We start from the raw sequence: 55392 nt of genomic DNA, 5'->3' as shown, positions 1-55392 counted from the left end.
TCGGACAACACGTGACGACCACCCATGACCGCATCCTCACCCGAACCCGAGCCAAGATCCGTCAGACACTCCCTAGGGGGTGTCCCGCGGATCTTCACTCGCGATAGCCGTGCCCAGGCGGCCCCTGGCGACACCGCCGAACCGCCCGAATACGCCCGGTATGAGGGCGATCCAGCGGCGCCGCCAGGAACCACCTGGATCACGGCTCTCATCGACCAAGCTCCACGGGACACCCCCTAGACGACCGCGGCCTCGGCCACCTGCATGCGGTAGCGGGTGACGATCCGGGCCGCCCCGAAGCCGACCACCGCCATCAGCCGGTCGCCGTCGAAGTAGCCGGCCACGGTGCCCCGCACCGGACCGCCGTCGAAGCCCGTGCCGTGCAGCTGTACGACGGCGTCGGCGAGCTCGGGGCGGCCGAGGAGCTGGATCTTGAGGCCGAACTGGTCGGACCAGAAGTAGGGCACGGTCGCAGGCGGGGGAGCAGCACCCAGGATGTCCCGCGCCGCCATGGCCGCCTGGTCCGACGCGCTCGTCCAGTGCTCGTCGCGGTACCGCTCGCCGCCGTGCACCGGGTCGTCCCACGCGGCGACGTCGCCCACGGCCCACGCCGCGTCGAGACCGTGGATCCGCCCGGTGGGCCCGCAGGCCAGCCCGTTGGAGAGGTCGATCCCGGCGTCGGTCAGCAAGCCGACCCGCGGCACCCCGCCGATGCCGACCACGGCGGCGTCCGCGGAGTGGACCGTTCCGTCCGCCAGTTCCACCGCGACGCCCGGACCGGCCGGTTCGGTGAACCCGGTGAGCGCCACGCCGGTGAGCAGGTCGACCCCGGCCTCGGTGAACAGCCGCCCGGCGAGCGCCCCGACGTCGGGCCCCAGCGCGCGGGCGAGCACCACCGGCAGCCCTTCCAGCACGGTCACGGCGATCCCGCGCTGCGTGGCCGCGGTGGCCACCTCGGCGCCGATGAACCCGCCGCCCACCACGAGCAGCGACTCGATCCTGGCCAGGGTGTCGCGCAGGGCGAGCGCGTCGTCCAGCGTCCGCAGGGTGTAGACGTTGGCGGGCTGGCCCGGCAGCGTCCTCGCCGCGAGCCCGGTGGCGATCACCACGGCGTCCCCGTGGAGCGTGGCGCCGTCGGACAGCTCCAGCTCGTGGCCGCGGGCTCCGCGGTCCCAGCCGCTGCCGCCGTCGCCGGGCCGCAGTGCCACCGCCTCCATCCCCAGGTGCACCCGGACGCCCAGGTCCTCGAGCGTGTCGAGCTGGGCCAGCACGATACGCTCGGGCTCCCAGTCGCCGGTGAGGATCTGCTTCGACAGCGGCGGCCGGTCGTAGGGAGCGTGCGGCTCAGCGCCCACGAGGCTGACCCGCCCCTGAAACCCTGCCGAACGCAGCTGCTCGACGGTGCGCAGGCCGGCGAGGCCCGCCCCGACGACCATCACGTGCTCCGGTTGACCGGTCATGATCTGCCCCCTCCGCAGAAGACGATGCCGACGGACACGTCAGCTGACGCGGGTCTCGGGGTCCAGCCGGGTGCGGAGTCGGTCGAGGGTCTGGGCCAGCAACCGGGACACGTGCATCTGCGAGATCCCGACCCGGTCGGCGATCTGCGTCTGCGTCATGTTGCCGAAGAACCGCAGCAGGACGATGGTGCGTTCGCGTTCGGCGAGCTCGGACAGCACGGGACGCAGTGCCTGCCGGAAGTCGACGCGGTCCAGCTCGGCATCGGCCTCGCCGACCAGCTCGCCGACGGTGGCGCTGCCCTGCTCGGACGAGAGCATCTCGTCGAGTGACGAGCTGCGGTAGGCCTCGGAGGCCTCCAGCCCTTCCAGCACGTCCGCGACCGGGACGCCGAGCAGCTCGGCGATCTCGGTGGGCTTCGGTGCGCGACCGAGGTTCTGTGACAGCTCCGACACCGCGCCGTTGATCGAGACGTGGAGGTCCTTGAGCCGGCGCGGCACCCGCATCGACCAGCCGAGGTCCCGGAAGTGCCTGCGTACCTCACCGCTGATCGTGGGCACGGCGAAGGAGAAGAAATCGCTGCCCCGGTCCGGGGAGTACCGGTCGATGGCGTTGATCAGACCGACGGTCGCCACCTGCACGAGGTCGTCGAGCGGCTCACCGCGGTTGGAGAAACGGCGGGCGATGTGCTGCGCCACCGGCAGGAATCCCCGCACCAGCTCCTCGCGCAGCGCCTCGCGGTCCGGGTGGTCCGGCTCCAGCGTCGAGTAGCGCTCGAGCAGGGGAGCGAGGTGGCCGTACTCGGGATCGGCCCTGGTCACCGGGGTAGATCGCCGGAGCGCTTGTCGAGGCGGATGCCGACCGTCGGCCCCGCTCCGCCGATGCCCGGTTCATGGGACACGGCGACATCGTCGGCGAGGGTCTGCAGCACGCGCCAGCCGAACGTGTCGGTGGAGACCTCGGCATCGGGGTGCCCGGCCTGGACGACAGCCCGCACCTCGATGCGCTCGGAGCGCACCATGAAGGTGCACTGCAGTGTCGACGACGGTGCGGCGACGTCGACGAGCGTGGCGCACGCCTCGTCCACGGCCATCCGCAGGTCGGAGATGGCGTCGAGGTCGAAGTCCGCCCGCGCGGCCAGGTCGGAGGCGACGGCGCGGATCGTCGGGATCAGCGCGGCGCTGGCCGTCGTCCGCACCTCGACAGTCGAAGCCCCGTCGAGCGTTTCGGCGGGCGAGGGGCCGTCCAGGTCGGACACGCTGCCGGGTCTCCTTCCGGTCGTGCGGTGAACGTCGGTCATCTTGCTACCCGGGCTGTGGGGGATCAATCGTCGCCGCCGGTCGCGTCGTGCACGTTCTCGTGCATGTCGAAGAGCTGGTCGGTGCCGGTGATCTCCAGCGGCCGCCGCACGGCTCGGGTGGCGACCACCAAGCGAAGTCTCGCACTGCGCTCCTCCGCCCGGTGCGCCGCCTGGATGAGGACGGCCAGACCGCTGGAGGCCAGGAACGTCACACCGCTGAGATCGACGACGAGCGTGGCCTCGTGGCTGCTCATCAGTTCGTCCACCGCGGACGAGAACCGGGGGGCGGTGAGGGTGTCGACCTCGCCCTCCACCTCGAGGACGGCCGTGCCGGAGCGAGGCCGCGTGATGGTGGTGTCGAGGAACTCACCCGCAGTGTCGGAAGCGGTCGCCTCCGAGCCGGGTCGTGCAGGGTCGGGCATGTTCTCCACCTCCGGCGCCGGTCGGATGCTGCCCCGGCGCGGATCGGGCAGGACCCGTCCGGAGCTCCGGTGGAACCCCGGCGTCGAACGGTTGGGGTCGGGGCGTCGTCGTGTCCGACCCTACCCCCGTGTCCAGGGACGGCGGCACACAGCTCCACCGTCCGGTGGTGGGCGCGGACGATGCGCACATACAGTGACGCGATGGATCCGCAGCAACCGGTCGACGCCCTGCTCGCCGCTCTGCGAGGGCGGCTGCGCAGCGAACAACGGCTGCTCGTGGCGTTCTCGGGAGGGGTCGACTCGGCACTCGTGGCCGCGGTGGCGGCCGAGGAGCTGGGGGAACGGGCCGTGGCTGTCACCGCCGTCTCGGCCAGCCTGCCCCGCGCGGAGCGCGTGGCCGCGAAGGAGTTCGCCCGCAGCCGGGGCATGGCGCACGTCGAGGTGGACACCGACGAGCTCGACCGTCCCGAGTACGTCGCCAACTCCGGCGACCGTTGCTTCCACTGCAAGTCCGCGCTGTTCGACGCGCTCGCACCCCTCGCCGCGCTGTCCGGGGCGCGCATCGCGCTCGGCACGAACCTCGACGACCTGGGCGACCACCGGCCCGGCCAGCGGGCCGCGACCGCGCGGGGGGCGGTCGCGCCGCTCGTCGACGCCGGGTTCGGCAAGGCCGAGGTCCGCCGGGTGAGCGCGGCCATGGGCCTGGTCACCGCGGAGAAGCCGGCCGCGGCGTGCCTCTCCTCGCGGGTGGCGTACGGGGAGCCGGTGACGCCTGAGCTGCTGCATCGCATCGAGCGGGCCGAGGTCGAGGTGCGGGCGCTGGGGTTCCCGGTCTGCCGGGTGCGGGCCCACGGCGGTGGGGCGGTGGCGAGGATCGAGGTTCCCGCCGACGAGGTGCCGCGCGCCGCTGCGCTGCGTGTGGAGCTGGACGTGGCCGTCCGCACGGCCGGGTTCGAGTTCTGCGCGCTCGACCTGCAGGGGTTCGCCAGTGGCCGGATGAACGTCCTGCTCGGCATGCCGGCCCAGCCGGTCGTCATGCCCTCCGGCCGATGACCGACGGGTTCGAGGATCTGGGCTACGCCAGGGCCGACACGGGCCGCGAGCGGCGGCTCGGTCTGCCGGAGGTGGTCTACGGCCCCGGCAAGACGGCCGAGCAGATCATCGGCGTCGTGCGGTCCCTGCTCGCCGCCAACACCGGCCCGGTGCTGGTGACCAGGCTGTCCGACGACGTCGCTGCGGCCGTCGGAGCCGCTGTCCCCGGCGGGGAGCACGACCCGGCCGCCCGGCTGCTCGTGTGGCGGCCGGCGCCGCTGCGCCCCTTCCGCGTCGTGGTCGTCTCCGCCGGCACCTCCGACGCGCCGGTGGCGGCCGAGGCGGCGGCGGTGGCCGCCGCGGTCGGCCTGGAGGTGCGTGAGCTGCGTGACGTCGGCGTGGCCGGCATCCACCGGCTGCTCGCCGAGGTCGAGGTTCTGGCCGGGGCCGACGCCGTGATCTGCATCGCCGGGATGGAGGGCGCGCTGCCGAGCGTGGTGGGCGGGCTCGTCGGCTGCCCGGTGATCGCCGTGCCCACCTCGGTGGGGTACGGGGCGACGCTCGAGGGCGTCACGCCGCTGCTCGCCATGCTCAGCTCGTGCGCTCCCGGTCTCGTCGTGGTGAACATCGACTCCGGGTTCGGCGCCGCGGTGGCCGCGCACCGGATGGCTGGCCCCCGGTGATCCTCTGGCTCAACCCCGTCAGCGGCATCTCCGGTGACATGTTGCTCGGCGCCCTGCTGGACCTGGGTGCCCCGATTGACGGGATCCGGGAGGCCGTGGCGCGTACCGGCCTCGCCGGCTGGAGTCTCGACGCCGAGCGGGTGACGCGCGGGGCCGTCGGTGCGACCAGGGCGGTGGTCACCGTCTCCGACACCGCCACCGAGCGCAGCGCGGCCGCGCTGCTGGCGCACGTGGAGCGGGCCGGGACACCGCTGGCCGAACGGGCCGTGCGGGCCGTCGCCGAGGTGGAGGCGCGCATCCACGACAGCGACCCCGCCGAGGTCCACCTGCACGAGATCGGCGGTCTGGACACCGTGGTCGACACGGTGGGCGTCGCGGCGGCGCTGCAGTTGCTCGACGTCACAGAAGTGCACTGTGGACCGCTCGCCCTGGGCTCCGGCACGGTCTCCACCCGGCACGGCGTCCTGCCCGTCCCGGCGCCCGCCACGGTGGCGTTGCTCACCGCGGCGGGTGCGCAGGTGACCGGGGCGGGCACCGGGGAGACCGTGACGCCCACCGGGGCCGCGTTGCTCCTCGCTGCGGGAGCGCGGTTCGGGCCCGTGCCCACGATGGTGCTGCGGGCCGTGGGCTACGGCGCGGGCACCAGGAACCCGCCCGAGCGCCCGAACGTCCTGCAGGCCGTGCTCGGCGCCGCCGAGGACGCCGCCGTACCGATGGTGCTGCTGGAGACGAACGTCGACGACGTCACCGGCGAGGTGCTCGGGCACCTGGTCGGGCAGTTGCTCGACGCGGGCGCCGCGGACGCGTGGCTCTCGCCGATCGTGATGAAGAAGGGCCGTCCGGCGCACACCGTCCACGTGCTCACCACGCCGGAGCGTGCGGCCGGCTGCGAGCGGATCGTGCTCGCCGAGACCGGGAGCCTCGGGCTGCGGCGCAGCACGGTCGACCGGCTGGCCCTGCCCCGCAGCACCAGCACCGTGGACGTGGACGGGCACCCGGTCCGGATCAAGCACGGGCCGTGGGGAGCCAAGCCGGAGCACGACGACGTCGCCGCGGCCGCCACGGCGCTCGGCCTACCGTTGCGTGAGGTCGCGCGCCGGGCCCGGAACGCCGGGCCGCGGTAGCGACGGCGGTCTCGTTGACATCGGAAAGCGCCCATACCTAATGTCGTGGAAAGGATGTTCCGGCCCGGAGGCGGGCAGGACGACCTCGTCTCCTCGGCACTCGTCTGCAGGAGAAGCTGTCCCCGACCGACGGAGGTCATCGCCCGAGTGGCTCCCGGCACCGCCCGCGAACTGGCCGTCGTCGCCGACGACCTGACCGGTGCCGCCGACGCCGCGGCACCCTTCGCCGCACAGGGGCTGACCGTCTCCGTCGCACTGTCCGGGCCCCTGCCGGGGGACGCCGAGGTGCTCGCGCTGCTCACCGACAACCGCTGGCGGCCGGCTTCGGAGGCCGCGGAGCGGATGCGGGCCGCGGTCTCCCGGATCCGGGAGTGGGGACCCGGGATGTTGTTCGTCAAGATCGACTCGACGTTGCGCGGCCGGGTGCTGGCCGACGTCGAGGTCGCGCTGGACGCCTGGGGCGGCGGCGGCGCGGTAGCCACCCCCGCCTTTCCCGCCCAGGGCCGCGCGGTCCGTGGCGGCGCCCTCGTGGTCCACGGCGAGACGACGGTGGAGCGGGTCGGGGACCACTTCCCGGCCGGGGTCCACGTGGCCGACGCCGAGCACGACGACCACCTGACGGAGATCGCGCGCCGGATCGTCGAGGACGGGTCCGTCGCGGTCGGGTCGGGCGGGCTGTCCCGTGCGCTCGCCGCCCTGCTCGGCCACCCCGGCAGCCGACCGCGACGCGGTGGCGCGGTCGCGGGAGTGCTGCTCGTGGTCGGCACACCACACGCGGTCACCAGGGCCCAGACGGCACGCGTCATCGAGGACGGGGCCGAGCTCGTCGTGACCGGCACCACGGGGCGCTCGCCGGTCGAGACGGCGGCCACAGCGCTGCGCGCGGGCAGGCGGGTCGTGCTGACCAGCGAGGTCGCCGGCGAGGTGGAACCGGACAGCCCCCAGGCGGTGGCACTGGGCCTCGACCTGGCACAAGCTGCGGCGGACGTACTCGACGCGGCGCCGTCCGCCGGACTGGTCCTCACCGGGGGCGCCACCGCTCTCGGCGTGGCGACGGCGCTCGGTGCGGGTGAACTGCGCCTGTTGTCCGAGGTGACGGCGGGCCTTCCGAAGGGTGAGATGGTGGTGGGGGACCGCCGGATCCCGACGGTCACCAAATCCGGCGGGTTCGGTGCGAACGATGCGCTGTGCCGCGCCGCGGAGGCACTGGAGGACTGCTCATGACACCGCTGCTCGGCCTGACCGTCGGAGACCCGGCCGGGATCGGACCCGAAGTCGCCCTGAAAGCCGCGGGTGACCCACGGGTCGCCGATGTGCGGCTCCTCGCGATCGGGAGCCTCGAGGCACTGCGCGCGGCCGCCGCCGTGGTGGCCGACGCTCCCGCACTGCACGCGGTGGCCGCCCCGTCGGAGGCGCGCTTCGAGCCGGGGACGCTCGATGTGATCGCGGTTCCGTCCGACGTCGCCGTCCCGGTGGGGAAGCTCTCCGCCGAGGCGGGCCAGATCGCGTTCGAGGGTGTCGAGCGCGCGGTCGCGCTGGCGCTGGCCGGCGAGATCGACGGCATCGTCACCGCACCCCTGAACAAGGAGGCCATCGCGCTCGCCGGGCATCCCTACCCCGGCCACACGGAGATCCTCGCCGACCTCACCGGCACCACCGACTTCGCGATGATGCTCACCGCGCTGAAGCTGCGGGTCGTGCACGTCACCACGCACGTCGGGATCCGGCAGATGCTCGAGCGCGTCACCACCGAGCGCGTGCTGACCACGATCCGGCTCGCCGACCGCGCGCTGCGCGACATGGGCATCGACGAGCCGTCCGTCGGGGTCGCGGGCCTCAACCCGCACGCAGGCGAGGGCGGCCTGTTCGGCGACGAGGAGGCGCAGGTCATCATCCCGGCCATCGAGCAGGCGAAGGCCGAGGGGATCGCCGCCAGCGGCCCGTGGCCGGCCGACACGCTGTTCGGGCGCGCCGTCGCGGGCGACTTCGACGTCGCGATCGCGATGTTCCACGACCAGGGTCACATCGCCGTGAAGGTCCTCGGCTTCGAGACCGGCGTGAACGCCACGATCGGGCTGCCGATCGTGCGCACGAGCGTCGACCACGGCACGGCCTTCGACATCGCCGGCACCGGGCGGGCGAGCGCCGACAGCCTCGTCGAGGCCATCACGGTCGGGGCGGCGATGGCGAAGGCGCGCGCCGCCGCCCGCACATGAGGGGAGAGAGCCGTGTCCGCTGACCTGGGCCCGTTCGAGGCGGTGCGCACCCTGCACTTCGATGCGCCCTTCCCGCGGCTGCTGCCCGTCCGGCAGGACTTCGACGCCACGCGCGTCGAGGACGTGGCGGCGGCCACCGCCTCGGCGCTCGAGCCGCTGCGGGCCCGGGTCACCCCCGGCATGACGGTGGCGATCACCGCCGGAAGCCGCGGTATCCACGACAAGCGTGAGGTGGTCCGCGCCGCGGGGGAGTGGCTGCGCGCGGCCGGCGCCGAGCCGTTCGTCGTGCCCGCGATGGGCTCGCACGGCGGCGCCACGGCCGAGGGCCAGGTGGAGATGCTGGCCGACCTCGGGATGACCGAGGAGTCGCTCGGCATGCCGATCCGCGCCACGATGGAGACGGTGGAGCTGGACCGCCTGCCCGGCGGCCCCGCCGTGCACCTCGACGTCAACGCGGCGAAGGCCGACGGCATCCTCGCGGTCAACCGGGTGAAGGCGCACACCGACTTCTCGGCCGCGATCGAGAGCGGACTCGCGAAGATCATCGCCATCGGGCTGGGGAAGCAGCGCGGCGCCGAGGGCATCCACCGCTTCGGCCCCGCCAACCTGGGCGTCTGGGTCCCGCAGGTGGCCCGCCGGATCATCGAGACGGGCAAGGTGCTCGGCGGGCTGGCCATCGTCGAGAACGCGGGCGACCGGGCGGCCCGGATCGATCTGGTCGACGCCCAGGAGATCGGCGGTCCGGCCGAGACGGCACTGCTGGCCGACGCCAAGCGGCGGATGGCGACGCTGCCCTTCGACGAGTTCGACGTGGCCGTGGTCGACATGATGGGGAAGAACTTCTCCGGGTCCGGCCTGGACACCAACGTGATCGGCCGGATGATGATCCGCGGCAGCGCCGAGTTCGAGCGGCCGCGCATCAGCAACATCGCGGTGCTGGACGTCAGCGACGCCTCCCACGGCAACGCCGTCGGGCTCGGGCTGGCCGACTTCGTCCCGTTCCGGCTGCTGGAGCGGCTCGACCTGCGCAGCGTCTACATCAACGCCATGACGTCAGGGCTCGGCGGCCCGCAGCGCGCCCAGGTCCCGATGGCGATGCCGGACGACCGCAGCGCCATCGCCGCCGCGATCCTCACCTGCGGGCGCCCCGACGTCGAGGGCGTCACGCTGGTGCGCATGCGCAACACGTTGGACCTGGAGCACCTGTGGGTGTCGGAGTCGCTGCGCGACCAGGTGCTGGACCACCCGGGCCTGGAGATCACGGGTGACGCCGTGCCCATGGCCTTCGACTCCGACGGGCGGCTGCTGCCCGGGACCCCTGCCCCGACCACGACTGTCCCGACCACCACCGGAGAGAGCTGAGCTGATGAGCGTGGCAGAACCCTACGAAGATGTCGGGTCCGCCGAGGAGATCGGCGTGCGGTTGCACGCCGCCGACAACGTGGTGGTCGCCTTCCGCGACCTCGACGAGGGAACGGCCGCGGCCGGCCTCACGCTGCGCCAGGCCGTGCCCCGGGGGCACAAGGTCGCCACCGCCCCCATCCCGGTCGGCGAGCCCGTCCGCAAGTACAACCAGATCATCGGGTTCGCCACCGTTGCGATCGAGCCCGGCGACCACGTGCACACGCACAACGTCGAGTTCAAGGCGTTCGAGCGCGACTACGCCGTCGGTGCCGACGTCACGCCGACGGAGATGGTGCCCGACGACGAGCGCGCCACGTTCCAGGGCATCGTCCGGGCCGACGGCCGGGTCGCCACCCGCAACTACCTGGGCATCCTCACCTCCGTGAACTGCTCGGCCACCACGGCGAAGCTCATCGCCGACCAGTTCCGCAGTCCCGGGCTGCTCGACGACTTCCCGAACGTCGACGGCGTCGTGGCGCTCACCCACGGCACCGGGTGCGGGATGGCCGCCGACGGCGAAGGCCTCGCCGTCCTGCAGCGCACGCTCAGCGGCTATGCCGAGCACCCGAACTTCGCGGGCTTCCTGATGCTCGGGCTGGGCTGCGAGGTCAACCAGATCTCCGGCGTCGCCGACGAGTGGACGATCGACCCCGCCACGCCGGTGCGCACGATGACGATCCAGGAGCAGGGCGGTACCGCTGCCACCGTGCGGGCCGGCACCAAGGCACTGCTCGAGATGCTCCCGGCAGCCAACGAGGTGAGCCGCACCACGGTGCCGGCGAGCGAGCTCGTGCTCGGCCTCAACTGCGGCGGCTCGGACGCCTACTCCGGCATCACCGCCAACCCGGCGCTGGGTGCCGCCGTCGACCTGCTGGTGCGCCACGGCGGCACCGCCGTGCTCGGGGAGACGCCGGAGATCTACGGCGCCGAGCACCTGCTGACGCGCCGTGCCGTGAGCAGCCAGGTCGCCGACCGGCTCGTCGAGCGGATCCGGTGGTGGGAGCGCTACACCGCCGACAACAACGGCTCGATGGACAACAACCCCTCGCCGGGCAACAAGGCGGGCGGCCTCACCACGATCCTGGAGAAGTCGCTCGGTGCCGTCGCGAAGGGCGGCACCACCAACCTGACGGCCGTGTACCGCTACGCCGAGAAGGTCACGGACCGGGGTTTCACGTTCATGGACACGCCCGGCTACGACCCGGTCTCGGTCACCGGCATCGTCGCGGGCGGCGCCACGGTGATGTGCTTCACCACCGGACGCGGCTCGGTTCTGGGCTGCAAGCCCACCCCCAGCCTGAAGCTCGCCACGAACACCGAGATGTACGAGCGGATGGCCGAGGACATGGACCTCAACTGCGGGGTGATCGTGGACGGCTCGGCGTCGGTCGAGGAGGTGGGCCGGGAGCTGTTCCAGCTCATCCTCGACACCGCGTCCGGGCGCCGGACGCGCAGCGAGGAGCTGGGCTTCGGCCAGGAGGAGTTCGTGCCGTGGCAGCTCGGGGCGGTGATGTGATGGACGCCCGCGATGTGATGGGGGACGGGATGCTCGACTTCGGTGACCAGGTCGTGCTCGTCACGGGCGCGAGCAGCGGGATCGGCGCGGCCGTGGCCGAGGGCTTCGCCCGGCTCGGCGCGCGGGTGGTGGTGCACTACAACCGCAACCGCGACGGGGCCGAGAAGGTCGTGAGCGCGATCCAGGAGGCAGGTGGCACGGCCACCAGCGCGGCGGCGGACCTCGCGGAGCCCGCCGCGGCGGCAGCCCTCGTGGACGACGTCGTGTCCCGGCACGGGCGGTTGGACGTACTGGTGAACAACGCGGGCGACCTCCTGCACCGCATCCCCATCACCGACATGTCCGACGAGGACTTCGCCCGCGTGATGGACATCAACCTGACGTCGGTCTTCGCCACGAGCCGGCAGGCCATCCCGGTGATGCGCGGCCAGGGTGCCGGCTCGATCGTCAACGTCACGTCGGTCGCCGCACGCACGGGCGGCGCCGGTGGGTCGGTCGCGTACGCCACGTCCAAGGGCGCGGTCAGCACCTTCACCCGTGGCCTCGCCAAGGAGCTCGCGACCGACGGCATCCGCGTCAACGCGGTGGCGCCGGGCATCATCACCACCCCGTTCCACGAGCGGCACACCTCGGACGCCCAGATGGACGCCATGGTCAGCGGCATCCCGATGGGCCGTCCCGGACGGCCCGACGAGTGCGTCGGCGCGGTGCTGTTCCTCTCCTCGCCTGCCATGAGCGGGTACATCACCGGTCAGGTGCTCGAGATCAACGGCGGACAGCTCACCCCATGAGGACGAGGAGCCCTGCATGAACGGCGACGAGCCGCGGCGTCTGCGCAGCCAGGCGTGGTTCGACAACCCGGACAACCCCGGGATGACGGCGCTGTACATCGAGCGGTACATGAACTGGGGGCTCACCCGGGAGGAGCTGCAGTCCGGGCGGCCGATCATCGGGATCGCCCAGACCGGCTCGGACCTGTCGCCCTGCAACCGCCACCACCTCGTGCTGGCCGACCGGGTGCGCGAGGGCATCCGCGAGATGGGCGGCATCGCGTTCGAGTTCCCCGTGCACCCCATCCAGGAGACGGGGAAGCGCCCCACCGCGGCGCTCGACCGCAACCTGGCCTACCTCGGGCTGGTCGAGGTGCTCTACGGCTACCCGCTCGACGGGGTGGTGCTGACCACCGGCTGCGACAAGACCACGCCCGCGTGCCTGATGGCGGCGGCCACGGTGAACATCCCGGCGATCGTGCTGTCCGGCGGCCCGATGCTCAACGGCTGGTACAACGGCGAGCGCACGGGCTCGGGCACCATCGTCTGGAAGGCCAGGGAGATGCTGGCCGCCGGGGAGATCGACGAGGCCGAGTTCGTGGAGCTCGTGGCGTCCTCGGCGCCCTCGCCGGGGCACTGCAACACGATGGGCACCGCGTCCACGATGAACGCGCTGGCCGAGTCGCTGGGGATGAGCCTTCCCGGGTGTGCGGCGATCCCGGCTCCCCACCGCGACCGCGCCCGCATCGCCTACGCCACCGGGCGGCGGATCGTCGAGATGGTGCACGAGGACCTCAAGCCGTCGGACATCCTCACGCGGGAGGCCTTCGAGAACGCCATCGTCGTCAACTCCGCGATCGGCGGCTCCACCAACGCGCCCATCCACATCACCGCGATCGCGCGACACGTGGGCGTCCCCCTGGCGATGGAGGAGTGGCAGCGGATCGGGCTCACCGTTCCGCTGATCGTCGACCTGCAGCCTGCCGGCAAGTACCTCGGCGAGGAGTTCCACCGCGCCGGTGGCGTACCTGCCGTGGTCAACGAGCTGATGGCCCACGGCCTCATCCGCGAGGACGCCCGCACCGTGAACGGGGCGACGATCGGGGAGAACTGCCGCGCCGCCGTGGCCACCGACCGCGACGTGATCCGCACCTTCGACCACGCGCTGGTCGACGACGCCGGCTTCCTCGTGCTGAGCGGCAACCTCTTCGACTGCGCGATCATGAAGACGAGCGTGATCTCGGCGGAGTTCCGCGAGCGGTACCTGAGCGACCCGGACCACCCGAACATCCTGCAGGGCCGTGCCATCGTCTTCGACGGCTCGGAGGACTACCACGCCCGCATCGACGACCCCGACCTCGAGATCGACGAGGACTGCCTGCTGGTCATCCGGGGCGGGGGGCCGCTGGGTCATCCGGGCTCGGCCGAGGTGGTCAACATGCAGCCGCCGGCGGCGATGATCAAGCGGGGTGTGCACTCGCTCCCGTGCATCGGTGACGGCCGCCAGTCGGGCACCTCGGGCTCGCCGTCGATCCTCAACGCCTCCCCGGAGGCCGCGGCGGGCGGTGGCCTGGCGGTGCTGCGCACCGGCGACACCGTGCGCATCGACCTCGACAAGGGCACGGCCGACATCCTCATCGACGCCGGGGAGCTGGCGGAACGCCGCCGGCAGCTGGCGGCGGCGGGCGGCTACCCGATCCCTCCGTCGCAGACTCCGTGGCAGGAGATCCAGCGCTCGGTGGTCGACCAGCTGTCGGGCGGCATGGTGCTCAAGCCCGCGGTGGCCTACCAGCGCGTGGCCCAGACCATGGGCGTGCCCCGCGACAACCACTGACGGGCGACCGGGCTCCCGCCGCGCACCTGCGGCGGGAGCCCGGTCGGTGGTCAGCCTGCGCGCTTGCTCAGCGCCACCAGGTAGCGCACCGGCTCCCGCGTCCCGTTGGCGTACGTGCAGGGGGAAGGCGGCCCGAGCTGCAGGCAGTCGCCTGCGGCGAGCTCGTGCTCCGTGGCGCCCTCCCGGAACACGAGCAGGCCCTCCAGCACCCAGATCTGCTGGTGCCGGAAGGCGTAGGTGTCGGCGCCGAAGGAGACCTCGGCGCCGGCGGGGAGCTCGACCTCCACCAGCTCGAGCGGTCCTCCGCTCACCGGTGACACCGCTCGGCGCCGGTAGCCGGTCTCCGGGTCGGTCCACGTCGGCTGCTGCGCCACTCGCGCGAGCCGCCGCCCGCCGCCCTCCGCCCTGGCGACCAGCTCGGAGAGCGTCATCCCCAGCGCCGCCGACAGGCGTCCGAGCAGCGCGGCGGTCGGTTGCGCCTCGCTGCGTTCGACCTTGCCGATCATCGCCCGTGAGACGCCGGACCGCTCCGCGAGAGCGTTGACCGAGAGGGCACGTTCGCGGCGGGCGGCGGTGAGGGTGGCCGCGAGGGACGCGGACAGGGGATCGCTCACGGCTGCCACTATAGGAACGTTTCTGCCTACTATGATCGCCATGACGGCTGTGGCTACCGCCATCCGGGACGCCTGCGAGACCGACGCCGAGGCGTGCGCGGCGATCTACGCCCCGTACGTGACCGACACCGCGGTCTCGTTCGAGGACCATCCGCCGGAGCCGGGGGTCATGGCCCGGCGTATCACCGACGCCGTGCGCACCCACGCCTGGCTCGTGCTGGAGGAGCATGGCCACGTGGTCGGCTACGCCTACGGCAGCCCGTTCCGGTCGCGCGCGGCGTACGACTGGTCGTGCGAGGTCAGCGTCTACCTGGAGCGCGGTCGGCGGCGCACCGGCGGGGGCCGGGTCCTCTACGAGGCGCTGCTCGCCCGGCTGGCCGGGCGGGGGTTCCGCACCGTCGTCGCCGGCATGACCCTGCCCAACGACGCGAGCGTCGGCCTGCACCGCGCGATGGGGTTCGAGGAGGTCGGGACCTTCCGCCGCCTCGGCTGGAAACACGGCAGGTGGCACGACGTCGCCTTCGTCCAGCGCACCATCGGTGCCGACGAGGGTCCGCCGGCCGCGCTCAGCTGACTGCGCGCGGCCGAATGCCCGTCCGTGGTGCGGATGGTGCATTGACCCGACCAGCCGTACTTGTCCATCATCTGTATCCGCTGTCGACGTCGACGGGGACCACCGGCAAAGGAGCCGATGCATGTCCACCACACCCGAGGCCGCCCGTACGGACCCCTACACACTCACGCCGGAGGGGATCAAGGAACCGCCGGTGGGCTGGCGCGCCAGCTTCCGGTACCTCGGCCCCGGCCTGATCGTCGGTGCGTCGATCGTGGGGTCGGGCGAGCTGATCGTCACCACCACGCTCGGAGCCGAGGTCGGCTTCGCGCTGCTCTGGCTGGTCATCTTCAGCACGTTCGTGAAGGTCGCCGTGCAGGTCGAGCTCGCGCGGTGGACCATAGCCACCGGTCAGCCCGCTCTCACCGGCTACAACAGGGTGCCGCCCAGGCTCGGCCGGATGGGCTGGGTCAACATCCTCTGGATGGTGCTGGCGCTCACGAAGCTGCTCCAGCTGGGCGGGATCATCGGCGGTACCGCCGTCGCGTTCAGCATCCTGATGCCCATCGGTGGCGACTCGCTCGACTTCACGTCGCTGCTGATCTGGACCGTGTTCCTCGCAGTCGGCAGCATCGCCCTGCTGTACTCGAACAACTACTCGCTGATCGAGCGCGGCGCGGTCTTCCTCGTGGTGGTCTTCTCCTTCGTCACGATCCTCATCGCGTTGGGTCTCCCGCTGACCCCGTTCGCCTACAGCGCGGGCGACCTCGGCGGCGGCCTGACGTTCCTCATCCCCGCGGGGGCGCTCGGCGCCGCGCTCGCGATGTTCGGCATCACCGGTGTCGGCGCCGACGAGATCACCTTCTACACCTACTGGTGCATCGAGAAGGGCTACGCGCGCTGGACCGGCCCCAACGACGGCAGCGACGAGTGGGTGCGCCGCGCCAACGGCTGGATCCGCGTGATGTACAAGGACGCGCTGGTCTCCTGGGTGGTCTACACGTTCGGCACGCTGGCCTTCTACCTCATGGGTGCGGCGGTGCTGCATCCCCAGGGCCTGGTCCCCGAGGGCAACGGGATGATCACCACGTTGTCGCGCATCTACACCGACACCCTCGGCGAGTGGGCGAACATCGTCTTCCTGCTCGGTGCGATCGCCGTACTCGGCTCGACGATGTGGGCCGCCATCCCCAGCTGGTCGCGCATGTACGTGAACCTGCTCGCGACGATGGGTGTGCTCGACTGGCAGGACCCGGTCGCCCGGCTCCGCTGGATCCGCGTCTTCACGGTGGCTCTGCCGCTCCTCTGGGCGGTGGCCTACCTGACGATCCAGTCGCCGGTGCTCATGGTGCAGATCGGCGGCGTCATGACCGGGGTCTTCCTCGTGGCCACGGTGGTGGCGGTCTGGTACCTGCGGCGCACCGAGACCGACCCGCGGCTCTACGGCGGTTCGGTCTTCAACGGGCTGCTCATCGTCAGCAGCATCGCGATCGGGCTGCTCGGCGTGTACACCCTGCTGGACGTCTTCGGGGTGGGAATCGGCTGATCCTGACGGCAGGTCGCGCATCGGAGCGCGCAGTCACGCGGCTGCCCTTACGCTTGGTCGGGTGGAGGATGGAGGAGACCTCGCGGGCGCGGGGACGATGCACCCCGTAGTGGATCTTCCCCAGGTGCTGGACCGCGCCCCCGCCGCGATACTGGTGATCGATCGGGAGCGACGGCAGGTCGTCTACGCCAACGCGGGGGCCGTGGAGCTCACGGGCAACCGGGTGCGGCTGCCCGTCGACATCGACCGCTGGGGCGACGCAGCCGGGCTCACCGACCTCGGCGGCATGCGGATGAGCGACACACGTTCACCGCTGTCTCTCGTGGCGAGCGGGGTACCGGTCGCCGGGGAACCGGTGGCGGTGCACGACGCGGTGCGGCGCGGCTCCTCCGCCACCTGTGCCCAGCGGGAGGCCAGCGAGGGCAGGCTGCTGTGGGTCACCGGCTTCAGCCTCACCGGCGTGCCCGACGCCGTGGTGCCGTCCGATCTCGCCACCGAGGTGGACGGCCTCGCGCTCGTCGTGTTCCTCGAGGTCTCGGGGGCCGAGCACGCCGACCGGCGGCGGCTGGAGGCACTGCGCGACCGGGCCGTCGTCGCCACGGACATGTCGTTCTCCATCACCGACCCCCGGCAGGACGGCGACCCGCTGATCTGGGTCAACCCGTCGTTCTCCCGGCTCACCGGCTACGCCTACGAGGAGGTCGTCGGCCGCAACTGCCGGCTGCTGCAGGGGCCCAACACCGATGCGGCCGCGGTGCAGCGGATCCGCGAGGCCCTGCGGCGTCGTGAGCCCGTCACCGAGGTGCTGCTGAACTACCGGCGCGACCGCACCGCGTTCTGGAACCAGGTGTCGATCTCCCCGGTGTTCGACGGGGACGGCGAGCTGGTCAACTTCGTGGGCGTGCAGAACGACGTCACCGAGCGGGTCATGGTGGAGCAGGAGCGCCGGACCGCGCTGGCGGAGGCCGAGCACGCCCGCAGCGAGCTGCGCCTGCTGGCCGAGGCGACCACCCAGATGACCGGCGCGCTGAGCGTCACCGACGCGTGTGAGCGGCTCGTGCGCAGCCTGGTGCCGGGGCTGGCCGACCTCTGCGCCGTCGACCTGCTGGAACGGCCCGGCTCGGGGCCACCGCAACGCGTCGCCGTCGCGGCGAGGGAGCCCGCGGACGAGGAGCGCCTGCGTGAGCTGGGCCGGCTGCGCAACTACCACGCGGGCAGCGGCAGCGACACCGGGAGCGTGCTCGCCGGGGAGCGCCCTGTGCTGGTGTCGGAGCTCCCGGAGCGCGGCATCGACCGCTACCCCGACGACCCGGCGGCCGCGGCCGTGTACGACGTCCTGCGGCTCCGCTCGGTGATGGTGGTGCCCGTACGGGCCCGCGGCCGCGTGCTGGGCGCGCTCACCCTCGTCACCCAGCATCCGTACGGGCGCCGGTACGGAGCGCGGGACCTGCACCTGGCCGCCGACATCGCCGGTCGGGCCGGGCTCACCGTCGACAACGCGCGGCTCTACGAGGTGGAGCACGCCGCTGCCGTCACGCTGCAGCGCAGCCTGCTGCCCGCCGTGCCGGAGGTCGAGGGTGTGCGGGTGGCGGCGCGCTACCTGGTCGGCGTCGACGGCAACCAGGTCGGTGGGGACTGGTACGACGTGCTGAACCTGCCCGGCGGGGCACTCGGCCTGGCGGTCGGTGACGTGGTCGGGCACGACCTGCGGGCCGCGGCGGCCATGGGGCAGCTGCGCGGTGTGGTCCGGTCCTACGCCTGGGACGGGGGGTCGCCCGGGTCGGTGCTGGATCGCTGCGACCAGCTCGTCCAGGGCCTGGAGATGGCGGCCATGGCCACCGCCGTGTACGCCCGGTTCGAACCGGTCGAAGGCGGGAGCGACCGGCTGCTGCGGTACGCCAACGCCGGGCACCCTGCACCGCTGCTCCTCGGTCCGGACGGGAAGCTCGTGCGGCTCGACGAGCACAGCTCCCCGATGATCGGGGCCGTCCGGAGTTTCGGCAGGCCCGAGGGCCCCGGCCGCACCGAGGCCACGCTGCGTTGCCCGCCCGGGTCGATCCTGCTGCTCTACACCGACGGCCTCACCGACGTCGCCGGTGAGGACGCCGACGAGCGCACCGAACTGCTCGAACGGACGGTCGCCGCGATGCCGCCCGGCTCGGACCCGGAGGCCGTGGTCGAACAGGTGCTGGAGGTCTGCATTCCCCAGCGCCTCCGGGACGACGTGGCGTTACTCGCTGTGCGCCTCGACTGATCGGCCGGATACTCCGAATCGCTGAACGGTTGAACCATTGGTCCGCCGACGGTTACCCGCTGGTAGAGGCCGTTGGCGTACTGCGGCGCGCCGCTTGTCGTTCGAGCTGCCGGGAAGCGAGCAGCCGTTTGATGCCTACGGTTCAATTCTCAATAGAAAGAGAGGCGCCTCGGGGGGCGAGGGGTCAGCAAGCGTCTAGGGGGACGTTCTCGATGGTCGCGGTTTCGGAGATGCCATTCTCCGGACCGGTGACGGCACCGTCCGTCATCGGTCGAACGCCTGTGTCTACGCATCACCGGCGGGCTGTCGCCGTCGCGGTGAGCCCGATGGAGCTGCTGCGGCCGGAGTCCGACCTCGCGCGGCTGGTGGAGGATTTCCCGCACGTCGATCTGCTGGTCGTCGGCGACGACGAACCGGTGGGAGCGGCCGCGGTCGAGGTGCTGGACGACTACGTCGACGGCTACGGCGACGCTCAGCACGACGATGTCCGCGACGAGATCGAGCGTCTGGGTCTGTCCGGCCTGCACCTGCACCGCTTGGGGCTGCGCACGCCGCTCGGCCTCTGGGCCGAGCACGACGTGGTTGCGGCGATCAGCGAACTGGTGGGATTCGATCCCGAGCCGGGCGTGTACTGCCTGGCGCCGAACCAGGCTCCGGCCGACCAGGGCCGCACTGTCGTCAACCGGGCGGCGCAGCGCATCGCACAGGTCTACGGCATTCCGCTGCTGCGCTACCGCTGCCTCGAACTGTCCGTCGTGGGCGAGGAGAGCGCCTAGCCTCCGGCAGGACGACGAGGGGGGTGGCCCGGACAGGGACCGCCCCCCTCGCTTCGACTGCGTGTCGCTCAGCTGGCGAGCGGTACCCCGCGCTGCTCCAGGATCACCCGGCGTTCCGACTCGGCGAGGCCGCCCCACACGCCGAACGGCTCGCGGGTCTGCAGGGCGAACTCCCGGCACTGTTCGATGACGGGGCAGCGGTGGCACACCGCCTTGGCCTGCGCGGTCCGACGAGCTCTCGACGGGTTGCGCTCACCGTCGGGGTGGAAGAACACGGCGCTGTCCATCCCCCGACAGGTCCCCAGACGCTGCCACTGCCATGCGTGGTCCATCGGGCCGGGAAGCCGGGATACGTCGCTCATCGTCACCTCTTGTCGTTCGTGCCCGACGCACCGGGCGATCGAGGTGCTAATCCCCGGCTGCTTGAGGGGCCAAACACCAAGATTCGGACACGAGCCGACAGCGGCCGCGGCTCCGGCGCGGAATACGCCTCGCCGCAGCGCCCCGAAGAACGACTGCTCGACCGTTCGAGCAGGTCAGGCGCCCCGTTGACTGTCTGTATGCCTGTTCCCACTCGGGAGCGGGGACTGCACCACTCGAACGAGTGTGATGCAGGTCACGTATGTGGCCAGGTCATCCGTTCAGCCTTACGTGGCGGACAACGCCTGCTCGACCGAGCTGTGGATGTCGAACAGCGGGACGAGCCCGGCGATCGTCAGCGGACGCAGCACGCGGCGCGCGGTGCACGCCAGGCGCAGCTCGACTCCGGCGGTGTGGGCCGCCTCCCGCACCTCGATCAGGACGGCCAGACCGCTGGTGCCGAGGAAGGACACCCCGTCGAGTGCCAGAACCACCAGCTCGACGCCCGCTTCGGCGTCGAACTGCTCGACCACGGCGGTGCGCAGCTGGGGTGAGGTGAGCATGTCGACCTCACCACCGACCTCGATCACGACCTGGCCGGGCGCGGGGTTGGTGTGGCTGAGCGTGATCTGGTCGTCGACGTCGCCCCCACGCCGGGTCGAGGGCGGGTCGGACGGCAGGTTCTCACGGATCTCGGACATCGACGCTCACGGTAGGACCCCGGTGGCGTGTCTGCCACTTCAGGCATCATCTTCTGCCCGGGCGAGTCGATGCCCTCCCTCGGGAGTGCGAACCGTGCGGCCCGTGCCGGCCAGGTGCTCGAGCAGCGGCACGGCCACCCGACGGCTCGTGCCGAGCGCCTGACGAGCCGCGCTCAGCGTGAACTCGGGGCCGAGGCCCGCCAGCACCTCCACCGCGCGTGAGTCGGCGCCGGGAAGCAGCACGACGCCGTCCGCGATCCGCATCAGCTCGCCCGCCCTGACGAGTGACGCGAGCTGGCGTGACCCCAGGCCGAGCTCGGTCAGCCGGGCGGCTTCGGGTGCGGCGAACGGGCTGCGCTCCAGATCGGCGCGCAGCGCGTCCATGGCGGCGCGGACCGGAGCGGGCAGGGAGCGCGCCGCGGAGCGCACGACCCTCCCGTCGCGCAGCGCCAGTCCCGGGTCGGGGCCTGCGTGGGCGGCGTGCCGCAGCACGGCCTCGACCAAGCGTGGTTCGGGGAGCCCGGCGGCGCGCCGTGCGGCTTCGGTGGGCAGCCCGGGGTCGAGTGGGTCCGCGTTGTCGTGGTCCGTCACCGCGGCCACCAGCGTCGCCGCGATCTCGGTGGCCCGGGCCGGGTCCACCAGCCAGCCGGCTGCCCCGGGGGTCCCGTGCGCGGTCGTGTCGAGGTCGGTGGCGATAACGCCCATGGCGAGCAGCTCCGCCCGCCGTGCGAAGCCCCGGCGGCCCAGCTCGGCGGCGGCCGACGCGACGCCGGTCATGGTGGCGAGCTCGGCGGCGCGCCGGGCGGCAGAGCCCCGGCGGCGCAACGGTGGCGGCCGCACGTCCAGCACGGTCGCCCCGGCGGTGACCATCCGGCGTCCGGGGTCGCGCAGCACCGCGCGGTCGCCGATCCGCAGCGGGAGAGGGTGGCGCAGCCGCAGCCGCACGGTGTCGGGGCCGAGCGGGCGCACCCTGGCCGTGACGGCGGCGGACCCGATGTGCAGGCTCAGCTCCTCGGGCAGCTCGCCGACGCCGGTGGAGCCGGCGGCCCGCACCTCGTGCAGGCGCACGTCGAGCAGGTCGGTGGCGAGCCACGCGCCGGGTGTGAGCAGCGCGTCGCCGCGCGTCACGGCCTCCCGCGGCAACCCGCGCAGGTTCACCGCCACCCGGGACACACCGCGCGTCTCAGAGACGGCAGCGCCCCTGCTCTGCAGGGAGCGCACGCCCACGGCCCGGATCCCGTCGGCCGTGGCGAGCTCCAGCTCGTCGCCCACCCGGATGCGGCCGGCGCCGAGGGTGCCGGTGACCACGGTGCCTGCGCCGCGGATCGTGAAGGCCCGGTCCACCCAGAGGCGGACATCCGCCCTGTCGTCCGGGGTCGGCAGGGCGCCGACGAGGTCGTCCAGCGCGGTACGCAGCTCGTCCATGCCGGCCCCGGTGGCGGCCGAGACGCAGACCGCGCTGAGCCCGGCCAGTGGCGTGCCCGCGAGGTGGTCCAGTGCCTCGTCGCGGGCCAGTTCCGGCTCCATCAGGTCGCTGCGGGTGATGACCAGCAGGCCGTCGCGCACACCGAGGGCGCAGAGCGCGTCCACATGCTCAGCCGACTGCGGCATCCACCCCTCGTCGGCGGCCACGACGAGCAGCACGGCGGGCACGGGACCGACCCCGGCCAGCATGGTCGTGACGAACCGCTCGTGGCCGGGGACGTCGACGAAGGCCACGGTGGCGCCCGACGGGAGCTCCGTCCAGGCGAAGCCCAGGTCGATGGTCATGCCGCGGCGGCGTTCCTCGGCCCACCGGTCCGGTTCCATCCCGGTGAGCGCGCGGACCAGCGTCGACTTGCCGTGGTCGACGTGCCCCGCGGTCGCCACCACAGCCGGCGCCCCCGAGTTACCGGACACGACCTGCTCCCACGGCGAGCACCGCGGCGGCGAGCTCCTGGTCCCCCTCCACGGGCAGGGCCCGCAGGTCGAGCAGGCAGCGGCCGTGCTCGACCCGGCCGAGCACCGCAGGCTCGCCGCCCCGCAGGGCGGCCGCGTAACGCTCGGGCAGTGCCACCGCGGCGCTGGGGAGGGTGACGCCGGGCGCGCCCCCGCCCCCGACGGTGGCGGCGGACGCGACCGCGGTGGCCTCGATCCCGGCGGCGGTGAGCGATCCGGCCAGCCTCTCGGCGCGGCGGCGCAGGACGACCGGGTCGGCGTCGAGAGCGGCCCGGGTGGGAGGGACGGGGCCGCGGAGGGTGGCCTCGAACGCGGCCAGGGTGAGCTTGTCCACCCGCATCGCCCTGGCCAGCGGGTGGCGCCGGATCCGCTGCACGAGCTCGGCGCCCTCGCCGGGGGCGCCGAGCAGCAGCCCGGCCTGCGGACCTCCGAGCAGCTTGTCACCCGACGCCGTGACGAGCGTGGCGCCGGCGGCGAGCGCACCTGCGGCGTCGGGCTCGTCGGGCAGCAGCGGGTGCGGGGTGAGCAGCCCGGATCCGATGTCGGCCACCACCGGCACCCCGAGGTCGGTCAGCTCCTCGATACCGACGGACCGGGTGAACCCGGTGACCACGAAGTTCGACGGGTGCACCTTGAGGATCAGTGCGGTGTCGTCACCCACCGCGGCGGCGTAGTCGGCGCGGCCCACCCGGTTGGTGGTGCCGACCTCGCGCAGGCGCGCGCCGGTGGCCGTGAGCAGGTCGGGAATGCGGAACCCGTCGCCGATCTCCACGAGCTCCCCGCGGGCGATGACGATCTCCCGGCCGGTGGCGAGCGTGACGGCCACCATGGCCAGCGCGGCGGCGCCGTTGTTCACCAGGTGCGCGGCTGCGGCCCCCGGGACGGCGGAGAGCAGTGCGTCGATGGCGGCGGTGCCGCGGGGACCACGTCCGCCGGTGCCGAGGTCGAGTTCGACGTCGCAGGTTCCGGCGGCCAGATCCAGTGCCTCGCGGGCGGCGGCGGAGAGCGGAGCGCGCCCGAGGTTGGTGTGCAGCAGCACCCCGGTGGCGTTCAGCACCGGCCTCAGCCCGGTGGCCGTGGTCGGCAGGGAGGCGAGCACCGCGCCGACGACGGCCTCGTGGTCGACCGGTAGCTCGCCCCGCCGGGCCCGGTCCTGCGCGGCGGAGACCGCCGCCTTCACGAGGTCGCGGCCGAGTCGGTCGGCTGCGGCGGCGATGCGTGGTTCGGCGAGCACCGTGTCGGTGCGCGGTACCCCGCGGCGTGGGTCCACCCTGGTCACTGCAGCACCCTACGACCAGGCGTCGCAGCTCGTGTCCCTGGAGCGGCGGCGTGGGGAGCAGCGCCGCCGCAGATCAGGGCTGCCGCCGCAGATCAGGGCTGGTGTCAGCCGACGGTCGACCGCTCGCGCGGCGTGGGCCGTGCGGCGCGGCTCTCACTGTCACCCTCGGCGGCGTCGTTGGCGAATGCCGTGGAGTCCGGGTTGCTGCTCAGCTCGGTGCCGAGCAGCTTGTGCAGCCTGCCCATCTCGGTGCGCACGCCCTCGTGGAGCGTCCCGAGCCGCCGCAGCTCCTGCTCGGCGACCTCGCGCCGGCGCTTGAGGTCCTGCTCGCTGCGCTGCCGCACCTCGTCGGCGCGGTTCTGGGCCTCGTTGAGCACCGCGTCGGCGGCGTGCCGGGCGTCGTCGGTGATGCGGGCGGCGTCGTCGCGGGCGGCCGCGAGGGTGGCGGCGGCCTGCTGCTCACGCTCCTGCAGGGCCACGTTGCGCTGGGTGGCCTCCTGGTCCAGCTCGGCCGACCGGGCGATCAGTGCCTGTTCCACCTCGTGCCGGTGCCGCTCGGCGTCGGCGCGGGCCTGCTCGACCAGGGCGGTGGCCTCGTTGGCGGCGCGGTTGCGGACGTCGGCCGCCTCGCGCTCGGCCAGGCGGAGGATCTTCTCGGCGCGGAACCCGAAGCTCTCCTGGGACATGGGCGCTTCGCCCTGGGCCGCCGCCCGGGCCCGCATCTCCTTCTCGGTGGCGCGGGCGTGCTGCTCGGCGCCCTGGCGCGCCGCCTCGGCGGAGGCCAACCGGTCCCGGAGCTCCCGCAGCTGCGCGTCGACCTGGTCGCGGTCGTACCCGCGCCGGACGACGTCGAACGAGGCCCCGCCGGGGGACGGGCTGCTGCTTCCGGCGCTCTGCACGTTCGAGATGCCGTGAGCGGAGTTCTGGGAGCTGATCGTCACGGCGCGTAGCCTGTTCGTCCGAACGGGCGAGTTCTACGAACGATCGGTGGACGGGCGATTTGGTGCGATAGACGGTTTTCGCCGTTCTGTCCAGCTGGCGCCGCCATCCGGGGGACCTAGTGTCGGAGCATGTCCGACGCCACGCTCGTCCGTCGTCTCACGCAGTTCAGCCACGGTGCAGGGTGCGCGTGCAAGCTCGCACCGGGAGACCTCGCGCAGGTCCTGCGGACGCTGACTCCCCAGAGCCATTCGGACCTGCTGGTCGGCACGGAGACCGGTGACGACGCCGCCGTGTGGCGGCTGGATGCCACCCGCACGCTGGTGGCCACCACCGACTTCTTCACCCCGCTGGTCGACGACCCGCGCACCTGGGGCCGGATCGCCGCGCAGAACGCGGTGTCGGACGTCTACGCGATGGGCGGCAGGCCGCTGTTCGCACTGAACCTCGTGGCGTGGCCCTCGTCGGAGCTGCCGACGTCGATGCTCGCCGAGGTGCTGGCGGGCGGGGCGGAGATCGGCGCGGAGAACGGGTTCGCGGTGGTCGGCGGCCACAGCGTGGACGACCCGGAGCCCAAGTACGGGCTCGCCGTGGTGGGCGAGGTGCACCACGACCGGATCCTCACCAACGCAGGCCTGCGCGACGGGGACGTGCTGGTGCTCACCAAGGCACTCGGGGTCGGGGTCGCCACCACCGCATCAAGGCGGGCACGGCGTCGGCCGAGGTGCAGGAGGCGGCAATCGCGTCGATGACCACGAGCAACGCCGCCGCCGCCACGGCCGCTGTGGCGGCGGGTGCCACCGGCTGCACCGACGTCACCGGGTTCGGGCTGCTCGGGCACCTGTCGAAGATGACGGCCGCGTCCGGTGTCGACGTGGAGATCGACGTGCCGGCGGTACCGTTCCTGCCCGGTACGCGCGAGCTCGCCGAGACGGGGACGATCCCGGGCGGCACGCGGCGCAACCGGGACTGGGTGGCGCCGTCGGTGGACCCGGGCCGGTTCGCGGAGCTGGACGTCCTGCTGCTCGCCGACGCCCAGACCTCCGGTGGCCTGCTGTTCGGGGCCGCCCCGGAGCAGGCTGCGGCGGCCGTGGCGCAGCTGGGCCACCCGGCCGCGGTGATCGGCCGGGTGCACCGGGGCACGGGGCGCATCGCCCTGCGCTGAGCCCGTACTGCGTTGAGGAGGGTCCCGGGGCTCAGCCGCCCCAGATGTCCTCCAGGAACCGGTTCGAGCTGCGGAGCCCGGCCAGCCAGGCCGCGGCGTCCGCCGGTCCCGCGCTCGTGCGGTCCATGAAGATCTGTTGCAGCGCGGTCCGTACGGCGGGCGCCATCGTCCCGGCGTTGCCGCAGACCAGCACGACGCCGTCCTGCTGCAGGAGCTGCCACACCTCGGCACCGCAGTCGACCATCGCGTCCTGGACGTACCGGCAGCGCCCGTCCGCACGCGAGAAGGCGTTCTCCACCCGCACCACGCCCTGCTGCTCGAACCGCTGCAGCTCGTCGGCGTAGAGCAGGTCGCTGTCCGCTCGGCGGCAGCCGAAGAACAGCAGCGACCGCGCGATCGGCACCCCCTGTTCCTGCAGGATCGCCCGTTCCTGCACGAACCCGCGGAACGGCGCGAGGCCCGTTCCGGCGCCGACCATGATCATCGGCACGTGCGGGTTCTCCGGCGGCCGGAACGGGATGGACGGCTCGCGGACGAACACGAACGCCGTGCCGTTCTCGGGCACGGCCGACAGGTGCCCGGAGCAGATGCCGGTGAAGGTGCCCACACCCGACCGGGCCGGCCCGCGGAGCACGCCCGCGGTGATGCTGGCGACTCCTGCGTCCGCCATCGGCGACGACGAGATCGAGTAGTAGCGCGGGCGCAGCGGCGGCAGCATGTCGAGGAACACCTCGAACGGCACCTCGCAGGCCGGGAACGCGTCGAGCAGGTCGAGCACCGACCGGTTCGGCTCGTACACGTGCTCGGTGTAGGCGGCGTGGGACTGCTCGTCGTCGCCGGTCAGTGACTCGAGCTGGGCCTTCTGCCCGGGGTCGGTGGTGTAGCGGGCGAGGGTCTCGATGTCGTCGCGGGCAGCGACGTCCTGCAGCTCGACGCAGCTGCCGAGCACCCCGAGCAACGGCGCGGGCTCCTCGATCGGCAGGTGGGTGTGGGACCCGCTGCGCGGGATGATCGTGACGTACTGCCCGGCGTCCAGCCCGAAGCGCGCCATCACCCGGCGGATCAGGTCGACGTTGTTGCGCGGGAGCACGCCGAGGTGGTCACCGGCGCGGTAGGGCATGTCCGGCGGCAACGTGATCTCGACGTGGCGGGTGGACCGCTCGGCCGGCTTGCCGTTGCTGCCCAGCAGCAGCTCGCGGTTCTCGGTGACCCGCCCCGGGCGCGCCCGGTAGGACACGATCACCGGGTTCGTCAGCTGCCGGTTGGTCAGCGTGATCGCCAGTCGCGGGCCGGTGTCGACCGCGGCGCCCACGTCGGCAGGCAGTCCGAGCCCGGTGGCGAGGTCGGACCAGAGGTCGCCGTGCCAGTCGCGGTACTGCGCGTCGAAGTCCCCGGCGGCGTTGCCCTCACCCCTGCGGTGCACGCGGCGTCCGCCATGCGCCTCGAGCTGTTCGTCCAGCATCGTGGGCACCGACTGGTAGGTGCTGGCCCATTCCGTGTTGCCGCAGCCGAAGACGCTGTACGCCACGCCGTCGGCGGCTGCCTCGTCGGCGCCGCCGATCCAGCGGCAGAACGCGGCCGCGTTGTCCGGCGGGGTCCCGTTGTAGGACGAGGACACGATGACCGCGGCACCGCCCGACGGCAGGTCGTCGACGTGGTCGTCGAGCGCGCCCAGCGTCACGTCGAAGCCGCGTTCCGCGCCCTCCTGCGCCAGCCGCGTGGCGATGCCCTCGGCGGTACCGAGGTTCGAGCCGAACAGCACCGTCAGCGGGGTGCCGTGCCGGGCGACGACCGGGGCGGCCGAGGCCACGGGCGCGGCGGACGCGGTCTGCGTGTCCGCGCCGGCTGCCGCCGGTGGCGTCGCCCGCTCGATGTGCACGTCGGTGCGGGGCCGGACCTGGATCCGGAACTCGTCCGGCTTGACGGTCAGCGTCGTCTTCGTCTTGAGCTGGTAGTTCAGGTGGTCGACGAGCTCGAACCGCTGCAGCAGCATGCCGAGCACGAGCATGGCCTCCTGCAGTGCGAACTGCCGCCCGATGCACGCTCGCTGGCCGGTGCCGAAGGGCTTGTAGACGTTCGGGGGGAGCTGGGAGACCCGCTCCGCTGCCATGTGGTCCGGGTTGAAGTCATGGGCGTCGGGGCCCCACACCGACTCCTGGCGCTGCAGTGCCGGGATCACCACGGTGAGCGTCGTGCCGGCGGGGATCGCGTACCGGCCACCGATCACGGTGTCCTCGTACGGGGTGCGGCTGAAGGCGGGTGCCGTGGGCCAGAGCCGCAGCGTCTCGTCGAGCACCTGCCGGATGTAGCGCAGCCGCTGCACCTGCTCGAACGTCGGCCACGCGGAGGTGCCGAGCACCTCGTCGGCCTCCGCTCGCGCCCGGTCCATCGCCGCCGGGTCCTTGAGGAGGTAGTTGATGGCGAAGGAGAGCAGCCCGGACGTCGTCTCGTGGCCCGCGATGAGGAACGTGATGCACTGGGCGCGGATGTTGGCGTCGGGCAACCCCTCCCCGCTCTGCTTGTCGACGCCGACGAGCATCCGGCCGAGCAGATCGGTGGTGTCGGCGGCGTCGCCCTGCGCGCGGCGCTCGGCGATGAGGTCGTCCACCAGGCTGTCCATGAAGGCCTGGTCCTCCTCCGCCTGGCGCTGGGCCCGGATCCGGAGCCGAGACTGGAGCTTCAGCTGGCGCGTCCGGGTCTGCGCCTCGGTCAGCGTGCGCACCATCGCCTCGACGAAGGGGTGCGGGGTGTCGCGGTAGAACGAGTTGAACCGGTAGCCGAACCCGCACAGCGCGATCGTGTCGAGCGTCAGGCGGGTCATGTCCGCCGGCACGTCGACGTCCTCGCCCGGGTTGAGCCGTCCCCACTTCTCCATCAGCTGGTCGGCGACGTCGAGCATCTTCGGCATGTAGTCGCGCATCGCCTGCAGGCTGAACGGCGGCATCAGGATGTTGTGCGCGCGGTGCCACAGCGGGTCGTCCGTGGCGGAGGTGAACAGCCCGTTCGACAGGCCGCCCCGCCGCAGGTTCGACAGCCCGCCGCCGACCTGCTTGTCGAACCGCTGGTCGTCGCAGATCTCGTCCACCAGTTCGGGGCCGGACACGAACAGCCGTATGCCTCCGGGGGTGGAGAGCTTGTACAGCGGCCCGTACTCGCCTGCCATCCGGATCAGCGCGTCGATGGGGTGGTCGGCGTCGAGGTCGAAGACGTTGCCCAGCAACGGGATCCCGCGGGGGCCGGGGATCTCGTCGATGCCGATCGGTGCGTTCATGTCGTCCCTTCTGTCGGCCGGCGCACCAGCACCAGGATGCTCACGGTGAGCACCCAGGCGGGGAACACCAGCAGGATTCCGGGGTGATAGGTCACGCTGACCAGCAGGAACGCCGCGATGGCGTAGCTCAGCGCGGCGAGCCACCTCGGCAGGAGGCCGGCAGCAAACGCCAGCCCGGTCGTCGTGATCATGTACATGCCCGCGGCCCGGGTGCCGTAGACGAAGACCATCGCGTAGCCGACGGCCGACAGGGCGCGGGCGACGTCGGGCGACGGCAGGGGTGCGGGGGAGAGCTGCGTCAGCAGGGCCACCGCCCCGACGGCGGCCGCCCCGGTGAACAGCGTGCCCACGAACAGGACACCCGCGGCCAGCTGCAGCCAGTACGGGATCTCCGACCACGCCCCCGGCCGGAGCACCTGCAGCAGCGTCCGGGTCGCGATCATGTGCCAGAGGCCGGCGATGCCCGCGAACGGGACGATGTAGAGCCCCAGCGCGACCAGCACGTCCCGGGATCCGGCGGTGTAGAAGGCGAGGTAGTCGGAGTCCGGTGCGGAGAGCCCCGGAGCCTGGTGGACCAGTGCCAGGCCGACGATGAACAGCAGCGCGAACACCACGCCCGACACGCCGGCCATCCGGGCGTGCCCCACGGCGCGCGCGTCGGCAGTGGGAGGCCCGTCCGTGGTGCCGTCCGTCGTGGTCACGCTCGTCCGTCGCGCCGCTGGCCGCATCGAGGCTCCTCGCGGGACCGGACCGCCTCGCACCTGCATGACCTGCTGGTGACTGAAACGATACGTCCCGTAGTGGTCCTACGGGCGTCCCCGGGCCTGGTCAATGGCTCGGCGGCAAGTTGCGCCGTTGGTGGGGCGCTTCGCCGGACCCGGCGCGCCAGCCTGCCTGGCGGTCACGATGGCGGCCGCCACCTGAGCCCGGACGGGCGGTGAGCGGCGCCCGGCTGTGCCGCGCGCCGCCTGCGGCCACTAGCGTCGCGAGCTGTGCCCGATTCCGTCGACCGCTCCTGCAGCCGCACCCGCGCCTGGGTCAACGAGGCGATCAGGCTGGTCGAGGCCGATGCCAACCGCTCGGCCGACACGCATCTGCATCCGTTCCCCCTGCCGGCGGACTGGGGGATCGAGGTCTACCTCAAGGACGAGTCGGTACACCCGACCGGGAGCCTCAAGCACCGGCTCGCCCGCTCGCTGTTCCTCTACGCGCTGGTGAACGGCTGGATCGTCGACGGCACCACGGTCGTGGAGGCGAGCTCGGGGTCCACCGCCGTGTCGGAGGCGTACTTCGCCGGCCTCATCGGGGTGCCGTTCATCGCGGTGATGCCGAGGTCCACCAGCCCGCAGAAGATCGCGCTGATCGAACGGTACGGCGGCCGTTGCCACTACGTGGACCGCGCGCCTGCGATGTACGAGGAGGCGCAGCGGCTCGCCGCGGAGTGCGGCGGGCACTACATCGACCAGTTCACCTACGCTGAGCGCGCCACCGACTGGCGGGGCAACAACAACATCGCCGAGTCGATCTTCAGCCAGCTCGCACTGGAGCGCTACCCGATCCCCGAGTGGATCGTCATGGGAGCCGGCACCGGGGGCACGTCCGCCACGATCGGGCGTTACCTGCGCTACCGGCGCCACCCGACGCGGCTCGCCGTCGTCGACCCGGAGAACTCCGCGTTCTTCCCCGGCTGGACCACGGGTGCGGCGGACTACGGCACCGGGATGCCCTCACGCATCGAGGGCATCGGCAGGCCGCGGATGGAGCCGAGCTTCGTCCCCACCCTGATCGACCTGATGATCCCGGTACCGGACGCGGCCAGCGTCGCCGCGGTGCGGCACCTGCACGCCGTCACCGGCCGCTTCGCCGGTGGCTCGACGGGCACCAACCTGTGGGGCGTGTGGCAGTTGGTGGCCCGGATGCGTGACGCCGGGGTGCGCGGCAGCGTCGTCACGCTGATCTGCGACGGCGGTGAGCGCTACCGGCACAGCTACTACGACGACGGCTGGGTGGCGGCGCAGGGGATGGACCTGCCGCCGTACACGGCGGCGATCGAGCGGTTCCTCGCGACCGGGGAGTGGGCGCCCCCACCGACCTGAGCCGGCCGTAGGGGGTGTCCCGTGGATCTTGGTCGATGAGAGCCGTGATCCAGGTGGTTCCTGGCGGCGCCGCTGGATCGCCCCCATACCGGGCGTATTCGGGCGGTTCGGCGGTGTCGCCAGGGGCCGCCTGGGCGCGGCTATCGCGATTGAAGATCCGCGGGACACCCCCTACTGGCGCAGGTCGGCGCCGATACCCGTGAGGGACCGGACCTCCATCTCCTTCTGCACGTCGGAGCTCTCGTTGCGCCCGCCGAGAATCGTGCCGAACCAGCCGCAGAAGAACGAGAACGGGATCGAGATGATGCCGGGGTTGTTCAGCGGGAACACGTGGAAGTCGACCGTCGGGAAGATCGACGTGGGACTGCCCGACGTCACCGGTGAGAACGTGATCAGCAGCAGGCACGAGCCGAGGCCGCCGTAGAGGCTCCACAGGGTGCCCATGGTGTTGAACCGTTTCCAGTACAGCGCGTACAGGATCGTCGACAGGTTCGCCGACGCGGCCAGTGCCAGCGCCAGCGCCACGAGGAACGCCACGTTCTGCCCGTTGGCCAGGATGCCCCCGAGTATCGCCAGCACGCCGAGCACGACGGCGGCGATCCGGGCGACCCGCACCTCCCTGCGCGGGTCGGTCTGCCCGCGCTTGATGACGTTGGCGTACACGTCGTGGGCGAAGGACGCCGATGCGGCCAGTGTCAGCCCCGCCACGACGGCCAGGATCGTCGCGAAGGCCACCGCGGAGACGATGCCCAGCAGCACCGGTCCGCCGATGGCCAGCGCCAGCAGTGGCGCCGCGGAGTTCTCGCCGCTCGGCGCCGCGAGGATGGCCGGGGAGCCGACGAGCGCGCCTGCGCCGTAGCCGATCACCAGCGTGCACAGGTAGAACACGACCATCGTGCAGACGGCCCACACGACCGAGCGGCGCGCCTGGACGGCGTTGGGCACCGTGTAGAACCGGATCAGCACGTGCGGCAGGCTGCAGATCCCCAGCACGAGCGCCAGTGCCAGCGAGACGAGGTCCAGCTCGTTGTGCCCGTACTGGGTGCCCGGCGCCAGTATCGCGTCGCCGAGCGGGTTGTTGGCGACGGCCTTCTCGAGGATCGAGGAGAAGCGGAAGCCGAACTGGCCCAGCAGGAACACCGTGATCGTCGTGACGCACAGCAGCAGGAGCACGGCCTTGACGATCTGCACCCAGGTGGTGCCCTTCATCCCGCCGACGAGCACGTAGAAGATCATGATCAGGCCGACGATCGCGATGACGATCGACTGGCCCGCACGGTCGGTGATGTTGAGCAGCAGGGCGACGAGCCCACCCGCTCCGGCCATCTGCGCCAGCATGTAGAAGAACGAGATCACCAGCGTGGAGAGCGCGGCAGCGGCCCGCACCGGACGTTGCCGCATCCGGTAGGCGATGACGTCGCCCATCGTGAACCGGCCGGTGTTGCGCAGGAGCTCGCCGATCAGCAGGAGCCCCACCAGCCAGGCCACGACCCAGCCGACCGAGTAGACGAACCCGTCGTAGCCGTGCACCGCGATGCTCCCTGCGATGCCGAGGAACGAGGCCGCCGACAGGAAGTCGCCCGACAGTGCGATGCCGTTCTGGGCGCCGGTGAACCGGGAGTCGGCCGCGTAGTAGTCCGCGGTGGAGGTGTTGCCCCGGCTCACCCGGTAGACGAGTGCCAGTGTGGCCACCGCGAACACCGCGAAGACCCCGATGTTCGCCATCGGGTTGCCGCTCGGGGTCGCGGCCGCTGCGACGCTCACGCCGGTCCCTCTCCCGCCAGGGCGCGCACCAGTCTGACCTGGGGGTCCAGGTTGCGTTTGGCGTACCGGTGGTAGATGAACGTGATCGCCAGCGTGGTGACGAACTGGGCCAGTCCCAGCAGCATGCCGACCGTGACCAGGCCGACGACCCGCCTGGCCATGAAGTCGTGGGCGTAGGCCGCCAGCAGGACGAAGATGAGGTACCAGCCCAGGAACGCGAAGGTCATGGGGAACACGAAGTTGCGCAGCCTGGTGCGGAGCTCGGCGAACTCACGGCTGCAGTGGATGGCCGCGTAGTCCACCCGCCGCGAGGGCGGGAGTTCTTCGATATCCGGTTCGGCGGTGGGTCCGGCGCCCCACAGGGTGGGGGCGGCGCCGGGGTGGTCCCGCCCGAAATCTCCGGCCTGTGTGCCGGGATAGTGGTAGTCGGCACGCCCCGCCCCGGTCGAGTGTCTACGTCGGGGACCTGTCGCTCGGGTCAATGTTCCTCCAGACGGAGTTTGCTGCGACGGTGCAACAGTCATAGGCGTCGCGCTGGGTGATATCACAGGTGGGTCGGGCTAGGCCGATCGGAGTAGCCCCGATCGGGGGTCCAGGTCACTGTCCGGCGCGCCTCGTCCCCGGGCGGCGGGACCGGAAACGGCTGGACGAGGTCGGCATCCGGACCGAGCGCCTGCGGATGCGCTCCCCGGACCCGACGGCGCGCTGCTCGCTCTCGACCGCAGGTGGACCTGGGATTCGCGGCGTCGCGGAAGCGGCACCGTACCCGGCTCTCCAGCGCCGTGCGCGGCGTTCGCGTGTATTCGGACCTCGCACCTGGTTGTTCCGGTCCGTCACCTGATCGCTCGGATGACCGACTCGTTCGTGTCGCTCCTCGTTCATCTCCCGGCCGTGTCGATCGGCGAGCGTGACGACCGGCCACCACCCGGTCGGGTGAATCGACCGGCCACGTACGTGACAGGGGAGAACATCCATGACGAACGGAATGTCCCGCCGCGGCTTCTTGCGCGGGACCGCCGCTGCAGGTGCCGGAGTGGTACTGCTGGGCGCGAGCGAGGTCCTGCTCACCGCGCCGAACGCCGCAGCGGCACCGGCGCCGGCAGGCGCGGGATACGGGCCGCTGGTGGCCGACCCCGCCAAGCGCCTCGCCCTCCCGCAGGGCTTCGCCTACTCGGTCGTCACCGAGGCCGGCGTGACCCGGCTCGAGTCCGGCGAGTTCACCCCCAGCAACCACGACGGCACGGGCGCCTTCAAGGGCAAGGGCGGTGGCACCGTGCTCGTCAACAACCACGAGCTGGGCGGCGCGCTCGCCGACACCCCGCTGCCGGTGCCGCACATCGAGGGCTTCACCTACGACCCGGGCAGCGCAGGCGGCTGCACGATCATCGAGACCGACAAGGACGGCAAGCGCGTCCGCGAGTTCGTCGGGATCGCGGGCACCGCCCAGAACTGCGCCGGCGGCATCACGCCCTGGAACACCTGGCTGACCTGCGAGGAGACCGAGGGGCTCGCCGGCTCCGGCGGCCGCACCAAGGACCACGGCTACGTCTTCGAGGTCGACCCGTTCGACCAGGAGGCCAACAAGGACCCGCAGCCGATCAAGGCACTCGGCCGGTTCGCCCACGAGGCCGCGGTGGTGGACCCGAAGTCGGGCAACATCCTGCTCACCGAGGACGCGGGCGACCCCAACGGCCTGCTCTACCGGTGGGAGGCTCCGAAGAAGTTCAAGCCGAAGAAGGGCGGTCTCCGGGAGCTCGGCCCGACCGACGGCGTGCTCGCCGCCATGCGCTGCACCGACAAGGCAGGCGCTTTCGTCGACGACCTGTCGCGGGCCACGGAGATCGGCACCACCTACGGCGTGACCTGGACGACGGTGCCCGACCGGGACGCCCGCACCACCTCCACCCGCAAGCAGTTCACCGACGGACAGGTGACCCGCGGGCACAAGCTCGAGGGTGCCTGGTGGGCCGACAACGGCGCGTACATCGTCACGAGCTTCGCGCGTGAGGACAGCCCGGTTCCCCACGACGGCCAGGTGTGGTTCTACGACCCCAAGCGCGAGACCTTCACCCTGAAGGTGCGCTTCGGCGTCAACCCCAACCCCGACCAGGACGGCGCGTTCGACGGGCCGGACAACATCACCGTCTCCCCGTGGGGCGGCCTGATCGTGGCCGAGGACGGCGAGGGTGTGCAGCACCTCGTCGGCGTCACCGACGGCGGGGACCCGTTCCCGCTGGCGCGCAACGAACTCGGCAACGGCAGTGAGTTCACCGGCCCGGTCTACTCCCAGGACAAGAAGATCCTGTTCGGCAACATCCAGACCCCGGGGATCATGTTCGCGATCACGGGCCCCTGGAAGAAGCAGCACTAACCAGCCCCACCCCCACGGATCAGTTGCAGCAAAGCCACTTTCATGCAACCACGTTGCGTGAAAGTGGCTTTGCTGCAATGCGGGGGGCGGGGCGGGCGGGGTCAGCGGCGGGGGGCTCCTGCTGTGGCGGGTACCGGGAGGCCTTCGAGGCTCGCCGCCGCCGCGAGCAGCTTGAGCTCGTCGCCGGGGCGGCCCACGAGCTGCACACCCACCGGTCTGCCCCGCACGGTCACGGGGGCGACCACGGCGGGCAGACCGGCCAGGTTCCACGCCTGCGTGTACGGGACGCGGGCGGCGGACATCAGCAGGGTGGGCAGGTAGCGGCGGTTCTGCAGGGCGCCGGCCCGCGGGGGCGGGCCGGCCACCGCCGGGCTGAGCAGCAGGTCGTGGCCGCCCGCGTCGAGCCAGTCGAGGAACCGGCCGCGCCACGCGGCGGCCGCGGCCGGGTCGGGCGTCCGCATCCGCTGCACCCGCCGTCCCTTGCGCACCATGGTGGCGGTGCGCCGCTCCACCTCCCGCTCGTGGAGGCCGAGGTCGGCGAACTCGGCGGCGATGCCCGCGTGCCAGCGCCGCGTCCACTGCGTCACGAGGGTGCGTGGATAGGGCGGATCGGCGAGGGTGACCGTGGCGCCGTTCGGACCCGCGCGGAGGCGGGCGGCCGCGCCGACAGCGGCCGCTCTGTGGTCGGGGTGCAGCCGCCCGACCGGCGACGGGTGGCGCAACGAGAGGGCGATGCGCGCGGGCCCGCCGTAGGCGACGTCGGGGTCCCCGGCCTCGCCGTTCCCGCGGAGCACCCCGAGCATCAACGCGGCGTCACTCGCGGTACGGGCCATCGGTCCCGTGACCGTGAGCCCGCACCAGTGCTGCTCGGCTCCGCCGGGCAGCGGCACCACACCCGCCCCCGGTTTGACCCCCACCAGGCCGCAGTAGGCCGCTGGGATGCGGATGGAGCCGCCCCCGTCGGTGCCCAGCGCCAGCACGGCCATCCCCGCCGCCACGGCCGCGGCGCTGCCACCGCTCGAACCGCCCGGATCCAGTGCGTGGTCCAGCGGGTTGCAGGTGACCCCGAACGCCGAGTGCGTGAACCCCCAGATCGCGAGCTCGGGCATCTTGGTCTTGCCGATCACGACGGCGCCGGCGCCCCGCAGCCGCTTGACCAGCTCGTCGTCGCGTCGTGCCGGCTCGGCGGAGGTGGCCGTCGAGCCGTGCCGGGTGGGATAGCCCGCCACGTCGATGTTGTCCTTGACCGCCACCGGGACCCCGGCCAGTGGCAAGGCGAAGCGGTCGGGCCGCGTGTCGACGGCTCCCGCCTCGGCGAGCACGCGGTCGGGGGCGTGCTCCTGGAACGCGCCGACCGAGGGCTCGAACTCGGCGATCCTGGCCAGATGGGCCCGGGCCACGTCGGCCGCGCTGACGCGCCCGTCGTGCACACGCGCCGCGATCTCGGCCGCGGTGAGCGCGGTCAGGTCGAGGGCCATCCCCCCACCATCGCACTGATCAGCGGTTATCCGTGGTAGACCCGCCGGAAAGGTCGGCCGACGGGACGCCGCGCGGCCCCGGTCAGCTGCGGGGGACGGGGGAGGTGGCTCCCTCCTGTGCCAGCCAGCTGCCCTCGTGGTGCGCCTGCTCGCCACGGGCCTTGCGCTCGCGCTGCGGGGCGATCACGTGCTGCGGGTCGGCGGCCGACGCCATCCCCGCTTCGAACACCGCGAACCGGGTGGCGAGCGACCCCGCCGCGAGGGCAGCGCCGGAGGCGACGGCGGCCACGCGGCCGCGCCTGCCGCCCAGTGCGGCGAGCAGCGCGCCCAGCCCGCCGGCGGCGGTGAGGGCCCGGGACAGCCGGTTCCACCGGGCCGCCTTCCCCTCGCGGTACGCCCCGACGACGTTGCCCGGGATCGGCTCGAGCCGCCGCTCCAGCATCTCGCCGACGGCGAGCTCGGCCGCGGCGCCTGCCACGGCGAGCCGCACCATCGGCAGGCGCTCCCGCCTGCCTGCCCCGGCGAGCCCGGTGATCGCCAGCTGGGCGCCGGCGCCCGCCGCTGCGCCGCTGGCCGCGAACAGCACCGGCAGCTCGCCTCGTGCCTCATGCCAGGCCGGTATCGCCGTGTCTGCCAGGAGGACGCCGGTGTAGCTGGCCAGGGGCGGACCGAGGAACGCGGCACCCCAGCCGGCGAGCCGGCCGAGCCCCGGTGCGATGCCGGTGAGCTCAGAAGCCGCAGCGGCCGACGCCAGCGCGGCGAACGGGCTGAGGATCCACGAGCCGATCGACAGCGGCGACGTCGGCTTGATCACCCGCAGCATGTTGAGGAAGCGTGCGGGCCGGCCGAGGTCGTGGACGAGCGCGACGGTGCCCAGCATCGCTCCGCCGGTGGCGACGAGCCGGCCGCCGCGGCGCAGGACCGGCCGGCCGGTGACGTCGCCGAGCGCCGCGACCACCGCCGACGTCCCCGCCATGCCGCCCACCCACAGGTAGAGCGGCACGTCGGGGTTCTTCCACGTCGGCTTCTTGAGGATGGGACGCCCGTAGTAGGAGACGAACTCCGCCTCGGGGACCATCGAGCCCTTGATGCGTTTGTGACCCCGCCGCTCGCGCCTGCCCCCGCCGCCGCTGCCGGACACGTCGACCGGAACCTGACCGCCGTTCGCCATCAGCCCGTCTCCTTCATCGGGACCGCCCGCCGAGGAACGACCCCGCGATCGCCGCGGTGAGGCCGACCGCCGCCAATGCCGCGCGCTTCCACATCTGTGGCAGGTCCCGGGTGGTGACCACCGGGTCCGGGGGGAGCCCGTAGACCTCCGGCTCGTCGAGCAGCAGGAAGAAGGCGCCGTCGCCGCCGACGCCGTCGTCGGGGTCGCGGCCGTAGAGCCGGGCCTCGGTGACGCCGTTGCCCTGCAGCTCGGCCAGCCTCCGGTCGGCTCGTTCGCGCAGCTCGTCGAGGGGGCCGAACTGGATCGACTCGGTCGGGCACGCCTGGGCGCACGCCGGGGTCAGCCCGTCCTTCGTGCGGTCGTAGCAGAGCGTGCACTTGAAGGCCCGGCCGTCGCCCGGCCGGATGTCGATCACGCCGTACGGGCAGGCGGGCACGCAGTAGCCGCAGCCGTTGCAGATGTCGGGCTGGACGAAGACGGTGTCGAACTCGGTGCGGATCAGCGAGCCCGTCGGGCAGACGTCGAGGCACGCGGCGTGCGTGCAGTGCTTGCAGACGTCAGAGGACATGAGCCAGCGCACGTCACCCGCGGGGTGGGCTGGGGACTCCGCTGTGCGGGTCTCGATGAACGCGACGTGCCGCCAGGTGGAGGACCCGAGCGCACCGGTGTTGTCGTAGGACATGCCGAGCAGGTCCATGTCGCGGAGCCCGGCGAGGTCGGTCGGGTTGCTGTCGGTGGGGCCCGCGTCGGACGGGACGAGGTTCCACTCCTTGCACGCCACCTCGCACGCCTTGCACCCGATGCAGATCGAGGTGTCGGTGAAGAACCCCAGCCGGGGCGGCCGCTCACCGGGCATCCCGAGGTAGGAGGCGCGCTCGCTCTGCCCGCTCATCGGGGTGGTGACGGCGGTGCCGACGTTGCTCGCGAACCCCGCGCTCGCATCGGTGGCACTGCCGGCAGCGGGGTCGCCTGCCCGGGCGCCGGGGTGTCCCGGCTTGTCGGTGCCGTCCACCGCCCAGCGGTCCTCCGGGGGTGTCACGCCAGGCCCGCCCGCCGCTGGTAGTCCTCGACGAGTGTGCGCAGCCCGGGGCCGTGTGGACGCCGTCCGGGCCGGATGTCGCAGGTGAGCACCTTGGACTCCTGGATGTCGACGTTGGGGTCGAGCGTCACCGACAGGAGGTCGTTGGCGCTGTCGCCGGTGGCGAGGCCGTTGTGCCCGAAGTGCCAGGGCACCCCGATCTGGTGGGTCTCCCGGCCCTCGATGCGCAGCGGCTGCATCCGCTCGGTGACGAGCACCTTCAGCTCGATTGCGCTGCGGGCCGTGACGAGGGTGGCCCAGCCGAGATGGGTGAGCCCCCGCTCGCCTGCCAGCTCGGGCGAGACCTCGCAGAACGCCTCCGGCTGCAGCTCGGCGAGGTAGGGCATGAACCGGCTCATGCCGCCGCCGGTGTGGTGCTCGGTGAGCCGGTAGGTGGTGAGCACGAACGGGAAGACCGGAGAGCCCACCGGATGGTGCCGGTTGCCCGGGCTCTCGTAGAGCTTCGCGGCCGGGTTGCTCGTGTGCCGGGGATGCAACAGGTTGTGGAACGGCGTCTCCGCCGGCTCGTAGTGCGTCGGGAGCGGTCCGTCCACCAGCCCGGCCGGGGCGAAGAGCCAGGCCTTGCCGTCGGTCTGCATGATGAACGGGTCGTCACCGGCGAGCGCCTTGCCCGACCGCGCGTCCGGCGGGGGCACGTAGTCCGGTGCGGTGGTCGGCGGGAAGTCCGGCACGTCGTGGCCTGTCCACTTCTCCCCGTCCCACCAGATGAGCGCCTTCCGCTCGCTCCACGGCTTGCCGTCGGGGTCGGCGGAGGCGCGGTTGTAGAGCTGGCGCCGGTTGGCGGGCCAGGCCCAGCCCCACTCCGCGGCCACCCAGTCCTGCTCGCGCGCCGGCTTGCGGCGTGCGGCCTGGTTGACGCCGTCGGCGAAGACCCCGCAGTAGATCCAGCACCCGCAGCGGGTGGACCCGTCGTCGCGCAGCTGCGTGTAGGCGGTGAGCAGCTCACCGTCGGGGCCGTAGCCGTTGATCTCCTTCAGCACGTCGGCGGCCATCGGCTCGGCGGTCGGCCCCTCGGTGGCGTAGTCCCAGGTGAGCGCCTTGATCGGGGTGTCGCGCGGGTCGTCGGAGTCGGCGAGCCGCTCCTTGATGATGCGACCGAGGTGGTAGAAGAACCACAGGTCGCTGCGCGCGTCGTCGGGCGGTTCCACCGCTTTGTGCCGGTACTGCAGCAGCCGCTGGGTGTTGGTGAAGGTCCCGTCCTTCTCCACGTGCGACGCGGCGGGCACGTAGAAGACCTCGGTGGCGATGTCCTCCGTGCGCACCTCGCCGTTCTCGATCTCGGGCGAGTCCTTCCAGAACGTCGCGGTCTCGATGCACGACAGGTCCCGCACCACGAGCCACTCGGCTTTTGCCAGCGCCTTGCGCTGCAGCCGCCCGTTGGCGCTGCCGACGGCGGGGTTCTCCCCGGCGACGATGTAGCCGGGCACCTTGCCATCGGCCATGTCCAGCACGGTGGCGTAGTGGTTGTGGTCGCCGGACAGCCGCGGCAGCCAGTCGAACCCGTACTCGTTCTCGGCCGTGGCGGCGTCGCCGAACCAGGCCTTGAGCAGGCTGGTCATGTAATGGGGCATGTCGCCCCAGAACCCGGCCTTGCCGGCGTCCGGCTCGATGTAGTCGGCGAGCGACCCGCCCCGGTCGCCCGCGGGCATCGGCAGGTAGCCGGGCAGGAGGTTGAACAGCGTGGGGATGTCGGTGGAGCCCTGGATGGACGCGTGCCCGCGCAGCGCGATGATCCCGCCACCGGGCCTGCCGATGTTGCCCAGCAGCGTCTGCAGGATCGACGCGGCCCGGATGTACTGCACGCCGACGCTGTGCTGGGTCCACCCCACCGCGTAGGACCAGTTGGTGGTGCGGTCGCGGCCGCTGTTCTCCGTGATCGCGCGGGCGAGCTCGAAGAACGTGTCCTGCGGGATGCCCGCGACCTCCTCCACGAACTCCGCCGTGTAGCGCGCGTAGTGGCGTTTGAGGATCTGGAAGACGCAGCGCGGGTCCTGCAGGGTCGGGTCGCGCCGGGGCTTCTCCGCCACCGACGCGCCACCGCTGCCGTACTTGTCGCCACCGGCGGTCTCCCGCTGGTGCTCACCGCCGTGGACGGCCCGCTCGTCGTCGCCCGCATCACCGTCGCTCTGGCTGTCCCCGTCGCTCTCGCTGTCCTGGTACGCCCAGCTCACCGGGTCGTAGGTGTGGGACTCCTCGTCCCAGCCGCTGAAGACGCCGTCGAGATCCTCGGTGTCGACGTAGTCCTCGGAGATGATCGACGAGGCGTTCGTGTAGGAGACGACGTACTCGCGGAACTCCTTGCCCTCGCTCAGCACGTAGTTGATCAGGGCGCCGAGCAGCGCGATGTCGGAGCCGGCCCGGATCGGCACGTGCAGGTCGGCCAGAGCGCTGGTGCGCGTGAACCGCGGGTCGATGTGGATCACCTTGGCGCCGCGCAGCTTCGCGTCCATCACGAACTGGAAGCCGACGGGATGGCACTCGGCGAAGTTCGAGCCCTGAATCACGATGCAGTCGCTCTTGGCGAGGTCCTGCTGGAACGTCGTGGCACCGCCGCGACCGAACGAGGCCCCCAGACCGGGGACGGTGGAGGAGTGTCAAAGACGGGCCTGGTTCTCGACCTGGATCGCGCCGAGCGCCGTGTACAGCTTCTTGATGAGGTAGTTCTCCTCGTTGTCCAGCGTGGCGCCACCGAGATGGGCGATGCCCATGGTGCGGCGCAGCGGCCGGCCGTCCTCGTCGGTGTCCTGCCACGTCCGGCGCCGGGTGTCCAGCACGCGGTCGGCGATCATCTCCATCGCCGTACCGAGGTCGAGTTCCTCCCACTCGGTGCCGCCCGGCCGCCGGTACCGGACCGTGGTGACCCGGTCAGGACGGGAGACGTACTGCTGGGATGCGGCGCCCTTCGGACAGAGCTTGCCGAGCGAGATGGGCGAGTCGGGGTCGCCCTCGATCTGGATGACCTTCTCGTCCTTGACGAACACGCGCTGCCCGCACCCCACCGCGCAGTACGGGCAGATCGACCGGACCACCCGGTCGGCCTCGGCGATGCGCGGTCGCAGGTGCTCACTGCGGGCGGAGCGGGCGGCGTCGCCGCGGGCCGTGGGATCGGAACCCCTCAGCTGGCGGACGACCGGCCACAGCTCGATGAACTCACGTACACCCACGTGGGCCCCTTTCCCTCGGTTTCGACGAGCGAAACCCCGGGACCACGTTAACCGCGTCGGGCAGAGTTGGCGGAGGCGGACGGGAATCGAACCCGCCTGGCCGAGATGCTCGGCCACGTCGGTTTTGAAGACCGCGGGGGCCACCAGGCGCCCTTACGCCTCCACACGCAGGCTAGCGAGTGGCCTCGAGCGCCTGCGGCACCCCGTCGGCGATCTCGAACAGCGCGAGCAGGCCGGTGGCCTCCAGCGCCCGCGTGACGATACGGGACCCGGGCACCAGTCGCAGCCGGCACTGTCGCTGTTCGGCCTCGTCCTTGGCGGCGACGAGCACGGCCAGGCCCGCGGAGCCGAGGAACGTGACGTCGGTGAGGTCGAGCACGAGGAGCGAGACGTCGGCGAGCTGCTCGTAGACCCGGTCGCGCAGGACCGGTGCGGTGAGGGTGTCGATCTCGCCGACCACGTGCATGACGCGGACACCGTCGCCGTGCCCGACCACGTCGAACCGCACGACCTCACCGATCTCGTCGTCGGCGAGGTCGGCGCTCGTTGGCTCGACGGGGGAATCGCCGCTCATGCGCACCGGCTCCTCGAAAAGGCGTCGTGGACTCGTGGTGCGGACTGTGGTCTCAACCGCGCTTCAACCCTACGGGCGCCCCCAGGGGCGAACAACAACACCCCCGTCACCGGGTCGGGCCACAGGCGGCTGCGGTTCTGCATGATCGAAACGTCCTCGTCGAGGGGTCCGGAGGGGGTTCGCCGGCAGCTGAGGGATCCTGCCGGGATGCCTGATCGGTTCTCCGTCCGCATCGCCGTCCGCAGCTACGAGATCGACCTCAACGGGCACGTCAACCACGCCGTCTACCACCGGTACGGGGAGCACGCGCGTACCGAGCACCTCACCGCCGCCGGCTGTTCCCTGACGCGGTTGACGGAGCACGGCATGGGCATCGTGCTGCTGGAGACCCACGTGCGGTTCCTCCGGGAGCTGAGCCACGGGGACCTGGTGGACGTCGACTCCCGGCTGACGTTCGGGGAGGGCAAGACGTTCGAGATGGCGCACACGCTGCGGCGCGAGCCGGACACCGTGGCCGCCGAGATCACCTGCCGGATGGGGCTGCTCGACTCCGCCACCCGCAGGTTGCTGCCGGAGCCGCAGAAGAGGTTGACCGAGCTCGCCACAGCGCCGGAGCGGCTCGGTCCCGGGTAGCCCGGCGCGGCGGCCGGGACTCCGATCAGGAGGGATCCTGATCCGGAGGGCTCTGCCGCGTGGTGGTGAGGGAGAGGGACTCGATCTCCAGTGGCAGCCGGGGGGCCACCAGCGGTGGGACGCGGCCGCCTGCCCGCCGCACCACCCGCCTGCTCCTCAGATAGGCGAACGGGCCGGTGGCCAGGCCGCGCAGGCGGGCACCGGCCGCACCGGTCGGAATGCCGGAGCCTGCGTCGCTCTCCCGTTCCGAGATGCGGCGCAGCTGGGCGACCGCGGCCGGGATCCGGCGGGCCGCGGCGGCGCGGGCCCGGGGGTCCAGCGCGATCTTCGTGAGGAAGCCGCCGAGCCCGACGGCGTAGCCCTCCAGCTGGACGCGCAGGGCGGCCTGGCCGGTGCGGTGGTGGTGCCACACCCAGGCGGCCGGTTCGTAGCCGAGTACGTGATCGGCCAGGATGAGACGCACCAGGAACTCGCAGTCCTCGCCGCCGTGTGTGGGGGAGCCCGGGCCGAGCGCCTCGTCGAACCCGCCGACGGCCTTCGCCACGTCGGCGCGGACGGCCAGATTGGCGCCGATGCCGAAGAGACCGGGGGAGAACGGGAAGATCGCGGAGTCGGCAGGGGGGTCGGCCAGCGAGTAGCGACGCCGCTCGAACCCCTTGTTCCAGGCCATCGCGCTGTCGGCGGCCAGCTCTTCGGCAGTGGTGAGGCGGGCGGCGAGCACGGGACCGCTCAGGCACGCCAGCTCCGGGTCGGCGGCGAACGCCCCGGCGATGCGCCCGGCCCAGCCCTTGTCGGGCTCCGTGTCGTCGTCGGTGAAGGCGACGATGTCCGTGCGTGCCTCCTGCAGGCCGCGGTTGCGGCCGACCGAGGCACCCCGGCGGGGCTCCAGCACGTACCGGACGCGGGGGTCGCCGATGCGGCTCACCACGGACGCCGTCCTGTCGTCGGTCGGCTCGTTGTCCACCACCAGCACGGTGATGTCGGTGTGGTCGCCTGCCAGCAGGGCGCGGACACAGCGTTCCAGGCTCTCCGGCCGGCCTCGGGTGGCCACCACGACGGTGATCGGCTCGGTGGACCAGGGCGGGAGGGGTGGGTCGGGCACCTCGCCGAGCCGTGACTCGAGTGCGGTGCGGATGTCGGAGGCGGTGGCCCGGCCGGCGGCGAGCGGTAGCTCGACGATTCCGACGGGGGCGCCGCCCGCGGTGACGAGCAGCCGGGCGGCGGTGAAGTGGGGGTCGACCGCGAGGTCGGCGACGGGGGCGCGGCGGTCCAGCTCACCGACCCAGGTCGGTGAATGGGGGGCGATCCAGGGGGGCAACCGGGGCCTTCCAAGGTTTGGACTGGAGGGGGAATGTCCATGCGCAGGCTATGGGAAAACTCGTCTACCTTGATGAGAAGCTTGTCCCGTTGGCGTTGATCGGTCCGGGCTGAGCGGCCGAACGCCTGTGGTGGCACTGAGAAGCGCCGAGCGGCGCCGTAGGCTTCACCCGTGACATCGGCGACGATCGTCCCCTTCCTCCACGGCGACCGGGATGTGATCAGCGTCCTGCTCGACCGCCGGGCCGAGGGGAGTGAGCCGGCCGCGCGCACCGACGAGCACCGGGTGGCGCTGGTCATCGGTGGTGGCGGGATGCGCGGTGCCTACGTCGCCGGGATGCTGCGGGCGCTCGACCGGGCGGGTCTCGTTCCCGGCTTCGACGAGGTCTACGGCGCGTCCTCGGGTGCGTTCAGCGCCGCCGCGTTCCTCACCGGGGATGCCGCGGCGTGTGCCGCCAGCTACCCGGAGGACCTCTCCACCGACACGTTCATCAACATGCGCAGGCTCGGCACGCGCCGCCCGGTGGTGGCGCTCGACCACCTGATCCACGAGGTGCTCGACGGCCGCAAGCCGCTGTCCTGGGACGCACTGGGCCACACCGCGGCCGAGCTGCGGATCGTGGCCACCGACGCGAGCGACCTCACCGCGCACACCCTCACGGGGATGGAGACGGTCGCCGACTGGCGGCAGGCACTGCGGGCCAGCGCATCGATCCCGCTGCTGTGCGGTCCGCCGGTGACCTACGGCGGCCGCCGCTGGGTGGACGGCTCGGTCGGTGAGCCGCTCGCGATGGCCAGGGCCCTGCGCGGTGGCGCCACCCATGTGCTGGTGGTTCTCTGCCGCGGCACCGACGACCTGCACCCCGACGCGGACGCGGGACTCTCGCTCTGGGCCCGGACCCTCGACCGGCTGGTGCCGGGGCTGGGCACGGTCGCGCAGGGCTCCCGCCGCTACGGCGCCGATCTCCGGCTGGTCACCGACGCCGCGCACCCGGGCCGTGGTCCCGGCCACCTGGCCGCGATCGGGCCGTCCCGATCGGTCGGGATGGGTGCGCTGTGCGTCGACCCCGACCGGGTGGGCGAGGCGGTGCGGGTCGGCGACGAGTCGGCGGTCGCGGCGATCGAGGCCGTCGCCGCACAACGCCGGGACCTCGGAGCGCGCTGAACGACTCGGCTCGTAGCGAACGGAGTTGTTCAGCACCCTCCTCGACCCGACCTGATCGCCGCCCGGCGGATAACGTCGTCGGCATGGAGGCAGGGGAGCGGCCGCGCGCGGCAGTCGTCGTCACCGGCAGCGAGCTGCTGACCGGAGCCATCACCGACCGGAACGGCCCGTGGGTCGCCCATGAGCTCGTCGAGCTCGGCTTCGAGGTCGCGCACGTGCTGCTGGTGGGTGATCGCCCGGACGATCTGACCGCCGCGCTGCGCTTCGCCGCGGACGCGGGGTGCGTGCTCGTCGTCACGAGCGGTGGGCTCGGGCCCACGGCGGACGATCTCACCGCCGAGGTGGTGGCGACCTTCGCGGGTGTCGACCTCGTGCTCGACGAGAACATGCGTGAGCACATCGCCGGGATCCTCTCCCGCTGGGCGGCCCGCACCGAGTTCTCGGCCACGGCGATCGAGGAGGCCAACCGCAAGCAGGCGATGGTGCCGCGCGGCGCTGTGGCGCTGCCCCCGGTCGGCACGGCTCCGGGGCTCGTGGTGCCGCGGCCGGGTGGTCCGCTCGTGGTGGTGCTGCCCGGACCGCCGCGCGAGCTGCAGGGGATGTGGCCTGCGGCGCTCCAGTCGCCGCTCTTCCGTGAGCTGCTCGGCGGTGTCCCGGCGGCGGAGTCGCTGGCGTTGCGGTTCTTCGGGCTGCCGGAGTCCGAGATCGCAGCGACACTGCGCGAGTTCGACTCCGAGATCGACCTGTCCGGGGTGGAGGTCACCACCTGCCTGCGTCGCGGGGAGCTCGAGGTGGACCTGCGGCCGAAGCCCGGCGCCGCGGTGTTCGCCAACGAACTGCACGCCGCTCTGGCGGCCCGGCACGCGAAGCACCTCGTCAGCACCGACGGCACCACCACCGACGAGCTGCTCGCCCGTGCGCTGCTGCAGCGCGGCTGGACCGTCGCGACCGGCGAGTCGTGCACGGGTGGAATGCTCGCGTCCCGGCTCGTGGACCGGCCCGGGTCCTCGGCGTACGTCGCCGGTGGCGTCGTGGCCTACTCGAACACCGCGAAGACCCAGCTGCTCGGCGTTCCGGCGGAGATGATCGAGGAGCACGGGGCGGTGTCGCCCGAGGTGGCGAGAGCGCTGGCCGACGGTGCGCGGGAGCGGTTCGGTGCCGACGTCGGCATCGGGATCACCGGGGTGGCCGGCCCCGACGGGGGCACCGCGGCCAAGCCGGTCGGCTATGTCTGCTTCTGCGTCACCACCGGCGAGGGGCTCGTGCTGGCCCGCGATCCGCGCCTGCCGGGAAACCGCTCCGACGTGCGGGAGCGGTCCACCGACCTCGGGATGCACCTGTTGCTGAGAGCGGCGGCCCCGCGCCCGGCCCGCTGACGCTCCGGTGGCCCCGGCGGCGAAGGTCGGGTCCGGCCGCCGTCGTCGGCGGCGGCCGGACCCGGAGCAGGCCAGCCGGCGGTCAGCGCCGGGGGGCAGCGCTGACAGACCGGGCTGACAGGTCAGGGCATGCGACAGGTCAGGGCATGCGACAGGTCAGGGCATGCCGATCAACGGACCGTGCGGAAGAACGTGCGTAGCTCGTCCACGAAGACGTCCGGTTGTTCCAGTGACGCGAAGTGGCCGCCCGTCGCGGGCTCGCTCCAGTGCCGCAGGTCGGTGTAGCGGCGCTCGATCCACTGCCGGGGCAGCCGGACCAGCTCCTGCGGGAACAGCGTGACGCCGGTGGGCACCGTCACCTCGTCCATCCGCCGCCGCTTGAAGCTCTCCCAGTACAGCCGCGCCGAGGACGCTCCGGTCCCGGGCAGCCAGTAGAGCATCACGTTGTCCAGGAGCCGGTCACGCGAGATGACGTTCTCCGGGTGGCCGGCGCAGTCGGTCCAGTCCCAGAACTTCTCGACGATCCACGTGCACTGCCCCACCGGGGAGTCGAGCAGCCCGTAGCCCAGCGTCTGCGGCCGGGTGGACTGTTCGCTGGAGTAGCCGGTGCCCACCTTCTGGAAGGTCTTGCGGGCGGCGAGCCCTGCCTGCTCCGACGCGGTCAGCGCGGTGCCCTCACCCTCGGGAGGGGGAGCGGCGATGGGCATCGTCAGGTGGATTCCGACGAGGTTCTCGGGGGCGCCCGTGCCGAGCGCCGAGGTGATCATCGAGCCCCAGTCGCCACCCTGTGCGCCGTAGCGGTCGTAGCCGAGCCGGTCCATCAGCTGCGCCCACGCCGTGGCGATCCGCTCGACACCCCAGCCGGACACGGTCGGCTTCCCGCTGAAGCCGTAGCCCGGCAGCGACGGCACCACCACGTGGAACGCGTCGCGCGGGTCGGGCGGGTTGCGCAACGCCTCGATCACGCCGAGGAACTCCACGATCGACCCCGGCCAGCCGTGGGTGAGCAGCAGCGGCAGCGCCCCCGCATGCGGCGAGCGGGCGTGGATCAGGTGGATCTCGACGGTGTCGTCACCACCGCCGTCGAGGCCGGTGCGGAACTGCGGCAGGGCGTTGAGCTCGGCCTCGCAGCGCCGCCAGTCGTACTGGCGGGCCCAGTAGTCGCACAGCTCGCGGGCGTAGTCCAGCGGCACGCCCTGCGTCCAGCCGTCGGCGGTGGCGGCCTCTGGCCAGCGCGTGCGAGCGAGGCGGTCCCGCAGGTCGTCGAGGTCGGTTTCGGGGATCTTGATCTGGAACTCGCGCATGTCAGAGCTGTACCCCGCGGGTCAGTGCGCCATCGATGACGAGGTGGCTGCCGGTGATGAAGCTGGCCCGTGGGCTCGCGAGCATGACCACGCCGTACGCGATCTCCTCCGGTCTCGCCATCCGGCCGGTGGGGTTGAGCCCCAGCGCGTGGGAGAACAGCTCCGGGTCGGCCTGCTCGGTGGTGTGCCAGACGCCGCCCTCGAAGTAGGTGTTGCCGGGCGAGACCGAGTTGGCCCGGACCTTCCCGGCGAGCTGGTGGGCCAGCCCCGACGTGTAGTGCACGAGCGCCGCCTTCATCACGCCGTAGGCGCCCAGCGCGAAGTCGACCTCCCGGCCGGATACGCTCGCCACCGCGATGACCGACCCGACTCCGCTGGCCTCGAGGTGCGGGAGCGCCGCGTCCACCATGTGGACGGTGTGCATGAGGTCGACGTCGAAGCTGGGCTTCCAGTTCTCGGGGCCGGGACCGACCGCCAGTGCGCTGACGTTGGCGACGACGACGTCGATGCCGCCGTAGTGCTCCGCCGACGCCGCCACCCACGCGGTGAGCGCCTCGGCGTCGGCGACGTCCACGGCGGTGCCGGTGACGTCGTGGCCCGCCCCGCGCAGCTCCTCCTCGACCGCGGCGACGTCGCTCGCCGTGCGGGCGCAGAAGGCGACCTTGACGCCCTCGGCGACCAGGCCCTCGACAACGGCGCGGCCGATGCCCTTCGTGCCGCCGGAGACCAGTGCGGTCCGGCCTGTGAGCTGCAGATCCATGGGAGTCCTTCGCTAGAGAGCGCTGGCCTGCTCGCGCAGGTGGCGGTGCATCCCGCCGTAGGCATCGGCGGCGGGCAGCAGCGCCTTCTCGATCTTGGTGACCGCGCTGTAGTTGGTGTCGCAGACGTTCGCCAACGGCGACCGGCTGATCTGGGTGAGCAACTGGTAGGCGTCGAGCGGGTCGAGCCCGTACAGCTCGCCGAGCCACCCGACCATGCCGACCTGGCTGGCGCGCCAGGCGTCCTCCAGCGGGCGGGACGAGCCGACCACGGCGTAGTGGTCGTCGTGCTCCAGCCGGGGCCACGCCGGCGCCCCACCCTTGATCAGCTCGACGATCACCGTGACGTTCATGGCGCCCTCGACGGCGGTGCCGCAGCTCTCGCCCTCGCCCTGGCGGTAGTGGCCGTCACCGAGGGAGAACAGGGCGCCCTCGACGTTCACCCCGAGGAAACAGGTGGTGCCTGCCTTCATCTCGGGGGTGTCCATGTTGCCGCCGAACGTGTCGGGCACCAGGCTCGAGCGCACCTCCCGCCCGGGCGGAGCCACACCGACGGTGCCGAGCATCGGGGCGAGCGGCAGCTCGATCTCGAGCTGCGAACGCTGGGCCTCGAAGAGCACGGTGCCGCGGGCGCGGTCGAGCTGGTAGATCCAGGTCTGCTCGGGGAGCGGGTCGTTCAGCAGCGCGGTGCGGTCGGTGCCGGTGAGCGCGCCGAAGAACGGGATGGTGGTCGACGCACCCCAGTCCCGGGCCGGGGTGAGGTCGACGATGTGCACCGCGAGCGTGTCGCCCGGCTCGGCGCCCTCGACGTGGAACGGCCCGGTCTGCGGGTTCACCTGGGTCATGTCCAGCACCTGCGACGGCTTGTCGGAGGTGCGCTGCAGCCGGCCGGAGAAGGCGTCCTCCGTCCACAGCCGCAGGAGGGTGCCGGGGGTGATCCGGTGGGTCGGGGCGACCCCGCCGAACGTCCATGCGTACTGCTCGGGCTCGGGGCGGAACTCGACGACGTCCACGAGGGGTGATCGTCGTGTCAATGGCCACTGACGCGCAACCCCCCACGAGGTAAAGCAGCGCGCGGCACGGGGCGGTGTGACCCCGGAGGGTCCACGCTTCTGCGTGGGTGACCGTCCTGTTCGCGGGGAAGAAGCCGATCTTCAGGGCGGTCTCGCCACCGGTACGACTCAATCGCTCGGGGACTCAGAGCTGACACGATTTGCCGCGCCGCCCGCGGGCAGGGCGCGGTAGGAGATGTGGCGTGCGCGACCGGAGCGGTCGGCGAGTCCGGCAGGCCCGCCACGGGCGCTGAACGGCTGTTGACCTGCGGCGACGAACATCGGTTCGAACATATGTTCGAGTATGATGAAGGGGTGTCGGACAGCCCGCTCACCACCGCGCATCGCCTCCTGGTCGAGGCGATCGACGCGCTGTCCGCGGCCACCGACGCTGCCACCGACGACGAGCTGCTGTCCGTGCTCACCCTGTGCGAAGGCACCAGCAGGCGGTTGGACCGGGTCGTCGTTGCCACCGTGTCCACTCTGGAGCGGCGTGGGACGTTCGCCGAGCGCGGCTACAAGTCCAGTCCGGCCGCGCTGGGGGATCTGCTCGGGTGGGAGCGGTTCGAGGCCCGCACCCGGGTGGTCGCCGCCGAGCAGGTGTGCCCCCGGGTCGGGATCGACGGCACCGCGCTGCCCGCCCGGCTGCCTGCCACCGCGGAGGTGTTCGCCGCCGGGCACACCGGGCTGCGGCACGTCGCGGTGATCGCCCGCGTGCTCGCCACCCCGGCCGCGCAGCGGCTCACACCGCAGGTGTGGGCCGGCGCCGAAGCCCAACTCGCCGAGAAAGCGGCCCTCTACACCCCCTCGGAGCTGCAGACCTGGGGCACCGCGCTGGTCGAAGCCCTCGACGAGGACGGCCCCGAACCCGACGACCGCCCACCCGCCGCGGTCAACGAACTGCACCTGGCCCGCCACCGCGGCAAAGCGGGCGGCACCCTCAAGGCCCGGTTCGATGACGCCGCGATGTTCGACGCCATCGCCACCGTGATCGACGCCCACGCCCGGCCGGTCAGCGGCGACGAGCAGCGCAGCGCCGCTCAGCGCCAGGCCGAAGCCCTGGCTGATGTGTGCGGGTACGTGCTCGACCACGGCGACGTCCCCGAGTGCGGCGGGCGGCGCCCGCACCTGAGCGTGCTGGTCCGGCTCGAAGACCTGGAAAACCGGGCCCGCGCCGCGTGCCTGGACTTCGGTGGCACGCTCTCGCCGGAATCGCTGCGGATGCTGGCCTGCGACGCCGCCGTCGTCCCGGTCGTGCTCAACGGGACGGGCCAGCCCCTCGACGTCGGCCGGGCCACCCGGACCATTCCCGACGGGCTGCGCCGGGCGATCGCCGCCCGCGACCGTGGCTGCGCCGGCTGCGGCCGGCCACCGTCGTGGTGCGAGGTCCACCACATCAGGGCCTGGCAGGACGGCGGTGACACCGCCCTGCACAACTGCGTGATGCTCTGCCGGGCGTGTCACCGGCTCCAGCACCATTCCGAGTGGGAAGTCCGTATCCGCGACGGGCTCCCCGAGTTGATCCCCCCGGCCTGGATCGACCCCCAGCGAAGACCCCGCCGAAAACCACTCCTGCACCTCGCCGCGTAAGGGGTCGAACAGATGGGCGGCGAGCCCAGCTGTGCCATGAGGCCGGGATGCCGCTCAGTCCGGACAGCCGAGCACCCGCGAGATGCCCCGCGCCGCGGTCAGGACGACGGGGACGTAGGCCCTGGCATCGGCCGACTCCGCCGGCACCACGACCGACAGCGCGGCAACCACGTCGCCGTCCGGTCCTCGCACCGGCGCCGCGACCGAGAGCGCGACCAGCTCGATCTGGCCTTCGCTCACGGCCACCCCGGTGCGGCGCACCTCGGCCAGTGCCCTGCGCAGCTCGTCGGGGTGGCAGATCGTCCGCGACGTATAGCGCTTGAGGGGCGAGGCGAGCACCTGCTCCTGTAGTTCGGGTGTGGCGAAGGCGAGCAGGACGAGCCCGACGCCGGTGGCGTGCAGCGGCAGCCGGCCGCCGACGCGCGTGAACACGTGCACGGCGCCGCGTCTCGACAGCCGTTCCAGGTACACCACCTCGCTGCCGTCGAGCACCGCGAGCTGGACGTTCTGCTTGGTCACCGCGTGCAGGTCCTCGAGGAACGGCATCGCCGACTCGCGCAGGCCCAGCCCACGCGGGGCCAGCGCCCCGACCTCCCAGAGCCGCAGCCCGATGCGGTAGCGGCCGTCGGTGGCTCGTTCGAGCGCGCCCCACTCGGTGAGCTCGCCGACGATGCGGTGGGCGGTGGTCAGCGGGAGCTCGGCTCGCCTGCCGATCTCGGTGAGCATGAGCTCGGGCCGCTCCGCGCTGAATGCCGCGAGTACCCGCAGAACCCTCGCCGTGACTGACTCGGCCATCAGGACCAGTGTGCCTCGGCCTTCCATTGGCCGGAAGCCGCGTCAGGCCGAGCCCGGCCGGCCTATCGGGTGTCCGACGGGTCCATCGTCGTCCTGGGCCTGACCAGGACGACGGTGGCGGTCGTCGTCACCACAAGGACCGCCGCGCCGACGATGGCGCCCATGTGCAGCCCGGTGACGACGGCCCCGCCGGCGGCGAGACTGCCGAACAGGGCCACACCGAGCGCCCCACCGAACTGTCGTCCTGCGTTGAGGAGCCCGGCGGCGAGCCCGGCGCGGTCCGCGTCGACGGACTCGAGCAACGTCGCGGTCAATGCGGGCACGGCGAGGCCGCCACCGAGGCCGAAGGGGAGCAGGACGGCCGCCTGCACGACCAGCGGGGTGTCCTGCTGGAGTGCGAGCAGCCCGCACACCCCACCGAGCAGTACCACCTGACCGAGGGCCATGGGCAGCCGCGGCCCGAACCGGGTGCACAGGCGTCCGGCGAGCAGGTTCACCACGGTGATCAGGGCCGTCATCGGCAGGAACATCAGGCCGGTCTCGAGCGCGGACAACCCGTGGACCTGCTCGAAGTAGAGGGCGAGCAGGAAAACCGCGCCGTAGAACGCGAAGTTGAGGGCGAGCCCCGTGGCGGCCGGGACCGCCACTGCGGGCAGGCGGACCAGCCGCGGCGGGATCATCGGGTGCGTGGACCGGCGCTCGACGATCACGAAGACGGCGGCGGCCGCGCAGAACACCACCGGCGCGACCACGCTGCGCTCGATCACCGCATACGTGACGGCCGCGAACGCCAGCGTTGCGGACAGCTGCCCGGGAAGGTCGAACGGCGCTCGGCGGGGTAGCGAACGCGGGCTCCGGATGAGCGCGACCAACCCCACCAGCCCGATCGGCAGGTTGACGTAGAACACCGACCGCCATCCGAGCGTGGTGGTCAGGAGCCCGCCGACAAGTGGGCCTGCGGCCATCGCCGCACCGCCGGCGGCAGTCCACACCGCGACGGCCCGGGTCCTTGCCGCGGCCGTCGGGTATGCCTGACGGACCAGTGCCAGCGACGAAGGCAGCACCACGGCGCCGGCTGCGCCCTGCAGGAACCGGGCCGCCACCAGCACGTCGAGCTCGGGCGCCAGGCCGCACGCCGCGGAGGCTGCGGTGAACACGGCCAGCCCGATCGCGAACGCCCTGCGGGCGCCGATCCGGTCGGACAGCGACCCGGCCGACAGCAGCAGCGCGGCCAGCATCAGCGTGTAGCCGCTGACCACCCACTGTAGCGCGGTGATGCCGCCGTTCAGCTCGGTCCCGATCACGGGCATGGCCACTGTCACGACCTGCGTGTCGAGAGTCAGGACGAAGAACCCCACCGCGGCGGCGGCCAGAGTCAGGCGTGCCGAGCTGTGGTGCCCGGTGTCGCCGGAGGCGAGAACATCGATCATGGCGCCAGCCTGCGGACAGACGGTGGGCGTCAGCCAGTGATCAGGGTGACCAGGACATGGTCACCCTGATCAGAAATACACCAGCGGCCCGGTCCGTTCGCCCGACCGGGGGAGGTGGGGACATGACGGCACCGAACGCGCGGCTGCGGGAGCTGGGTGGCTTCCTGCGCGATCGCCGCAGCCGCCTCGAACCGGTCGAGGTGGGCATCGTCGGCTCGGGTCCGCGGCGCACGTCAGGCTTGCGCCGCGAGGAGGTCGCGGACGTCGCCGGCGTGAGCCTCGGCTACTACGTGCGCCTCGAACAGGGCCGTGGCGGTGCACCATCGGCCGCCGTGCTGGACGCGCTCGCGCGGGCACTGCGCCTCGACCAGGACGAGCAGGTCCACTTGCACGCCCTGGCCGATCTCAGCGGTAGCCGGCGTCCGACGGCCGTGTCCGCCGAGCTCCTGCAGCAGGCGCGGGACGTGCTCGGCCTCCTCTCTCCGCCGTCGGCGGCGTACGTCATCGACCGTGTCGGGGACGTACTCGCGTGGAACGCCACCGCGGCGGCGCTGTTCGTCGACAACTTCCCTGCCGGCCTCGACACTGCCGCGAACCGGCCCGACGGCGTTCGTCCCAACAACGTTCGCTACGCCTTTCTCAACCCGGCCGCCAGACGGCTGTTTCCGCACTGGGAGGAGATCGCCGACGACGCGGTCGCGCATCTGCGGGCGGCGATCGGGTACCGGCCCGACGACCCGGCGTTGCGGGCGCTTCTCGCCGATCTCAGCACCCGGTCACCGGACTTCGCGCAGCGCTGGGAGCGCCGGGACGTGCGCCCGTGTCACCGGGGCCGAAAGGTTTTCGAGCATCCGGCGGCCGGTCGGCTCGAGCTCGACTTCCGCGTGCTCGACATCCCGGCCACCTGCCACCATCGGGTGGTCGTCTACAGCGCCGCCGAGGGCAGCCTCGACCGTCATGCCCTCGGCCGACTGTCATCGCGGCATCCCGCCCCCTCGGTGTGAGCGACCGGCCATCGAGGCCGCGTGCCTCGGCCTTCCACTGGCCGGAAGCCGAGTCGAGCCGGTCCCGCCGGGTGCGCCAGGCTTTCCTGATGCGCA

The 55392-nt window shown here is 72.3% G+C and carries 46 protein-coding genes, 1 tRNA gene and 1 pseudogene (1 of these 48 running past the window's edge); 22 read left to right on the top strand and 26 right to left on the bottom strand.

Features of this window, described 5'->3' with window-relative positions; all coding sequences use genetic code 11:
- Window positions 1–236 precede the first annotated feature (236 nt).
- The 4 genes from AC5L35_RS20615 to AC5L35_RS20600 all read right to left on the bottom strand — a co-directional run bounded on the left by AC5L35_RS20615 (window position 237) and on the right by AC5L35_RS20600 (window position 3180).
- The gene (locus AC5L35_RS20615) at window positions 237–1460 is read right to left on the bottom strand and encodes an NAD(P)/FAD-dependent oxidoreductase (RefSeq protein WP_495061287.1); all 1224 of its coding nucleotides are present in this window, start codon (window positions 1458–1460) and stop codon (window positions 237–239) included.
- 39 nt (window positions 1461–1499) lie between these two features.
- Entirely contained in the window at window positions 1500–2279 is a 780-nt protein-coding gene (locus tag AC5L35_RS20610; protein ID WP_495061286.1) for a SigB/SigF/SigG family RNA polymerase sigma factor, read from the bottom strand.
- Complete coding sequence (locus tag AC5L35_RS20605) at window positions 2276–2716, bottom strand: ATP-binding protein (RefSeq protein ID WP_495061285.1); 441 nt, start codon at window positions 2714–2716, stop codon at window positions 2276–2278. The genes AC5L35_RS20610 and AC5L35_RS20605 overlap by 4 nt, the downstream gene beginning before the upstream one ends.
- A 65-nt stretch (window positions 2717–2781) precedes the next feature.
- The gene (locus AC5L35_RS20600) at window positions 2782–3180 is read right to left on the bottom strand and encodes an STAS domain-containing protein (protein ID WP_495061284.1); all 399 of its coding nucleotides are present in this window, start codon (window positions 3178–3180) and stop codon (window positions 2782–2784) included.
- A 201-nt stretch (window positions 3181–3381) separates the two neighbouring features.
- Here AC5L35_RS20600 and larE point away from each other — a divergent pair, with 201 nt between their 5' ends.
- From larE to AC5L35_RS20555, 9 genes are all read left to right on the top strand, one after another.
- Entirely contained in the window at window positions 3382–4233 is an 852-nt protein-coding gene (gene larE / locus AC5L35_RS20595; protein ID WP_495061283.1) for an ATP-dependent sacrificial sulfur transferase LarE, read from the top strand.
- A complete protein-coding gene (gene larB, locus AC5L35_RS20590; RefSeq protein ID WP_495061282.1) occupies window positions 4230–4895 on the top strand; it encodes a nickel pincer cofactor biosynthesis protein LarB in 666 nt (221 codons plus the stop codon). Before larE ends, larB begins: the two co-directional genes overlap by 4 nt.
- Window positions 4892–6019, top strand: coding sequence for a nickel pincer cofactor biosynthesis protein LarC (gene larC / locus AC5L35_RS20585; RefSeq protein ID WP_495061281.1), 1128 nt, complete (start codon window positions 4892–4894; stop codon window positions 6017–6019). The genes larB and larC overlap by 4 nt, the downstream gene beginning before the upstream one ends.
- Before the next feature lie 147 nt (window positions 6020–6166).
- Entirely contained in the window at window positions 6167–7243 is a 1077-nt protein-coding gene (locus tag AC5L35_RS20580) for a four-carbon acid sugar kinase family protein (RefSeq protein WP_495061280.1), read from the top strand.
- Window positions 7240–8235, top strand: a complete 996-nt coding sequence (gene pdxA, locus AC5L35_RS20575) for a 4-hydroxythreonine-4-phosphate dehydrogenase PdxA (protein WP_495061279.1) — start codon at window positions 7240–7242, stop codon at window positions 8233–8235. Before AC5L35_RS20580 ends, pdxA begins: the two co-directional genes overlap by 4 nt.
- Before the next feature lie 12 nt (window positions 8236–8247).
- On the top strand, window positions 8248–9597 hold the full coding sequence (locus AC5L35_RS20570; RefSeq protein ID WP_495061278.1) for a nickel pincer cofactor-dependent isomerase, group 22: 1350 nt from the start codon (window positions 8248–8250) through the stop codon (window positions 9595–9597).
- Window positions 9598–9601: 4 nt separating this feature from the next.
- Entirely contained in the window at window positions 9602–11155 is a 1554-nt protein-coding gene (locus tag AC5L35_RS20565; protein ID WP_495061277.1) for a UxaA family hydrolase, read from the top strand.
- On the top strand, window positions 11155–11946 hold the full coding sequence (locus AC5L35_RS20560; RefSeq protein ID WP_495061276.1) for an SDR family NAD(P)-dependent oxidoreductase: 792 nt from the start codon (window positions 11155–11157) through the stop codon (window positions 11944–11946). The genes AC5L35_RS20565 and AC5L35_RS20560 overlap by 1 nt, the downstream gene beginning before the upstream one ends.
- Window positions 11947–11962: 16 nt before the next feature.
- Window positions 11963–13759 (top strand): IlvD/Edd family dehydratase, encoded by a 1797-nt coding sequence (locus AC5L35_RS20555; protein WP_495061275.1) that lies wholly within the window; start codon window positions 11963–11965, stop codon window positions 13757–13759.
- Window positions 13760–13809: 50 nt separating this feature from the next.
- Here AC5L35_RS20555 and AC5L35_RS20550 read toward each other — a convergent pair whose 3' ends face one another.
- Window positions 13810–14373, bottom strand: coding sequence for a helix-turn-helix domain-containing protein (locus AC5L35_RS20550; protein WP_495061274.1), 564 nt, complete (start codon window positions 14371–14373; stop codon window positions 13810–13812).
- 40 nt (window positions 14374–14413) lie between these two features.
- On the opposite strand from AC5L35_RS20550, the gene AC5L35_RS20545 reads away from it, so the two are divergent.
- From AC5L35_RS20545 to AC5L35_RS20530, 4 genes are all read left to right on the top strand, one after another.
- Window positions 14414–14947, top strand: coding sequence for a GNAT family N-acetyltransferase (locus AC5L35_RS20545; protein ID WP_495061273.1), 534 nt, complete (start codon window positions 14414–14416; stop codon window positions 14945–14947).
- Window positions 14948–15068: 121 nt separating this feature from the next.
- Window positions 15069–16472, top strand: coding sequence for an Nramp family divalent metal transporter (locus AC5L35_RS20540; RefSeq protein WP_495061272.1), 1404 nt, complete (start codon window positions 15069–15071; stop codon window positions 16470–16472).
- 61 nt (window positions 16473–16533) lie between these two features.
- Entirely contained in the window at window positions 16534–18726 is a 2193-nt protein-coding gene (locus AC5L35_RS20535; protein ID WP_495061271.1) for a SpoIIE family protein phosphatase, read from the top strand.
- Between the two features lie 326 nt (window positions 18727–19052).
- Window positions 19053–19502 (top strand): hypothetical protein, encoded by a 450-nt coding sequence (locus tag AC5L35_RS20530; protein WP_495061270.1) that lies wholly within the window; start codon window positions 19053–19055, stop codon window positions 19500–19502.
- 68 nt (window positions 19503–19570) lie between these two features.
- On the opposite strand, the gene AC5L35_RS20525 is transcribed toward AC5L35_RS20530, so the two are convergent.
- The 5 genes from AC5L35_RS20525 to AC5L35_RS20505 all read right to left on the bottom strand — a co-directional run bounded on the left by AC5L35_RS20525 (window position 19571) and on the right by AC5L35_RS20505 (window position 24721).
- Window positions 19571–19864 (bottom strand): WhiB family transcriptional regulator, encoded by a 294-nt coding sequence (locus AC5L35_RS20525; protein ID WP_169396312.1) that lies wholly within the window; start codon window positions 19862–19864, stop codon window positions 19571–19573.
- Between the two features lie 285 nt (window positions 19865–20149).
- Window positions 20150–20563, bottom strand: coding sequence for an STAS domain-containing protein (locus AC5L35_RS20520; protein ID WP_495061269.1), 414 nt, complete (start codon window positions 20561–20563; stop codon window positions 20150–20152).
- Window positions 20564–20602: 39 nt separating this feature from the next.
- A complete protein-coding gene (selB, locus tag AC5L35_RS20515) occupies window positions 20603–22462 on the bottom strand; it encodes a selenocysteine-specific translation elongation factor (protein WP_495061268.1) in 1860 nt (619 codons plus the stop codon).
- Window positions 22452–23780, bottom strand: a complete 1329-nt coding sequence (selA, locus tag AC5L35_RS20510) for an L-seryl-tRNA(Sec) selenium transferase (protein WP_495061267.1) — start codon at window positions 23778–23780, stop codon at window positions 22452–22454. Before selA ends, selB begins: the two co-directional genes overlap by 11 nt.
- A gap of 104 nt (window positions 23781–23884) precedes the next feature.
- Window positions 23885–24721 carry a hypothetical protein gene (locus AC5L35_RS20505; protein WP_495061266.1) on the bottom strand — a complete coding sequence of 279 codons (837 nt, stop codon included), beginning with the start codon at window positions 24719–24721 and terminating at the stop codon, window positions 23885–23887.
- 129 nt (window positions 24722–24850) lie between these two features.
- Here AC5L35_RS20505 and selD point away from each other — a divergent pair.
- Window positions 24851–25884, top strand: a pseudogene (selD, locus tag AC5L35_RS20500) (selenide, water dikinase SelD).
- A gap of 31 nt (window positions 25885–25915) precedes the next feature.
- On the opposite strand, the gene AC5L35_RS20495 reads toward selD, so the two are convergent.
- Complete coding sequence (locus AC5L35_RS20495; RefSeq protein ID WP_495061265.1) at window positions 25916–29155, bottom strand: bifunctional cytochrome P450/NADPH--P450 reductase; 3240 nt, start codon at window positions 29153–29155, stop codon at window positions 25916–25918.
- A complete protein-coding gene (locus tag AC5L35_RS20490; protein ID WP_495061264.1) occupies window positions 29152–29856 on the bottom strand; it encodes a hypothetical protein in 705 nt (234 codons plus the stop codon). Before AC5L35_RS20490 ends, AC5L35_RS20495 begins: the two co-directional genes overlap by 4 nt.
- 291 nt (window positions 29857–30147) lie before the next feature.
- Here AC5L35_RS20490 and cds1 point away from each other — a divergent pair, with 291 nt between their 5' ends.
- Window positions 30148–31251, top strand: a complete 1104-nt coding sequence (gene cds1 / locus AC5L35_RS20485) for an L-cysteine desulfhydrase Cds1 (protein ID WP_495061263.1) — start codon at window positions 30148–30150, stop codon at window positions 31249–31251.
- Between the two features lie 171 nt (window positions 31252–31422).
- Here cds1 and AC5L35_RS20480 read toward each other — a convergent pair whose 3' ends face one another.
- Both AC5L35_RS20480 and AC5L35_RS20475 read right to left on the bottom strand, forming a co-directional pair.
- Window positions 31423–32976 (bottom strand): monocarboxylic acid transporter, encoded by a 1554-nt coding sequence (locus AC5L35_RS20480; protein ID WP_495061300.1) that lies wholly within the window; start codon window positions 32974–32976, stop codon window positions 31423–31425.
- Window positions 32977–33011: 35 nt separating this feature from the next.
- On the bottom strand, window positions 33012–33317 hold the full coding sequence (locus AC5L35_RS20475) for a DUF485 domain-containing protein (protein ID WP_495061262.1): 306 nt from the start codon (window positions 33315–33317) through the stop codon (window positions 33012–33014).
- Between the two features lie 671 nt (window positions 33318–33988).
- Between AC5L35_RS20475 and AC5L35_RS20470 the strand changes: the two genes are divergently transcribed.
- Window positions 33989–35386, top strand: a complete 1398-nt coding sequence (locus AC5L35_RS20470; protein WP_495061261.1) for an alkaline phosphatase PhoX — start codon at window positions 33989–33991, stop codon at window positions 35384–35386.
- A 101-nt stretch (window positions 35387–35487) separates the two neighbouring features.
- Here the strand turns inward: AC5L35_RS20470 and AC5L35_RS20465 are convergent, their stop codons facing one another.
- The 6 genes from AC5L35_RS20465 to AC5L35_RS20440 all read right to left on the bottom strand — a co-directional run bounded on the left by AC5L35_RS20465 (window position 35488) and on the right by AC5L35_RS20440 (window position 42872).
- Window positions 35488–36864: an amidase gene (locus AC5L35_RS20465; RefSeq protein ID WP_495061260.1), complete on the bottom strand. Its 1377-nt coding sequence runs from the start codon at window positions 36862–36864 to the stop codon at window positions 35488–35490.
- A gap of 82 nt (window positions 36865–36946) precedes the next feature.
- Complete coding sequence (gene nrfD / locus AC5L35_RS20460) at window positions 36947–38035, bottom strand: NrfD/PsrC family molybdoenzyme membrane anchor subunit (protein ID WP_495061259.1); 1089 nt, start codon at window positions 38033–38035, stop codon at window positions 36947–36949.
- Window positions 38036–38048: 13 nt separating this feature from the next.
- Window positions 38049–38927 carry a 4Fe-4S dicluster domain-containing protein gene (locus tag AC5L35_RS20455; protein ID WP_495061299.1) on the bottom strand — a complete coding sequence of 293 codons (879 nt, stop codon included), beginning with the start codon at window positions 38925–38927 and terminating at the stop codon, window positions 38049–38051.
- Between the two features lie 143 nt (window positions 38928–39070).
- Complete coding sequence (fdh, locus tag AC5L35_RS20450) at window positions 39071–42298, bottom strand: formate dehydrogenase (protein ID WP_495061258.1); 3228 nt, start codon at window positions 42296–42298, stop codon at window positions 39071–39073.
- A 67-nt stretch (window positions 42299–42365) separates the two neighbouring features.
- Window positions 42366–42461 (bottom strand) — tRNA-Sec (locus AC5L35_RS20445).
- A gap of 9 nt (window positions 42462–42470) precedes the next feature.
- Window positions 42471–42872: an STAS domain-containing protein gene (locus AC5L35_RS20440; RefSeq protein WP_495061257.1), complete on the bottom strand. Its 402-nt coding sequence runs from the start codon at window positions 42870–42872 to the stop codon at window positions 42471–42473.
- A gap of 207 nt (window positions 42873–43079) precedes the next feature.
- Between AC5L35_RS20440 and AC5L35_RS20435 the strand changes: the two genes are divergently transcribed.
- Window positions 43080–43505, top strand: a complete 426-nt coding sequence (locus tag AC5L35_RS20435; RefSeq protein ID WP_495061256.1) for an acyl-CoA thioesterase — start codon at window positions 43080–43082, stop codon at window positions 43503–43505.
- 25 nt (window positions 43506–43530) lie between these two features.
- Here AC5L35_RS20435 and AC5L35_RS20430 read toward each other — a convergent pair whose 3' ends face one another.
- Complete coding sequence (locus AC5L35_RS20430) at window positions 43531–44823, bottom strand: glycosyltransferase family 2 protein (protein ID WP_495061255.1); 1293 nt, start codon at window positions 44821–44823, stop codon at window positions 43531–43533.
- Window positions 44824–44994: 171 nt separating this feature from the next.
- Here AC5L35_RS20430 and AC5L35_RS20425 point away from each other — a divergent pair, with 171 nt between their 5' ends.
- Window positions 44995–45987, top strand: coding sequence for a patatin-like phospholipase family protein (locus tag AC5L35_RS20425; protein ID WP_495061254.1), 993 nt, complete (start codon window positions 44995–44997; stop codon window positions 45985–45987).
- 83 nt (window positions 45988–46070) lie between these two features.
- A complete protein-coding gene (locus AC5L35_RS20420) occupies window positions 46071–47363 on the top strand; it encodes a competence/damage-inducible protein A (RefSeq protein WP_495061253.1) in 1293 nt (430 codons plus the stop codon).
- 170 nt (window positions 47364–47533) lie between these two features.
- Here the strand turns inward: AC5L35_RS20420 and AC5L35_RS20415 are convergent, their stop codons facing one another.
- Genes AC5L35_RS20415 through AC5L35_RS20405 form a run of 3 tightly spaced genes read right to left on the bottom strand, consistent with a single transcriptional unit; the run spans window position 47534 to window position 50438 of the window.
- The gene (locus AC5L35_RS20415; protein WP_495061252.1) at window positions 47534–48667 is read right to left on the bottom strand and encodes an epoxide hydrolase family protein; all 1134 of its coding nucleotides are present in this window, start codon (window positions 48665–48667) and stop codon (window positions 47534–47536) included.
- A 1-nt stretch (window position 48668) separates the two neighbouring features.
- Window positions 48669–49427: an SDR family NAD(P)-dependent oxidoreductase gene (locus tag AC5L35_RS20410; RefSeq protein WP_495061251.1), complete on the bottom strand. Its 759-nt coding sequence runs from the start codon at window positions 49425–49427 to the stop codon at window positions 48669–48671.
- A gap of 12 nt (window positions 49428–49439) precedes the next feature.
- Window positions 49440–50438 carry an acetamidase/formamidase family protein gene (locus AC5L35_RS20405; RefSeq protein WP_495061250.1) on the bottom strand — a complete coding sequence of 333 codons (999 nt, stop codon included), beginning with the start codon at window positions 50436–50438 and terminating at the stop codon, window positions 49440–49442.
- Window positions 50439–50792: 354 nt separating this feature from the next.
- Here AC5L35_RS20405 and AC5L35_RS20400 point away from each other — a divergent pair, with 354 nt between their 5' ends.
- On the top strand, window positions 50793–52067 hold the full coding sequence (locus tag AC5L35_RS20400) for an HNH endonuclease signature motif containing protein (RefSeq protein ID WP_495061249.1): 1275 nt from the start codon (window positions 50793–50795) through the stop codon (window positions 52065–52067).
- A 54-nt stretch (window positions 52068–52121) separates the two neighbouring features.
- On the opposite strand, the gene AC5L35_RS20395 is transcribed toward AC5L35_RS20400, so the two are convergent.
- Both AC5L35_RS20395 and AC5L35_RS20390 read right to left on the bottom strand, forming a co-directional pair.
- Window positions 52122–52862 (bottom strand): IclR family transcriptional regulator, encoded by a 741-nt coding sequence (locus AC5L35_RS20395; RefSeq protein ID WP_495061248.1) that lies wholly within the window; start codon window positions 52860–52862, stop codon window positions 52122–52124.
- Between the two features lie 62 nt (window positions 52863–52924).
- Window positions 52925–54292: an MFS transporter gene (locus AC5L35_RS20390; protein ID WP_495061247.1), complete on the bottom strand. Its 1368-nt coding sequence runs from the start codon at window positions 54290–54292 to the stop codon at window positions 52925–52927.
- A 56-nt stretch (window positions 54293–54348) separates the two neighbouring features.
- On the opposite strand from AC5L35_RS20390, the gene AC5L35_RS20385 reads away from it, so the two are divergent.
- The gene (locus tag AC5L35_RS20385; RefSeq protein ID WP_495061246.1) at window positions 54349–55296 is read left to right on the top strand and encodes a helix-turn-helix domain-containing protein; all 948 of its coding nucleotides are present in this window, start codon (window positions 54349–54351) and stop codon (window positions 55294–55296) included.
- Window positions 55297–55385: 89 nt separating this feature from the next.
- A protein-coding gene (locus AC5L35_RS20380; RefSeq protein ID WP_495061245.1) for a 4-hydroxybenzoate 3-monooxygenase crosses the window boundary here: on the top strand, window positions 55386–55392 show its start. 1163 nt of this gene lie beyond the right edge of the window; 7 of the gene's 1170 nt are visible here — the first part of the coding sequence; the start codon lies at window positions 55386–55388; its stop codon lies beyond the right edge, outside the window.

Source organism: Pseudonocardia sp. OZ21, from assembly GCF_059359135.1.
Note: the sequence above shows the minus strand (reverse complement) of the source record. Positions and strands in the feature narration are given on the sequence as shown.

Excerpts from the sequence above, each read along its gene's own strand:
- AC5L35_RS20615 (WP_495061287.1), bottom strand. The coding sequence starts at position 1,460 with ATGACCGGTCAACCGGAGCACGTGATGGTCGTCGGGGCGGGCCTCGCC.
- AC5L35_RS20600 (WP_495061284.1), bottom strand. The coding sequence starts at position 3,180 with ATGCCCGACCCTGCACGACCCGGCTCGGAGGCGACCGCTTCCGACACT.
- larE (WP_495061283.1), top strand. The coding sequence starts at position 3,382 with ATGGATCCGCAGCAACCGGTCGACGCCCTGCTCGCCGCTCTGCGAGGG.
- larB (WP_495061282.1), top strand. The coding sequence starts at position 4,230 with ATGACCGACGGGTTCGAGGATCTGGGCTACGCCAGGGCCGACACGGGC.
- pdxA (WP_495061279.1), top strand. The coding sequence starts at position 7,240 with ATGACACCGCTGCTCGGCCTGACCGTCGGAGACCCGGCCGGGATCGGA.
- AC5L35_RS20565 (WP_495061277.1), top strand. The coding sequence starts at position 9,602 with ATGAGCGTGGCAGAACCCTACGAAGATGTCGGGTCCGCCGAGGAGATC.
- AC5L35_RS20560 (WP_495061276.1), top strand. The coding sequence starts at position 11,155 with ATGGACGCCCGCGATGTGATGGGGGACGGGATGCTCGACTTCGGTGAC.
- AC5L35_RS20555 (WP_495061275.1), top strand. The coding sequence starts at position 11,963 with ATGAACGGCGACGAGCCGCGGCGTCTGCGCAGCCAGGCGTGGTTCGAC.
- AC5L35_RS20545 (WP_495061273.1), top strand. The coding sequence starts at position 14,414 with ATGACGGCTGTGGCTACCGCCATCCGGGACGCCTGCGAGACCGACGCC.
- AC5L35_RS20540 (WP_495061272.1), top strand. The coding sequence starts at position 15,069 with ATGTCCACCACACCCGAGGCCGCCCGTACGGACCCCTACACACTCACG.
- AC5L35_RS20530 (WP_495061270.1), top strand. The coding sequence starts at position 19,053 with ATGGAGCTGCTGCGGCCGGAGTCCGACCTCGCGCGGCTGGTGGAGGAT.
- AC5L35_RS20525 (WP_169396312.1), bottom strand. The coding sequence starts at position 19,864 with ATGAGCGACGTATCCCGGCTTCCCGGCCCGATGGACCACGCATGGCAG.
- AC5L35_RS20520 (WP_495061269.1), bottom strand. The coding sequence starts at position 20,563 with ATGTCCGAGATCCGTGAGAACCTGCCGTCCGACCCGCCCTCGACCCGG.
- AC5L35_RS20495 (WP_495061265.1), bottom strand. The coding sequence starts at position 29,155 with ATGAACGCACCGATCGGCATCGACGAGATCCCCGGCCCCCGCGGGATC.
- AC5L35_RS20480 (WP_495061300.1), bottom strand. The coding sequence starts at position 32,976 with ATGGCGAACATCGGGGTCTTCGCGGTGTTCGCGGTGGCCACACTGGCA.
- AC5L35_RS20470 (WP_495061261.1), top strand. The coding sequence starts at position 33,989 with ATGACGAACGGAATGTCCCGCCGCGGCTTCTTGCGCGGGACCGCCGCT.
- AC5L35_RS20465 (WP_495061260.1), bottom strand. The coding sequence starts at position 36,864 with ATGGCCCTCGACCTGACCGCGCTCACCGCGGCCGAGATCGCGGCGCGT.
- nrfD (WP_495061259.1), bottom strand. The coding sequence starts at position 38,035 with ATGGCGAACGGCGGTCAGGTTCCGGTCGACGTGTCCGGCAGCGGCGGC.
- AC5L35_RS20455 (WP_495061299.1), bottom strand. The coding sequence starts at position 38,927 with ATGAGCGGGCAGAGCGAGCGCGCCTCCTACCTCGGGATGCCCGGTGAG.
- AC5L35_RS20440 (WP_495061257.1), bottom strand. The coding sequence starts at position 42,872 with ATGAGCGGCGATTCCCCCGTCGAGCCAACGAGCGCCGACCTCGCCGAC.
- AC5L35_RS20435 (WP_495061256.1), top strand. The coding sequence starts at position 43,080 with ATGCCTGATCGGTTCTCCGTCCGCATCGCCGTCCGCAGCTACGAGATC.
- AC5L35_RS20420 (WP_495061253.1), top strand. The coding sequence starts at position 46,071 with ATGGAGGCAGGGGAGCGGCCGCGCGCGGCAGTCGTCGTCACCGGCAGC.
- AC5L35_RS20415 (WP_495061252.1), bottom strand. The coding sequence starts at position 48,667 with ATGCGCGAGTTCCAGATCAAGATCCCCGAAACCGACCTCGACGACCTG.
- AC5L35_RS20410 (WP_495061251.1), bottom strand. The coding sequence starts at position 49,427 with ATGGATCTGCAGCTCACAGGCCGGACCGCACTGGTCTCCGGCGGCACG.
- AC5L35_RS20395 (WP_495061248.1), bottom strand. The coding sequence starts at position 52,862 with ATGGCCGAGTCAGTCACGGCGAGGGTTCTGCGGGTACTCGCGGCATTC.
- AC5L35_RS20390 (WP_495061247.1), bottom strand. The coding sequence starts at position 54,292 with ATGATCGATGTTCTCGCCTCCGGCGACACCGGGCACCACAGCTCGGCA.
- AC5L35_RS20385 (WP_495061246.1), top strand. The coding sequence starts at position 54,349 with ATGGTCACCCTGATCAGAAATACACCAGCGGCCCGGTCCGTTCGCCCG.